Source organism: Leifsonia lichenia (assembly GCF_054780215.1).
This window is the reverse complement of record NZ_BAAGWT010000002.1, coordinates 682,919-739,647: the sequence shown is the minus strand read 5'-3', so window position 1 is coordinate 739,647 and position 56,729 is coordinate 682,919. Positions and strand designations below refer to the sequence as shown.

The 56,729-nt window shown below is 68.9% G+C and carries 57 protein-coding genes (2 of these 57 running past the window's edge); 48 read left to right on the top strand and 9 right to left on the bottom strand.

The genetic code is table 11. The annotated features are described in order from the left end of the window. Both thrS and ACYVGI_RS08060 read left to right on the top strand, forming a co-directional pair. A protein-coding gene (gene thrS / locus ACYVGI_RS08065; protein ID WP_460632099.1) for a threonine--tRNA ligase crosses the window boundary here: on the top strand, positions 1-832 show its end. 1,151 nt of this gene lie to the left of the window's left edge; 832 of the gene's 1,983 nt are visible here — the last part of the coding sequence; its start codon lies off the left edge, out of view; its stop codon occupies positions 830-832. Further along, positions 820-1,455 (top strand): HIT family protein, encoded by a 636-nt coding sequence (locus ACYVGI_RS08060; protein WP_460632098.1) that lies wholly within the window; start codon positions 820-822, stop codon positions 1,453-1,455. The genes thrS and ACYVGI_RS08060 overlap by 13 nt, the downstream gene beginning before the upstream one ends. 85 nt (positions 1,456-1,540) lie before the next feature. Here the strand turns inward: ACYVGI_RS08060 and pdxY are convergent, their stop codons facing one another. From pdxY to ACYVGI_RS08035, 5 genes are all read right to left on the bottom strand, one after another. Next, on the bottom strand, positions 1,541-2,392 hold the full coding sequence (gene pdxY, locus ACYVGI_RS08055; protein WP_460632097.1) for a pyridoxal kinase PdxY: 852 nt from the start codon (positions 2,390-2,392) through the stop codon (positions 1,541-1,543). Positions 2,393-2,438: 46 nt separating this feature from the next. Continuing rightward, positions 2,439-2,810, bottom strand: a complete 372-nt coding sequence (locus tag ACYVGI_RS08050) for a hypothetical protein (protein ID WP_460632096.1) — start codon at positions 2,808-2,810, stop codon at positions 2,439-2,441. Between the two features lie 3 nt (positions 2,811-2,813). Further along, the gene (locus ACYVGI_RS08045; RefSeq protein WP_460632095.1) at positions 2,814-4,052 is read right to left on the bottom strand and encodes a hypothetical protein; all 1,239 of its coding nucleotides are present in this window, start codon (positions 4,050-4,052) and stop codon (positions 2,814-2,816) included. Next, positions 4,039-4,329: a hypothetical protein gene (locus ACYVGI_RS08040; protein ID WP_460632094.1), complete on the bottom strand. Its 291-nt coding sequence runs from the start codon at positions 4,327-4,329 to the stop codon at positions 4,039-4,041. Before ACYVGI_RS08040 ends, ACYVGI_RS08045 begins: the two co-directional genes overlap by 14 nt. 188 nt (positions 4,330-4,517) lie before the next feature. Further along, positions 4,518-5,825 carry an aminotransferase class I/II-fold pyridoxal phosphate-dependent enzyme gene (locus tag ACYVGI_RS08035; protein ID WP_460632093.1) on the bottom strand — a complete coding sequence of 436 codons (1,308 nt, stop codon included), beginning with the start codon at positions 5,823-5,825 and terminating at the stop codon, positions 4,518-4,520. Between the two features lie 87 nt (positions 5,826-5,912). On the opposite strand from ACYVGI_RS08035, the gene pdxS reads away from it, so the two are divergent. From pdxS to ACYVGI_RS07980, 11 genes are all read left to right on the top strand, one after another. Continuing rightward, complete coding sequence (pdxS, locus tag ACYVGI_RS08030; RefSeq protein WP_460632092.1) at positions 5,913-6,815, top strand: pyridoxal 5'-phosphate synthase lyase subunit PdxS; 903 nt, start codon at positions 5,913-5,915, stop codon at positions 6,813-6,815. After that, positions 6,805-7,398, top strand: a complete 594-nt coding sequence (gene pdxT, locus ACYVGI_RS08025; protein WP_460632091.1) for a pyridoxal 5'-phosphate synthase glutaminase subunit PdxT — start codon at positions 6,805-6,807, stop codon at positions 7,396-7,398. Before pdxS ends, pdxT begins: the two co-directional genes overlap by 11 nt. 55 nt (positions 7,399-7,453) lie before the next feature. Beyond that, the gene (locus ACYVGI_RS08020) at positions 7,454-8,215 is read left to right on the top strand and encodes a YebC/PmpR family DNA-binding transcriptional regulator (protein ID WP_460632090.1); all 762 of its coding nucleotides are present in this window, start codon (positions 7,454-7,456) and stop codon (positions 8,213-8,215) included. A gap of 15 nt (positions 8,216-8,230) precedes the next feature. After that, positions 8,231-8,824 carry a crossover junction endodeoxyribonuclease RuvC gene (gene ruvC / locus ACYVGI_RS08015; RefSeq protein WP_460632421.1) on the top strand — a complete coding sequence of 198 codons (594 nt, stop codon included), beginning with the start codon at positions 8,231-8,233 and terminating at the stop codon, positions 8,822-8,824. Further along, positions 8,821-9,495 (top strand): Holliday junction branch migration protein RuvA, encoded by a 675-nt coding sequence (gene ruvA / locus ACYVGI_RS08010; RefSeq protein WP_460632089.1) that lies wholly within the window; start codon positions 8,821-8,823, stop codon positions 9,493-9,495. The genes ruvC and ruvA overlap by 4 nt, the downstream gene beginning before the upstream one ends. Further along, positions 9,492-10,532: a Holliday junction branch migration DNA helicase RuvB gene (gene ruvB, locus ACYVGI_RS08005; RefSeq protein WP_460632088.1), complete on the top strand. Its 1,041-nt coding sequence runs from the start codon at positions 9,492-9,494 to the stop codon at positions 10,530-10,532. The genes ruvA and ruvB overlap by 4 nt, the downstream gene beginning before the upstream one ends. Positions 10,533-10,589: 57 nt before the next feature. Continuing rightward, positions 10,590-10,997 (top strand): preprotein translocase subunit YajC, encoded by a 408-nt coding sequence (gene yajC, locus ACYVGI_RS08000; protein WP_460632087.1) that lies wholly within the window; start codon positions 10,590-10,592, stop codon positions 10,995-10,997. A gap of 68 nt (positions 10,998-11,065) precedes the next feature. Next, positions 11,066-12,814, top strand: a complete 1,749-nt coding sequence (gene secD, locus ACYVGI_RS07995) for a protein translocase subunit SecD (protein ID WP_055894193.1) — start codon at positions 11,066-11,068, stop codon at positions 12,812-12,814. Continuing rightward, complete coding sequence (gene secF, locus ACYVGI_RS07990; protein WP_460632086.1) at positions 12,814-13,836, top strand: protein translocase subunit SecF; 1,023 nt, start codon at positions 12,814-12,816, stop codon at positions 13,834-13,836. The genes secD and secF overlap by 1 nt, the downstream gene beginning before the upstream one ends. Before the next feature lie 9 nt (positions 13,837-13,845). Next, complete coding sequence (locus ACYVGI_RS07985; protein ID WP_460632085.1) at positions 13,846-14,199, top strand: rhodanese-like domain-containing protein; 354 nt, start codon at positions 13,846-13,848, stop codon at positions 14,197-14,199. A gap of 69 nt (positions 14,200-14,268) precedes the next feature. Next, positions 14,269-16,521 (top strand): RelA/SpoT family protein, encoded by a 2,253-nt coding sequence (locus ACYVGI_RS07980; protein WP_460632084.1) that lies wholly within the window; start codon positions 14,269-14,271, stop codon positions 16,519-16,521. Here the strand turns inward: ACYVGI_RS07980 and ACYVGI_RS07975 are convergent. The 3 genes from ACYVGI_RS07975 to ACYVGI_RS07965 all read right to left on the bottom strand — a co-directional run bounded on the left by ACYVGI_RS07975 (position 16,508) and on the right by ACYVGI_RS07965 (position 19,349). Next, a complete protein-coding gene (locus tag ACYVGI_RS07975) occupies positions 16,508-17,125 on the bottom strand; it encodes a type IV toxin-antitoxin system AbiEi family antitoxin (protein ID WP_460632083.1) in 618 nt (205 codons plus the stop codon). The genes ACYVGI_RS07980 and ACYVGI_RS07975 overlap by 14 nt on opposite strands. Positions 17,126-17,240: 115 nt before the next feature. Beyond that, positions 17,241-18,470 (bottom strand): DUF349 domain-containing protein, encoded by a 1,230-nt coding sequence (locus tag ACYVGI_RS07970; RefSeq protein WP_460632082.1) that lies wholly within the window; start codon positions 18,468-18,470, stop codon positions 17,241-17,243. Between the two features lie 105 nt (positions 18,471-18,575). Beyond that, complete coding sequence (locus ACYVGI_RS07965) at positions 18,576-19,349, bottom strand: peptidylprolyl isomerase (protein WP_460632081.1); 774 nt, start codon at positions 19,347-19,349, stop codon at positions 18,576-18,578. 192 nt (positions 19,350-19,541) lie between these two features. Between ACYVGI_RS07965 and ACYVGI_RS07960 the strand changes: the two genes are divergently transcribed. The 31 genes from ACYVGI_RS07960 (at position 19,542) to rpe (ending at position 52,260) form a co-directional block, all read left to right on the top strand. After that, the gene (locus ACYVGI_RS07960) at positions 19,542-20,882 is read left to right on the top strand and encodes a replication-associated recombination protein A (protein ID WP_460632080.1); all 1,341 of its coding nucleotides are present in this window, start codon (positions 19,542-19,544) and stop codon (positions 20,880-20,882) included. 174 nt (positions 20,883-21,056) lie between these two features. Next, positions 21,057-21,686, top strand: coding sequence for a 30S ribosomal protein S4 (gene rpsD, locus ACYVGI_RS07955; protein ID WP_055894174.1), 630 nt, complete (start codon positions 21,057-21,059; stop codon positions 21,684-21,686). Between the two features lie 135 nt (positions 21,687-21,821). After that, positions 21,822-22,199, top strand: a complete 378-nt coding sequence (locus tag ACYVGI_RS07950; protein ID WP_460632079.1) for a DUF948 domain-containing protein — start codon at positions 21,822-21,824, stop codon at positions 22,197-22,199. 75 nt (positions 22,200-22,274) lie between these two features. Continuing rightward, positions 22,275-22,466: a hypothetical protein gene (locus tag ACYVGI_RS07945; RefSeq protein WP_055894169.1), complete on the top strand. Its 192-nt coding sequence runs from the start codon at positions 22,275-22,277 to the stop codon at positions 22,464-22,466. A gap of 42 nt (positions 22,467-22,508) precedes the next feature. Then, positions 22,509-25,166 (top strand): alanine--tRNA ligase, encoded by a 2,658-nt coding sequence (alaS, locus tag ACYVGI_RS07940; protein WP_460632078.1) that lies wholly within the window; start codon positions 22,509-22,511, stop codon positions 25,164-25,166. A gap of 6 nt (positions 25,167-25,172) precedes the next feature. Further along, positions 25,173-25,640 carry a Holliday junction resolvase RuvX gene (gene ruvX, locus ACYVGI_RS07935; protein ID WP_460632077.1) on the top strand — a complete coding sequence of 156 codons (468 nt, stop codon included), beginning with the start codon at positions 25,173-25,175 and terminating at the stop codon, positions 25,638-25,640. 82 nt (positions 25,641-25,722) lie between these two features. Continuing rightward, complete coding sequence (gene mltG / locus ACYVGI_RS07930; RefSeq protein WP_460632076.1) at positions 25,723-27,240, top strand: endolytic transglycosylase MltG; 1,518 nt, start codon at positions 25,723-25,725, stop codon at positions 27,238-27,240. Further along, on the top strand, positions 27,233-28,354 hold the full coding sequence (locus ACYVGI_RS07925; protein ID WP_460632075.1) for a shikimate dehydrogenase: 1,122 nt from the start codon (positions 27,233-27,235) through the stop codon (positions 28,352-28,354). Before mltG ends, ACYVGI_RS07925 begins: the two co-directional genes overlap by 8 nt. A gap of 142 nt (positions 28,355-28,496) precedes the next feature. Further along, positions 28,497-29,705 (top strand): chorismate synthase, encoded by a 1,209-nt coding sequence (gene aroC / locus ACYVGI_RS07920; protein WP_460632074.1) that lies wholly within the window; start codon positions 28,497-28,499, stop codon positions 29,703-29,705. Between the two features lie 11 nt (positions 29,706-29,716). Continuing rightward, positions 29,717-30,208, top strand: a complete 492-nt coding sequence (locus ACYVGI_RS07915) for a shikimate kinase (protein WP_460632073.1) — start codon at positions 29,717-29,719, stop codon at positions 30,206-30,208. Continuing rightward, positions 30,205-31,329, top strand: a complete 1,125-nt coding sequence (gene aroB, locus ACYVGI_RS07910) for a 3-dehydroquinate synthase (RefSeq protein WP_460632072.1) — start codon at positions 30,205-30,207, stop codon at positions 31,327-31,329. The genes ACYVGI_RS07915 and aroB overlap by 4 nt, the downstream gene beginning before the upstream one ends. After that, positions 31,326-31,778 carry a hypothetical protein gene (locus ACYVGI_RS07905; protein WP_460632071.1) on the top strand — a complete coding sequence of 151 codons (453 nt, stop codon included), beginning with the start codon at positions 31,326-31,328 and terminating at the stop codon, positions 31,776-31,778. Before aroB ends, ACYVGI_RS07905 begins: the two co-directional genes overlap by 4 nt. 6 nt (positions 31,779-31,784) lie before the next feature. Further along, entirely contained in the window at positions 31,785-32,222 is a 438-nt protein-coding gene (locus ACYVGI_RS07900) for a type II 3-dehydroquinate dehydratase (protein WP_460632070.1), read from the top strand. Positions 32,223-32,335: 113 nt separating this feature from the next. Then, positions 32,336-32,899 (top strand): elongation factor P, encoded by a 564-nt coding sequence (gene efp, locus ACYVGI_RS07895; protein WP_460632069.1) that lies wholly within the window; start codon positions 32,336-32,338, stop codon positions 32,897-32,899. Further along, positions 32,900-33,316 (top strand): transcription antitermination factor NusB, encoded by a 417-nt coding sequence (gene nusB / locus ACYVGI_RS07890; protein WP_055894151.1) that lies wholly within the window; start codon positions 32,900-32,902, stop codon positions 33,314-33,316. It abuts the gene before it with no gap. A gap of 39 nt (positions 33,317-33,355) precedes the next feature. Continuing rightward, positions 33,356-34,132: a DsbA family protein gene (locus tag ACYVGI_RS07885; protein ID WP_460632068.1), complete on the top strand. Its 777-nt coding sequence runs from the start codon at positions 33,356-33,358 to the stop codon at positions 34,130-34,132. 96 nt (positions 34,133-34,228) lie between these two features. Beyond that, complete coding sequence (gene pyrR, locus ACYVGI_RS07880) at positions 34,229-34,843, top strand: bifunctional pyr operon transcriptional regulator/uracil phosphoribosyltransferase PyrR (RefSeq protein WP_460632067.1); 615 nt, start codon at positions 34,229-34,231, stop codon at positions 34,841-34,843. Further along, entirely contained in the window at positions 34,840-35,796 is a 957-nt protein-coding gene (locus ACYVGI_RS07875; RefSeq protein WP_460632066.1) for an aspartate carbamoyltransferase catalytic subunit, read from the top strand. Before pyrR ends, ACYVGI_RS07875 begins: the two co-directional genes overlap by 4 nt. Then, positions 35,793-37,148: a dihydroorotase gene (locus tag ACYVGI_RS07870; protein ID WP_460632065.1), complete on the top strand. Its 1,356-nt coding sequence runs from the start codon at positions 35,793-35,795 to the stop codon at positions 37,146-37,148. Before ACYVGI_RS07875 ends, ACYVGI_RS07870 begins: the two co-directional genes overlap by 4 nt. Further along, positions 37,141-37,683: a PH-like domain-containing protein gene (locus tag ACYVGI_RS07865; protein ID WP_460632064.1), complete on the top strand. Its 543-nt coding sequence runs from the start codon at positions 37,141-37,143 to the stop codon at positions 37,681-37,683. Before ACYVGI_RS07870 ends, ACYVGI_RS07865 begins: the two co-directional genes overlap by 8 nt. A gap of 1 nt (position 37,684) precedes the next feature. Continuing rightward, positions 37,685-38,848 carry a glutamine-hydrolyzing carbamoyl-phosphate synthase small subunit gene (gene carA / locus ACYVGI_RS07860; protein ID WP_460632063.1) on the top strand — a complete coding sequence of 388 codons (1,164 nt, stop codon included), beginning with the start codon at positions 37,685-37,687 and terminating at the stop codon, positions 38,846-38,848. Beyond that, positions 38,848-42,135: a carbamoyl-phosphate synthase large subunit gene (gene carB / locus ACYVGI_RS07855; RefSeq protein WP_460632062.1), complete on the top strand. Its 3,288-nt coding sequence runs from the start codon at positions 38,848-38,850 to the stop codon at positions 42,133-42,135. The genes carA and carB overlap by 1 nt, the downstream gene beginning before the upstream one ends. Further along, positions 42,132-42,989 (top strand): orotidine-5'-phosphate decarboxylase, encoded by an 858-nt coding sequence (gene pyrF / locus ACYVGI_RS07850; protein WP_460632061.1) that lies wholly within the window; start codon positions 42,132-42,134, stop codon positions 42,987-42,989. Before carB ends, pyrF begins: the two co-directional genes overlap by 4 nt. Continuing rightward, the gene (gene gmk, locus ACYVGI_RS07845) at positions 42,982-43,977 is read left to right on the top strand and encodes a guanylate kinase (protein ID WP_460632060.1); all 996 of its coding nucleotides are present in this window, start codon (positions 42,982-42,984) and stop codon (positions 43,975-43,977) included. The genes pyrF and gmk overlap by 8 nt, the downstream gene beginning before the upstream one ends. Before the next feature lie 80 nt (positions 43,978-44,057). After that, a complete protein-coding gene (gene rpoZ, locus ACYVGI_RS07840) occupies positions 44,058-44,315 on the top strand; it encodes a DNA-directed RNA polymerase subunit omega (RefSeq protein WP_055894129.1) in 258 nt (85 codons plus the stop codon). Positions 44,316-44,386: 71 nt separating this feature from the next. Continuing rightward, positions 44,387-45,748: a bifunctional phosphopantothenoylcysteine decarboxylase/phosphopantothenate synthase gene (locus ACYVGI_RS07835; RefSeq protein WP_460632420.1), complete on the top strand. Its 1,362-nt coding sequence runs from the start codon at positions 44,387-44,389 to the stop codon at positions 45,746-45,748. A 48-nt stretch (positions 45,749-45,796) separates the two neighbouring features. Further along, on the top strand, positions 45,797-46,990 hold the full coding sequence (metK, locus tag ACYVGI_RS07830) for a methionine adenosyltransferase (protein WP_460632059.1): 1,194 nt from the start codon (positions 45,797-45,799) through the stop codon (positions 46,988-46,990). Positions 46,991-46,992: 2 nt separating this feature from the next. Further along, on the top strand, positions 46,993-49,059 hold the full coding sequence (locus ACYVGI_RS07825; RefSeq protein ID WP_460632058.1) for a primosomal protein N' family DNA-binding protein: 2,067 nt from the start codon (positions 46,993-46,995) through the stop codon (positions 49,057-49,059). 149 nt (positions 49,060-49,208) lie between these two features. Then, positions 49,209-50,126: a methionyl-tRNA formyltransferase gene (fmt, locus tag ACYVGI_RS07820; protein ID WP_460632057.1), complete on the top strand. Its 918-nt coding sequence runs from the start codon at positions 49,209-49,211 to the stop codon at positions 50,124-50,126. After that, entirely contained in the window at positions 50,123-51,544 is a 1,422-nt protein-coding gene (locus tag ACYVGI_RS07815) for an RsmB/NOP family class I SAM-dependent RNA methyltransferase (protein WP_460632056.1), read from the top strand. The genes fmt and ACYVGI_RS07815 overlap by 4 nt, the downstream gene beginning before the upstream one ends. A gap of 44 nt (positions 51,545-51,588) precedes the next feature. Further along, positions 51,589-52,260 carry a ribulose-phosphate 3-epimerase gene (rpe, locus tag ACYVGI_RS07810; protein WP_460632055.1) on the top strand — a complete coding sequence of 224 codons (672 nt, stop codon included), beginning with the start codon at positions 51,589-51,591 and terminating at the stop codon, positions 52,258-52,260. On the opposite strand, the gene ACYVGI_RS07805 is transcribed toward rpe, so the two are convergent. After that, positions 52,250-53,500, bottom strand: coding sequence for an MFS transporter (locus ACYVGI_RS07805; protein WP_460632054.1), 1,251 nt, complete (start codon positions 53,498-53,500; stop codon positions 52,250-52,252). The two genes, rpe and ACYVGI_RS07805, sit on opposite strands and share 11 nt — an antisense overlap. Positions 53,501-53,705: 205 nt before the next feature. On the opposite strand from ACYVGI_RS07805, the gene ACYVGI_RS07800 reads away from it, so the two are divergent. The 4 genes in view from ACYVGI_RS07800 to pcaG are tightly spaced (at most 43 nt apart) and all read left to right on the top strand, a layout consistent with a single transcriptional unit that may run on beyond the window. Continuing rightward, a complete protein-coding gene (locus tag ACYVGI_RS07800; protein WP_460632053.1) occupies positions 53,706-54,521 on the top strand; it encodes an IclR family transcriptional regulator in 816 nt (271 codons plus the stop codon). Positions 54,522-54,564: 43 nt separating this feature from the next. After that, positions 54,565-55,776 carry a 4-hydroxybenzoate 3-monooxygenase gene (locus ACYVGI_RS07795; RefSeq protein WP_460632052.1) on the top strand — a complete coding sequence of 404 codons (1,212 nt, stop codon included), beginning with the start codon at positions 54,565-54,567 and terminating at the stop codon, positions 55,774-55,776. 25 nt (positions 55,777-55,801) lie between these two features. Continuing rightward, entirely contained in the window at positions 55,802-56,599 is a 798-nt protein-coding gene (gene pcaH / locus ACYVGI_RS07790) for a protocatechuate 3,4-dioxygenase subunit beta (protein WP_460632051.1), read from the top strand. Next, a protein-coding gene (gene pcaG / locus ACYVGI_RS07785) for a protocatechuate 3,4-dioxygenase subunit alpha (protein WP_460632050.1) crosses the window boundary here: on the top strand, positions 56,596-56,729 show its 5' end (the start). It continues 433 nt past the right edge of the window; only the first 134 of its 567 coding nucleotides appear in the window; the start codon lies at positions 56,596-56,598; the stop codon falls past the right edge of the window. The genes pcaH and pcaG overlap by 4 nt, the downstream gene beginning before the upstream one ends.

Below are 56,729 nucleotides of genomic sequence, written 5' to 3'. Positions count from 1 at the left end.
GCTCTCCGGCCTCACCCGCGTGCGCGGCCTGACTCAGGACGACGCGCACATCTACGTCACCGATGAGCAGATCAAGGACGAGGTCGCGCGCCAGCTCGAGTTCGTGCTTGAGACGCTTCGCGGCTACGGCCTCACCGACTTCTACCTGGAGCTGTCCACCAAGGACCCCGACAAGTACGTGGGTTCGGACGAGAGCTGGGAGCAGGCGACGGAGACGCTGCGGCAGGTCGCCGTCGAGTCGGGGCTGGAGCTCGTCGCCGACCCGGGGGGGGCCGCGTTCTACGGTCCCAAGATCTCGGTCCAGGCTCGGGATGCGATCGGCCGCACCTGGCAGCTCTCCACCGTGCAGCTCGACTTCAACCAGCCGGAGCTGTTCGAGCTGGAGTACACGGCGGCGGACGGCACCCGCAAGCAGCCCGCGATGATCCATCGCGCCCTGCTCGGGTCGATCGAGCGGTTCTTCGCGATCCTGCTCGAGCACTACGCCGGGGCGTTCCCGGTGTGGCTGTCGCCCGTGCAGGTCGTCGGCATCCCGGTGGCGGACCAGTTCGGACCGTTCCTGGACGACGTCATCTCGCGTCTCAAGGCGCGCGGCGTGCGCGCCGAGGTCGACCACTCGGACGACCGGATGCAGAAGAAGATCCGCACGCACACCAAGGCCAAGGTGCCCTTCCAGCTCATCGTCGGCGAGGAGGACGCGTCGGCCGGCACGGTCAGCTTCCGCTTTCGCGACGGCACGCAGCGCAACGGCGTCACCGTGGACGAGGCGATCGACCGCATCGTGTCCGCGATCGAGAAGCACGAGCAGGTCGACACCGCATGGCTCGACTGAGCCTCGACGACTACGCGGAGAGCGCAGACCGCACCGGAAGCGCCGAGCGCGCGGCCGGAACGGCCGGCGCCGAGGAGGCCGGGGTCCGCATCGACGACCCCGGCTACCTCGTCGGCGTTCCCGACGAGTTCCAGCGACTGTGGACGCCCCACCGGATGGTCTACATCCAGCACGGGCAGCAGCCGGGTGAAGACGACTGCCCGTTCTGCGTCGCGCCGAGCATGAGCGACGAGGATGCGCTGATCGTCGCGCGCGGGAAGCACGCGTACGCACTGCTCAACCTGTTCCCGTACAACAGCGGCCATCTGTTGGTGTGCCCGTACCGTCACATCGCGCAGTACGACGAGGCGACGCCGGAGGAGGTCGCCGAGATCGGCAGCATCACCCAGACGGCGATGCGCGTCATCCGCGAGGTGTCGAAGAACGACGGCTTCAACATCGGAATGAATCAGGGAGCCATCGCAGGGGCGGGCATCGCGGCGCACCTGCACCAGCACATCGTGCCGCGGTGGGCTCAGGATGCGAACTTCCTGCCGATCATCGCCAAGACGAAGGCGCTTCCGCAGCTCCTCGGCGATGTGCGCGAGGCCATCGCAGCCGCCTGGCCGAACGACGACGCCTGATCGAAAGGCTGCGAATCCCTTCCTGACGAAAGCGCCCGCTCCGTTCCCGGTGCGGGCGCTTTCGTTCTCCCTGCTCGCAGCGTGCTCAGCGCACCTGGCGCACGACGAACTGCTCGCGCGGGTGCGCGTAGAACTCCTGCGACTCCACGAGCTGCAGCTCCCGCTCACCCGACTCCAGGGTGCGGGTCAGCAGGTCGTACACGCTCGACACGGTCTTGCGCAGGGCGGACTCGGCGCTTCCGTCGCGGAGGTAGTGCGCGGTGAACAGCGCGGCCGTCACGTCCCCGGAGCCGTTCGCCTTCATCGGCAGCCGCGGGGTCTGCACGATCCACGCGCCGGTGCCGTCGACGGCCAGCATCTCGATGGTGTCCTCTGGTCGGTCCGGGCGTTCCACGCTGGTCACGAGGACGGTGTCCGGGCCCATGGCGCGCGCCGCATCCACCGATTCGAGCGTGGACTCGAGCGTGTCGGGGGAGGTGCCGGTGAGGTAACCGAGCTCGAACTGGTTCGGGGTGATGATGTCGGCCACGGGAACCACGCGGTCCCGCAGCAGGTCCGGGATGGCCGGGGCGACGAAGCATCCGGACGTGGCGTTCCCCATCACCGGGTCGCAGGCGTAGACCGCATCCGGGTTGGCGGCCTTGACCCTGGCGACGGCGTCGATGATCACGTCTCCGATGCCCTCGCCGCCCTGGTACCCGGACAGCACGGCGTCGATCTGCCCGAGCACACCGCGCTCCTCGATGCCCGTGATGACCTCGCGCACGTCCTCCGGAGCGATCAGCGGTCCGCGCCAGGCGCCGTACCCGGTGTGGTTCGAGAAGTTCACCGTGTAGACGGGGAGCACCTCGACCCCGATGCGCTGGAGCGGAAACACGGCTGCGGAGTTGCCGACGTGGCCGTATGCCACCGCCGACTGGATGGAGAGGATCTTCATCCCTCGATCCTCTCATCCCGTGGAACCCGAGCGAATCTCCCTGGACTCACGCGATGCTGTTCACACCGTCGGTGAAGTCGAGGTCCGAGGTGATGCGGTTGAGGCCGAGCTCAACCTTTTCGGCGACCTGCCCGGCGAGGACAGTGGTGCTGACGCCGGCACCGGCCAGGTTGAACTGTAATTCGAGAGTGCCGGCTTCTGCGGCGACCCACCGGGTGGAACGTGTGACGGCGTTACGCCCGTGAACGATAGCCGGGAGCATCGCGTTCAGAAGCTGGACGGCGGCCTGGTGCACGAGCTCGTCGACGAAGCCTTGGGCGTCATGCGCAATGTCGTCGAGGCCGTTCCCGATGCCTTCGATCAGGTCCGCCAGGCTCGTGTACGTCAGGTCGGCGTGGTTCGAACCGTAGTCGGTCATGGGCTACTTCGCTTTCACGGCGGGCTGTCGGTAGACGGATGCCCATTGTTCGTCTTGTGCTGTGGCGTTGTGGATGGCGGTGTTGATGCCGTCGAAGAGCTGTTGGATGGTGGTGATGTGGTTGTCGATTCGTCGGTTGACGGTGTCGACGGCGTCTTCGTTGATGTTGTGGTGGACGTGGAGTCGGTGGGTTGTCACGCAGTTCTCGATGTCGGCTTCGGTGATGTATGGCAGGTCGAGGGCGGTGCGTTTGGCATTGTCGAGGTCGTGTTGCATCTGCGGGATCAGTCCGCTGTTGATTTCTTTGAGTTGTGTCAGCAGGTCGGTCGATTTCAAGATCGTGGCGGCGAGAGTGGTGGCGGCGATGGTGTCGACGGCGACCGTGAGGGCGGCCAGGGATCGGCCGACGGACGCGCCGACGGCGGGGAGTTGGAGCACGGTCAGGATGCCGGCCAGGGCGGCGGCGGGAGCGGCGCGCACGCTGGCGGGGAATGCGCTGAGGAGGTTGTCGGTGATTTCGACGGTGGACCTGCCGGCGGTGGCGGCTGTGATCGAGCCGTCGGGGGTGAAATCGAACCCGGTTTCAAGGTTGTGGTAGAACATGGCGTCGTGGCCCGGGTCGCCGGTGACGTAGATGGCGGCGCCTGTTCCGTTGCCATGAAAGTTGGCGATCGGGTCCCATTCGCTCACGTAGTTGCGCAACGGTATCGTGCAGGCGTTGCGTTGGTCGCGTAGCCACTGCTGGGCTTGCGGGGAGAGCGCGTTCCAGGGGTCGGGTGCGTTGAAGGTTGTCGAGGTCCAGTGGAGTTCGCTGGCGACGTAGAGGGCGAGGTATCCGCCGAGGGAGTGCCCGACGGTGGAGAAGGTTGCGTCGGGGTGTTCTGCGCGTACGGAGGTCCGGATGTTGTCGGCGTAGGAGAGTGCCTGGCCGGCCTGTGTTGTGGTGGCTGTCTCCGACCCGATCACGACTTGCGCGTCCGCGCTGATGTCGCCGTGGTGTCCCGGGTTCGTTCCCGCGAACGACACGAACACCTGCGAATAGTCGGGAACGCCGTTCACCAACGGCGCTGCCGCTATGGCTTGGAAACCGGTGACCGGATCACTGACCGGGTCCGAAATCAACACATAGCGCGGATTTGAACGCGGAAAGGACTCTCCCTTCGTAGCCGGCGGCTGCCTCCAGAGGGGGTCGGCGTCGTACGGTTCTGCTGCTATGTCAGCGAAGTCTTCATCCGTGGTCATTCAGCACCTCCGACGTGCCATCGCTGTAAGTCAGGGTCACTGGGCCAGGGTGCATTTCTGATTCAATCGGAGGCAAGGCATCTCCGGTAGAGAAGAAGGTCCCAAGGGTCCCGTAGTAATCCCTTCCCGTCACTGTGATGACCGTATTGGCTGCCCATGAGCCGTAACCCCGAACGCCGCCGCTATCGACGTATCTGATCGCCTCTAGGTCTGGGTTGGGGTAGTCCTTGATGAAGGTCACCGCGACTTTTCGCTGGTTCGCCAGATTCGCTTGCATCTGCTTTTCCTTGTCAACTCCGACTAGCGAGCAACCACTCAACGAGGCCGAGATCCCCACGACGATTGCGGCAGCGGCAATCACTGTGCGGAGTCCGCGCTCTGATGATCGCACCATGCGTGAAACGTTACCTATTAATAACAAATCTCACAACGAGTCAGCGTCGGCACCCAGTAGGGCGCATCGCCTCAGCGGCTCGCGTCAGCCAGGTCGTCGACCAGCCGCCCCGTCTCGTCCTCCGTGAGGTCGTGCACCGTGAGCCGCAGGTGGTGCGACGGCGCTGCCCGCTCGGTCAGCAGGAACTCGTCGCCCGTGCGGGCGAGCCAGCCGCGCCGCATGAGCCGCTCTGCCACGACCTTGGCCTCGATCGGCAGCTCCACCCAGACGTTGAGCCCGTCCTCCGCGGAGGCGTGCAGCCCTCGCTCCGCGAGCCTCGCGGCGAAGGCGGCGTTGCGCTCGGCGTAGTGGCGGCCGGCTTCGGCGATCTCAGCAAGCACGGTCTCGTCGGTGAGCTGGGCGAGCACGAGGCGTTGCAGCAGGTGGCTCACCCAGGTCGTGCCGGGGCTGAGCCGGAGCGCGAGGCGATCGGCGGTCTCCGGGTCTGTCGCCGCGATGGCGAGGCACATGTCTGGCCCGAGGAATTTCGACACCGAACGCACGAGCGCAAAACGGCGGTGGTCCGGGCCGATGAGGGTTTCGTAGGGGAGCTGGGAGAGCATCGAGAAGTGGTCGTCCTCGATGACCAGAACATAGGGATGCGCGGCCAGCAGCGCGCGAAGGGCCGCGGCCCTGCGGGGCGTGAGAGTCGACCCTGTCGGGTTCTGGGCGCGCGGCGTGCAGATGATCGCGCGGACGCCGGCGTCGAGCGCGGCCTGCAGACCGGCGACGGTCATGCCTTCCTCATCGACCGGCACGGGGACGGCGCGGTAGCCGCCGAGCCGCACGGTGTGGATGCTCGCGAGGAAGCACGGGTCTTCGAGCGCGACAGCGTCGTCGCGGAGGAGCGCCTGCGCGAGCAGCCGCTCGACGGCGTCGACGGCGCCGCTGGTGACGGTGATGCGCAGGTCGACGCCGGGGAGGTCCGTGCTCGCCCAGGAGCGCGCCAGGCTCTCGAGAGCGGGGTCGATCACCGGCTCGCCGTAGAGCACAGGTCGTCCTGCGGCGCGCGCGAGCGCCCTGCTGGGGTCGGGGATGCGCTTGGTGTCCGGGTTGCCGGTGCCGATGTCGCGGAGTACGGTGTCGGCCGCGTAGCCCTCCTGCGCGACGGCTTCGTGACCGGCGACCACCGTTCCAGCCCTTCCGCGGGCGACGACGACGCCCGCCTGCGCGAGCAAACGGTATGCGGCGACCGCCGTGTTGCGGTTGACGCCGAGCAGGGCGGCAAGTTCGCGGACGGGCGGGAGCGCATCCCCCGTCCGCAGTTCGCCGCGCTCGTGCAGGGTGCGCACACTGTCTGCGATCTCGGCTGCGGTCGTGCCTGTGATGATCTGATCCATGTCGCTCCCGAGTTTAGCGAGCATCGAACCGAGTGCTATCGTTTGGCATAGGTCAAAGATTACTTAGTTCCAGACGAGAGGACCACGATGGCTGACACGGAGCAGAACGCCGCCACCGGATCGAACAGGGTCAAGCGGGGCCTGGCAGAAATGCTGAAGGGCGGCGTCATCATGGACGTCGTCACCCCCGAGCAGGCGCGCATCGCTGAGGATGCAGGAGCCGTCGCCGTCATGGCGCTCGAGCGCGTCCCCGCCGACATCCGCGCGCAGGGCGGTGTCGCCAGGATGAGCGACCCCGACCTGATCGAGGCCATCATCGCCGAGGTCTCCATCCCGGTCATGGCGAAGGCCCGCATCGGTCACATCGTCGAGGCGCAGGTGCTGCAGGCGCTCGACGTCGACTACATCGACGAATCCGAGGTGCTGTCCCCGGCCGACTACGTCAACCACATCGACAAGTGGGGCTTCACCGTCCCCTTCGTCTGCGGTGCGACCAACCTGGGTGAGGCCCTGCGCCGCATCAACGAAGGTGCCGCGATGATCCGCTCGAAGGGCGAGGCCGGGACCGGCGACGTTTCGGAGGCGACCAAGCACATCCGCAAGATCAAGTCCGAGATCGCCGCGCTCAGCGCAATGAGCAAGGATGAACTGTACGTCGCGGCGAAGGAGCTTCAGGCGCCGTACGACCTCGTGGTCGAGATCGCCGAGACCGGCACGCTGCCGGTCGTCCTGTTCACCGCGGGTGGCGTCGCCACCCCCGCGGACGCCGCGATGATGATGCAGCTCGGCGCCGACGGCGTGTTCGTCGGCTCCGGCATCTTCAAGTCGGGCAACCCGGAGCAGCGCGCAGCGGCCATCGTCAAGGCCACCACGTTCTACGACGACCCCGCCGTGATCGCCGAGGTGTCCCGTGGGCTCGGTGAGGCCATGGTCGGCATCAACGTCTCCGACCTCGCCGCCCCGCACCGCCTCGCCGAGCGTGGCTGGTAGCACTCCGGTCGGCGTCCTGGCCCTGCAGGGAGACTTCCGCGAGCACATCGCGGTCCTGCGCGGCCTGGGCGCCGACGCCGTGCCCGTCCGCCGCCCCGCCGAACTGGCGGAGGTCGGTGGCCTGGTGATCCCTGGCGGCGAATCGAGCGTCATGGACAAGCTGTCCCGCACGTTCGGGCTCGCCGAGCCGTTGAAGCAGGCGATCGCCGACGGCCTGCCGGTCTACGGCACCTGCGCCGGCCTCATCATGCTGGCGGACAGAGTGCTCGACGGCATCCGCGGACAGCAGAGCCTCGGCGGACTCGACGTCTCCGTGCGCCGCAACGCGTTCGGCTCGCAGCTCGACTCGTTCGAGACCGACCTCGACGTTCCCGCGATCGGCGGAGAGCCGATGCATGCCGTGTTCATCCGCGCCCCCATCGTGGAGAGAGTCGGGGAGCGGGCGACGCCGCTCGCGCAACTCGGGGACGGGCGCGTCGTGGCCGTCGAGCAGGGCAACCTGATCGGCACGTCGTTCCACCCGGAGATCACGGGGGACACCCGAATCCACGAGTACTTCCTGGGCAAGGTGCGCGCGGCCTGAGCCTGTGCACGTCCTACAATGGTCAGGATCTTTAGACGTAACTGAGGGAGCACCAGTGTCCGGGCATTCCAAGTGGGCAACGACCAAGCACAAGAAGGCGGTCATCGACCAGCGCCGCGCCAAGTCGTTCGCCAAGCTGATCAAGAACATCGAGGTCGCGGCCAAGATGGGCGGCGCCGACCTCTCCGGCAACCCGACGCTGGTCGACGCCATTCAGAAGGCGAAGAAGACCTCGGTCCCGAACGACAACATCGACCGCGCGGTCAAGCGCGGCGCAGGGCTCACCGGTGAGTCCATCGACTACGCGACGATCATGTACGAGGGCTACGGCCCCAACGGCATCGCGCTGCTCATCGAGTGTCTGACCGACAACAAGAACCGCGCCGCCGCCGAGGTGCGCACGGCGATGACCCGCAACGGCGGCACCATGGCCGACCCGGGCAGCGTCGCGTACAACTTCCACCGCAAGGGTGTCATCGTCGTCCCGCACGCCGACGGACTGACCGAGGACGACGTGCTCACGGCCGTGCTCGACGCCGGTGCGGAAGACGTCACCGACCGCGGAGAGTCGTTCGAGGTGCAGACCGACGCGACGGACATGGTGGCGGCACGCACGGCGCTCCAGGAGGCCGGCATCGACTACGACTCGGCAGACGTCGAGTTCGTCGCGAGCCTCAACATCGAGGCGGACGCCGAGACGGCGCGCAAGGTGTTCCGCCTGATCGACGCGCTCGAAGACTCTGACGACGTGCAGAACGTCTACACCAACCTCGACCTCACTCCCGAGGTCCAGGCCGAGCTCGGCGAAGACGAGTAGCGCCTGGCCATGTCGGTGCGCGTACTCGGCATCGACCCCGGCCTGACCCGCTGCGGCGTCGGGATCGTGGATGTGCGGCCCGACCGCACCGCGACCCTCGTCGAGGTCGTCGTCATTCGCACGCCGGCGACCATGCCGATCGAGCAGCGGCTGCTCGCCGTCGGTGACGGAATCGAGCGGCTGCTGGATGCGCACCAGCCGTCGGCGGTCGCGATCGAGCGGGTCTTCGCCCAGCAGAACCTGAACACGGTGATGGGCGTCGCCCAGGTGAGCGGCGTCGCGCTGCACGCCGCCGCCAAGCGCGGTCTGCCCGTTGCGCTGCACACGCCGTCCGAGGTGAAGGCGGCCGTCACCGGCTACGGCTCTGCCGACAAGCGCCAGGTGCAGGCGATGGTCGCGCGCATCCTGGGACTTGCGGAGGTTCCGAAGCCCGCAGACGCCGCAGACGCGCTCGCCATCGCGATCTGCCACGCCTGGCGCGGTGCTCCGGTTGCCCCTCCGACGGCGGGGGATGTGGGCACGGGCTCGCTCACACCGGCGCAAGCCGCGTGGCGCGCCGCCGAGCGCTCCAGCCGGGCGTCGGTCGTGCCCCGTAGGCTGGCCAAGTGATTTCCTCCCTCCGTGGCGCGGTGCTCCAGGCGGCAGGCGGTACAGCCGTGATCGAGGTCGGCGGCGTCGGGTTCTCCGTGCAACTGACCACCGACCATGTGCTGTCGCTGCGTGTCGGCGACGAAGCGTTCGTCTACACCTCTCTCATCGTCCGTGAGGATGCCCTGCAGCTCTTCGGCTTCTCCGACGTCGAGCAGCTCCAGGTCTTCGAACTGCTCACCGGCGTGTCCGGCGTCGGCCCGAAGTCCGCCATCGGCGTGCTCTCCGTGCTCTCGCCCGACCAGATCGCCGAGGCGGTCGCCGCGGACGACGACGCCCCCTTCCGCAAGGTCTCCGGCATCGGGCCCAAGACGGCCAAGCTCATCGTCGTGCAGCTCGCCGGCAAGCTCGCCGTGACGCGCAGGGCGCCGGCGGCCGTCCGGAAGCCCGGCGCTCCCTCGTCCATCGGCGACAGTGTGCTCGTGGCCCTCGTCGGACTCGGCTGGCCGGAGAAGGTCGCGGCCGAGGCCGTCGCCGAGGTCGTTGCCGACACCGACGAGAAGCTGCGCGACAGCGTCCAGACCCTGCTGCGCCTGACGCTGGCACGGCTCGGCCCCGCGGCACATCCGGGCGCGGCACAGAGCGGCTCGGCGCAGAGCGGTTCGGCGCAGCGCGGGCGGGCCGGCTCATGAGCGACGACGACCTGACGACCCCCGAGCTGGAGTCGGAGTCCGAACTGGCGTTCGAGGGCGCCCTGCGTCCGCGCTCGCTCGCCGAGTTCGTCGGCCAGGCCAAGGTGCGTGGACAGCTCCAGCTTCTGCTGACCGCCGCGAAGATGCAGGATCGCACGGCAGACCACATCCTGCTCGCCGGTCCTCCCGGCCTCGGCAAGACGACGCTCGCGATGATCGTCGCCCACGAGAGCGAGCGACCTCTGCGGCTGTCGAGTGGCCCGGCCATCCAGCACGCCGGCGACCTCGCCGCCCTCCTGTCGTCGCTGACGCCGGGGGAGGTGCTCTTCATCGACGAGATCCACCGGATGGCGCGGTCGGCCGAGGAGATGCTGTACCTCGCGATGGAGGACTTCCGCATCGACATCATGGTCGGCAAGGGAGCGGGCGCCACGTCCATCCCGCTCGACCTGGCGCCGTTCACCCTGGTGGGCGCCACGACGCGGTCCGGGCTCCTGCCGAACCCGCTGCGCGACCGCTTCGGGTTCACGGCGCACTTGGAGTTCTACGACGAGTCCGAGCTCACCCAGGTGCTCACCCGCGCGGCCGTCATGCTCGACTTCGCGGTCGACAAGGCGGCGCTCGCGGAGATCGCCGGGCGCTGCCGCGGAACTCCGCGCATCGCGAACCGCCTGCTGCGCCGGGTGCGAGACTACGCCCTCGTGCACGGGCGTGAGGCGGACGTCGAGTCCGTGCGCGCCGCCCTGGATCTCTACGACGTGGATGCGCTCGGTCTCGACCGCCTCGACCGTGCCGTGCTGCGCGCCATCCTCGAACGCTTCGACGGTGGCCCGGTCGGACTGAACACGCTGGCCGTGTCCGTCGGCGAGGAGGCGGAGACCATCGAGTCGGTCGTCGAGCCCTTCCTCGTGCGCATCGGACTGCTCTCCCGTACCCCCAGAGGGCGGGTCGCGACCCCCGCAGCATGGCGTCACTTCGGACTCTCCAGCCCGCAGCTAGGAGTCTCACAGCAACCATCACTGATAGATGACATATAATTCAAGCTGGCCTCTCGGCCATTCCCACAAACCCCACCGGAAGGTTTGGCAGATTTCATGCCCATTGACCCGTTAACCATTGTGATGGTCGTCATCCTGGCGGCCCTCATCTTCTTCATGTTCCGCAACAGCCGCAAGCGCCAGAAGGAGCAGGCTGAGACGCGCTCGAAGATGGTCCCCGGCGCGGAGGTCATGACGAACTTCGGCCTGTACGGCACGCTGCTCTCCGTCAACGAAGACGACAACACGGCCCTCGTCGAGACCAGCCCTGGCACCGTCCTCAAGGTCCACCGCCAGGTCCTCGCCCGCGTCGTCGAGCCGACGGTCGCCGAGCCGATCTCCGCCGAGGTCTCCTCGACCGAGCCGCAGATCAACGAAGACCACGCCATCCCTCTGTCCGAGCCCGAGTTCGGTGAGCGCGTCGACGACGCCTCGAAGAAGCCCGGCTCGAAGAGCGACGACTGATCCGTTAATCCCTTTGTGCGACGACGCCGTGCCGGCGTCGTCGCGCGCGTAGAAAGCTGAGTTCCTAGGTGGCAAAGTCGACCCCGGTCAAAAAAGCCTGGCGTTCGTTGAGTTGGCTCGGCGCCATCGTGGTGGTGCTCCTCGGAGTCCTCACGGCTGGCGTCATCTGGGGAAATGCCACCTGGCTGCCCAAACTCGCCCTCGACCTCGAGGGCGGCACGCAGATCATCCTCGCGCCGCAGGTCGAGAACGGTCAGACCGTTCAGCAGCAGCAGCTCGATCAGGCCGTCTCGATCATCCGTCAGCGCATCGACGCATCCGGCGTCTCCGAGGCGCAGATCTCCACCGAGGGATCGCGGAACATCGTGGTCTCGCTGCCGGGAACGCCCGACCAGGCGACGCTCGACCGCGTCAAGGCCAGCGCGCGCCTCGACTTCCGCGCTGTGCTCGCCACGAGCGGGCCGACCAACGAGGTCGTCGGAGCGGACGGCAAGTCCACGCCGGCGCCGAGCCCGGCGCCCGGCCTGCAGTCGACGCCGTCCACCAAGCCGACGAACGGCAGCGACCTCGCGTGGGTGACCCCAGAGCTGCAGGCGCAGTTCGACGCGTTCTCGTGCACCACGGCCAACCTGGAGAATGTCAACCAGGCGCCGACGGACAAGCCGCTGATCACCTGTGACGACGCCAAGACGGTCAAGTACCTTCTCGGCCCGGTCGAGGTCAAGGGCCAGGACATCAAGGACGCGAACAGCGGACTCGCCCAGAGCTCGAGCGGCGTCAGCAACGGTCAGTGGGCCGTCAACATCATCTTCAACGATGCGGGCACCAAGTCGTTCGCCGATGTGACCACCCGCCTCAACGGCCTCACCGGCGCCCAGAATCAGTTCGCCATCGTGCTCGACGGCAAGGTCATCTCCGCACCGACCACGAACGCGGTCATCACGGACGGCCGCCCGCAGATCACGGGCAACTTCACCGAGGCGACGGCGAAGACACTGGCGGACCAGCTCAAATTCGGCGCCCTGCCGTTCAGCTTCAAGGTGCAGAGCCAGGACACGATCTCGGCCACGCTCGGATCGACCCAGTTGATGAGCGGTCTGATCGCCGGCGCGATCGGCCTCCTGCTCGTCGCCATCTACACGTTCTTCCAGTACCGCCTGCTCGGCTTCGTCACGATCATCTCGCTCGTCGTCGCCGCCGTGCTCACCCTGCTGACCATCTCGCTGCTGTCGTGGCACTACGACTACCGACTGTCGTTGGCAGGTGTGGCGGGTCTGATCGTCGCTATCGGATTCACAGCCGACTCCTTCATCGTCTACTTCGAACGAATACGAGACGAGTTGCGAGACGGCAGAGGCTTGGAGTCCGCCGTCGAGGCGGGCTGGACCCGAGCACGCCGCACCATCTACGCGTCGAAGGCCACCAACCTGCTCGCCGCCATCGTGCTCTACGTGCTCGCTGCGGCCAATGTCCGCGGGTTCGCGTTCACGCTCGGTCTCACGACCGTCATCGATGTGATCGTGGTGCTGCTCTTCACGCACCCGACCCTGCAGCTTCTCGCCCGCACCAAGTTCTTCAGCACCGGTCACAAGGCCTCCGGCCTCGACCCGCAGGCGCTGGGTGCCGTGTACCGCGGCGCGGCCCAGTTCCGCAAGCCGACGGTCACCGTGAGCGCAGGCAAGGCCGCATCCAGCGGCAAGGAGGCGGCTCGCCGCCAGACGATCGCAGAGCGCAAGGCCGCCGAGCTGGCAGGCGCTTCGGCTTCGTCATCGTCGTCGACGTCCTCTGATCGCTCGACCGAGGGGAAGGACTCCTGATGGCCAGCCGTCTCACCAAGTTCGGAAACGACCTCTACACCGGAGCCCGCTCCTTCGACTTCGTCGGAAAGCGCAAGATCTGGTACACGATCGCGGCCGTCATGGTCGTCATCGCCATCCTGATCCCCGTGGTCAAGGGCGGCTTCAATTTCAGCATCGAGTTCCGCGGCGGTTCGCAGTTCACGGTGACGAACGTGTCGGACACCAGCCAGGCCAAGGCTCAGGATGCGCTCACCAGCGTCGTCCCGAACGCCGTCGCCCACGTCAGCTCCGTCGGCAACGACGCGGTGCGGGTGCAGACCGACCAGCTCTCCGAGGCGCAGACCAAGCAGGTCGCTGACGCTCTCGCGAAGGCGTACGACGTCCCGGTCACCGAGGTCGCATCCACGTTCATCGGCCCGTCGTGGGGCGCTGACGTGACGCAGCAGTCCATCCAGGGCCTCGTGGTGTTCCTGTTGCTCGCGTTCATCGCGATGGCGCTGTACTTCCGCACCTGGAAGATGTCGGCGTCCGCGATCATCTCTCTGTTCCACGACCTCATCATCACGGCGGGCATCTACGCGCTCGTCGGGTTCGAGATCTCTCCGGCAACGATGATCGGCTTCCTGACCATCCTCGGTTACTCGCTCTACGACACCGTGGTGGTGTTCGACAAGGTGCGCGAGAACACCAAGGAGGAGATGGAGCTCACCAGGCGCACGTTCGCCGAGTCGGTCAACCTCGCGGTCAACCAGACGCTCGTGCGCTCGATCAACACGGCGGTGGTCGCCGTGCTCCCGGTGGCGTCGATCCTCTTCATCGGTGCGTTCTGGCTCGGAGCGGACACGCTGCGCGACATCTCGCTCGCACTGCTCATCGGCATCATCGTCGGAACGTACTCGACGATCTTCCTGGCCGCGCCGATGTACTCGCAGTTCCGCGAGGGAGAGGCCGCCGTGCGCAAGCACGACCAGAAGGTGCTCGCCATCCGCCCCAAGGCTGCCGCGAAGCAGCCCGAAGCCGTGCCGGTCGCGGCGGAATAGCGGGGGAGCGTGAGCGGTTCTTATCTGTCGGAAGACGAGGTGAGCGCCGCGCGCGCGCACGAGCTCGTCGAGTCGGGTTCGGCCTGGCTGCTCGACGTCCGCGAGGCGCACGAGTGGGAGGCCGGGCACGCACCCGCCGCTCACCACATCCCGCTGTACGAGATCGAGTCGCGCCAGCACGAGCTCCCGGAGGATCAGCAGATCCTGGTGGTCTGTCTCTCTGGAGGCCGCTCGAGACTCGCGACGGACGCGCTGAACCGGGCGGACTATCCGACGGCCAACGTTGCCGGCGGGATGTTCGCCTGGCAGGCGAGCGGAGCGCTAGTGGTGCGCGACGACGGCTCGCCGGGGGCGGTCGCCTGACCGCCGGAATCGGCCCTGTGTCAGAGCAGGGCGCGATGACGGCGATAATGGACGACAGGAGGCGTGCACATGGTTGATACTTCGACACCACAGGCCGCTTCGCTGCGCCGTCTCGTTCCGCGCATCTTCTCGCGCGCACAGCCGGCGGGAGCCGTCGACACCCTGATCCGCACGGTGCGCCTGCACCATCCCAAGGCGGACCTCTCGCTGATCGAGCGCGCGTATGCGGTCGCCGAGCGCGCCCACTCCGGCCAGAAGCGACGGTCGGGGGAGCCGTACATCACGCATCCCGTGGCCGTCGCGCAGATCCTCGCCGATCTCGGCATCGGCGCGAAGACCATTGCCGCCGCGCTGCTGCACGACACCGTGGAGGACACGGAGTACACCCTCGACGAGCTGCGCGACGCATTCGGCGACGAGATCGCGATGCTGGTGGACGGCGTCACCAAGCTGGACAAGGTCAAGTACGGAGACAGCGCCCAGGCGGAGACCGTCCGCAAGATGATCGTCGCGATGTCGAAAGACATCCGCGTGCTCATCATCAAGTTGGCCGACCGCTTGCACAACGCGCGCACCTGGGGCTTCGTCCCCGCCGCCTCCGCCACCCGCAAGGCCACCGAGACGCTCGAGATCTACGCGCCGCTCGCGCACCGCCTCGGCATCCAGACCATCAAGTGGGAGCTCGAGGACCTGTCGTTCGCCGTGCTCTACCCCAAGCTGTACGCCGAGATCGAGAGCCTGGTGCGGCAGCGCACGCCGGAGCGCGAGCGTCTGGTTCAGCAGGTCATCGACGCGATCAACGACGACCTCAAAGCCGCGAAGATCCGCGGCAAGGTGGTCGGCAGGCCGAAGCAGTACTACTCGATCTACCAGAAGATGGTCGTGCGCGGCCGCGAGTTCGACGAGATCTACGACCTCGTCGGCATCCGCATCCTGGTCAACTCGGTGCGCGACTGCTACGCCGTGCTCGGTCAGATCCACGCCAGGTGGACGCCGATGCCCGGGCGGTTCAAGGACTACATCGCCACCCCCAAGTTCAATCTCTACCAGTCGCTGCACACGACGGTGGTCGGGCCCGAAGGGCGCCCCGTCGAGATCCAGATCCGCACGGAGGAGATGCACCAGCGCGCCGAGCTCGGTGTGGCCGCGCACTGGAAGTACAAGGAGCAGACCACTGGCAAGAGCGCCGGCGGCCCTGCTCGCACCGACACCGACCTGGCCTGGCTGGCCCACATCTCGGATTGGCAGGCTGAGACCGCCGATCCGAGCGAGTTCCTCGACTCGCTGCGCTTCGAGATCGGCGCCAAGGAGGTCTACGTCTTCACGCCGAAGGGCCGTGTGATCGGCCTTCCCGCCGGCGCGACCCCGGTCGACTTCGCGTACGCGGTGCACACGGAGGTTGGCCACCGCACGATGGGCGCGAAGGTCAACGGACGCCTGGTGCCGCTGGAGAGCACCCTGACGACCGGTGACGTTGTCGAGGTCTTCACTTCGAAGAACCCGGATTCCGGCCCCAGCCAGGACTGGCTCAACTTCGTCAAGAGCCCGCGGGCGCGAAACAAGATCCGCCAGTGGTTCACCAAGGAGCGCCGCGACGAGGCGATCGAACAGGGCAAGGACGCGATCGCACGCGCGATGCGCAAGCAGAACCTGCCGCTGCAGAAGCTGATGTCGCAGGACTCGCTGAGCGAGGTGGCGTCCCTGCTCAAGTACGACGACGTCTCCGCGCTGTACGCGGCCGTCGGCGAGGGCCACGTCTCCACCCAGTCGGTGATCGAGAAGATCGTCGCGTCGGTGCAGACCGAGGCCGAGTCCGATGCCGGCGACATCGACCTGCCGGTCAAGGGTCGTTCGCGGAAGCTCCGCGACAGCGACTCCGGCGTGCTCGTGCGCGGCGCGCCCGACATCCTGGTCAAGCTCGCGAAGTGCTGCACGCCGGTGCCTGGCGACCCGATCGTCGGATTCATCACCAGGGGTGCCGGAGTCTCCGTGCACCAGTCGAACTGCCACAACGTGCAGTCGCTGATGCAGGAGCCCGACCGCATGATCGACGTGGAGTGGGCGCCGAGCTCGAAGAGCGTGTTCCTCGTTCAGATCCAGGTGGAGGCGCTCGACCGCTCCGGTCTGCTCTCCGATGTGACGCGCGTCCTGTCCGAGCATCATGTGAACATCCTTTCTGCCACCGTGACGACATCGAGCAACCGTCTGGCACTCAGCAGGTTCGTCTTCGAGATGGGCGACACCACCCACCTCGACCGTGTGCTGAACGCCGTGCGGCGCATCGACGCCGTGTACGACGTCTATCGGGTCAGCGCGGGCTGAGCGCCCGATTGGGCGCCGCGCGAAGCGCCGGCGTGGGACTCGGCTGGTTCACGGTGCGCGCCCTGGCGGCGAGCTGATCGGCGCGCGCCAGGTAGCGTCGGGCGTTCGTGCGCGGGGATCCGCGCATCCGGGACTTGATGGTCGTCACCGCGACGCCGGCGCGGTCGAGCAGGTAGAGCACCTGTGCGGCAGCGTCTGGCGAGAAGCGACCGTCGATGCAGAGCAGGTCGAGCGCTGTTCGGGCGGGTGAGGTGACCCTGGCCGCGTCGATCCGCTGCACGTCGCCGCGCGAGAGAGTGGTCTGCCTGCCGTCGAACTCGGGCGGGATGCGGCCCCCGCGACTGCGCGCGTCTACGCACACCTGGGGGCGGTGCGACGGAGACGCGCGCGCCCCGTGGATCCACACCGCCGTTCCACGGTCGGCGATCACGTGGGCCGGCGCGGACGCGGCGAACGCAGCAGCGCGGAGAGCCGCCGAGTCCGGGGTGTCCAGCGTGGCGAACGAGTCGCCGACCCGATAGAGCTGGCCGTCCAGACAGAGCGCCATGAGTTCGGCGATGGGGAGGACATCGGGGCGGAAGAGGCGGGGAAGGAGTGCTGTCATGCATCCACTCTGCGGTGGAGTGCGCGGGGAAAGAACAGGGCCGTCGGGATCTGTGAAGATCCGACGGCCCTGTGGAGAACCTGCTACGTCGACGGCAGCACGGCTGTGCTCGGCGCTATCCCAGCGCGTCGAGCCAGATCTTGCGCGCGTCGAGCGCTTCCTGGGCTTCCTTGACCTTGCGGGCGTCTCCGCTTGCCTTGGCCTCGTCGAGCTCCTGCTCGAGCTTGGCGATGGCGGCGTTGAGCTGGCTGGCCAGACCCTCCGTGCGGGCCTTCTTCTCGGGATTGTTGCGCTCCCAGTGCTCCTCGTCCAGCTTGCGAACGGCGGCCTCGACCTTGCGGAGGCGGTCTTCGATCGGACGGACCTGCTCGCGAGGGACGCGCCCGATCTCGTCCCAGCGCTGCTGGATGGAGACCAGCGCGTTGCGGGCGGACTCGCGGTTGGTGGCCTTGAGCAGGGGCTCCGCCTCTTCGAGGAGGGCGAGCTTGAGCTCGAGGTTCGCTTCGTATTCGACGTTGTCGCGAGCATCCACCTCCGCCTTGGCGGAGTAGATGGCGTCGCCCGCTGCCTTGAAGCGTGCCCACAGGGCGTCGTCGTTGCGCTTGCCGGCGCGACCAGCCAGCTTCCACTGGTCGAGCAACTGGCGGTACTCCGGCACGCCGTCCGCGCCGCGCGGGATGAGGGCCTCGGCCTGCTCGATCAGCGCGGTCTTGCGGGCGCGCACGTCGCGGTGCTGGTTGTCCAGCTCGGCGAAGAACGCCTTGCGGTTGTGCTCGATAGTGGACCGGGCTGCGCGGAAACGCTTCCACAGCTCGTTGGCCTCGTTCTTCGGGATGCGCGGGCCGTCGTGCTGGTGACTCTGCCAGCGGGCGAACAGCGTGTCGAGCGCTGCGGTGGTCTGCTTCCACTGGGTGCGGGCAGGGTCTTCCGCCGCGAGGGCCTCTGCCTTCTCGACGATGGCCGTGCGCTCGGCGACAGCCTGCTCGACGGCAGCCTTTGCCTCGGCGCTCTGCTGCTCCGTGAGTTCCTCGACGGTGCCGCCGAGGGCATCCAGCCGGGTGGCGAGCGACGCGAGGTCTCCGACGGCGTTCGCGCCGTCGAGCGTGCCGCGCAGCGTGGCGACGGCCTTGGCGATGTCGGACGCGGGCGCTCCGCGGCGTGCGCGCTGTTCGAGCAGCGTCACCTGACCGGCGAGATCGGTGAACTTGCGCTCGAAGTAGGCGAGCGCCTCCTCTGGAGTGCCGTCAGGGTATTGGCCGACGGCCCTCTCGCCGTCGCCTTCGCGGACGAAGACCGTGCCGGTCTCATCGACACGACCCCACGGTTGCTGATCAGTTGTAGCCAAGAGCCTCACCTTGCTGATGTACGGTGCGGGCGCAGAACGCCCCACGGTTGCGAATTAGCCTATTGCACGAGCGCGCGGCGTGCAGCCGTCAGCGCGACTCACGGGTCACTTGACGGTGAAGGTGTCGATCTTGGTCGCGACAGCGGGCTTGCCGTCCGTGCCGCCGCCGGAGACGCCCTTGTCCGCCACCTGGGAGATCAGCTTGTCGAGGCCGCTGGTGACCGTGCCGATCACGGTGTATCCGCCGGCCGAGTCCGAGCCGATCGTCGTGTCCTTGTAGACGATGAAGAACTGGCTGCCCTGACTGCTCGCGTTGCCGCTCTGCCTGGCCATCGCGATCGTTCCTGCGGGGTAGACGTTGTCCTTCGGGGCGTTCTCGATCGGGCCGTACGAGTAGCCGGGGCCGCCCTGGCCGTTGCCCTCCGGGTCGCCGCACTGCAGCACGTAGAAGCCGCCGTTGGTGAGCCTGTGACAGGTGAGGCCGTCGTAGAAGCCTTTCTGCGTGAGCGCGATCGTGGACGAGACGGCCTGCGGGGCCTTTGCGCCGTCGAGGTCGACGCCGAGCGGGATGCCGTTGATCGTCAGAGTGCCCGTCCAGGTGCGGTCCTCCGCGAGCGTCTTGGGCGGAAGCGTGAGAGCCGCTGACGACGCGGATGGAGAGGGCGACCCGGATGCGGAGGGCGTGCCCGGCTTCGCGAAGAACAGGAGCTGCGTTCCGATCGCGAGCGCGACCACGACCAGCACGGCGATTCCCGCGATCCAGTTGTCCCTGACGCGTCGCTTCGTCTTCTTCTCGTGAACGGTTTGGCGCGCTTGGTACGCGCGGAGTCGCTCCCGCGCCTGCCTGGCTTCGCGATCGTTCTGCTTGTTAGGTGCCACGTGTGTCCTCCGGAGCGCGCCGTCGTGCAAAATCCCGACCCGTCGCGCAACGCCCGAGGATCAGGATGAACCCTATTGGACCCGCCTATGAGCGGCAAAGTCGTGACTCCCAGGTTCGGGCAGGGGATGGGCGCGCATCCACGGGGCGGGCGGGGCGGGGCGAGTGTCGGTGGGACCGGCTAGCCTTGACAGGTGGTCGACGTGCAACCTGGGCTCCGTACGGGAGCGACGCCTCTCGCTGTGCGGATGAGGCCGAAGTCGCTCGACGAGGTCGCCGGCCAGAAGCACCTGCTGCGGCCGGGTTCGCCGCTCGTGAGCCTCGCGTCGGACAAGAGCGGAGAGACCGGATCGGTCTCCGTCATCCTCTGGGGTCCTCCCGGCACGGGCAAGACCACGCTGGCGCAGGCCATCGCGCACTCGTCAGGGCGGCGGTTCGTGGAGCTGTCCGCCGTCACGGCCGGTGTCAAAGACGTGCGGCTGGTGATGGACGAGGCGCTCTCCACGCGCGACCTCTACGGGGTGTCCACCGTTCTCTTCCTCGACGAGATCCACCGCTTCACCAAGGCTCAGCAGGACGCCCTGCTGCCCGGCGTGGAGAACGGATGGGTGATCCTGGTCGCAGCCACGACCGAGAATCCGTCGTTCTCGGTCATCTCGCCGCTGCTGTCGCGGTCGCTGCTGCTCACGCTGGAGACGCTCAGCGACGACGACCTCGGCACGGTGGTGGATCGGGCCGTCGCCGACGAGAGAGGGCTCGCCGGCCAGTACGCGCTCGACGCGGAGGCCAGGGCCGCGATCGTCCGCCTGGCTTCCGGGGATGCACGACGAGCGCTCACGGCGCTCGAAGCCGCCTCGGTGAGCGCGGCGTCGTCCACGCGGGCGACGTCGAAGAAGAAGCCGGTCATCACGGCAGAGCTGGTCGCACAGGCGGTCGACAGGGCGCTGCTGCGCTACGACCGCAACGGCGACGAGCACTACGACGTGATCAGCGCGTTCATCAAGTCGGTGCGCGGCTCCGACGTGGACGCATCACTGCACTACCTGGCGCGCATGATCGAGGCGGGGGAGGACCCGCGCTTCATCGCCCGGCGCATCATCATTCTCGCGTCGGAGGACATCGGCCTCGCCGACCCGCAGGCGCTCGTCGTGGCGGTTGCCGCCGCGGACGCGGTGCAGCTCATCGGGATGCCGGAGGGGCGCATCCCGTTGGCGCAGGCCGTGGTGCACCTGGCGACCGCACCCAAGTCCAACGCGGCGTACATGGCACTGGATGCGGCGATCGCCGATGTGCGCGCCGGTCGCATCGGCCGCGTGCCCAAGCACTTACGCGACGCGCACTACCCCGGCGCCAAGCGGCTCGGCCACGGCAAGGGGTATCAGTATCCGCACGACGACGCGCTCGGCGTGCTTCAGCAGCAGTATCTGCCGGACGAGCTCGCGGACGCGACGTACTACACGCCGACCGAGCACGGCAACGAGCGAGACGTCTCCGCGCGCCTCGCCAAGCTGCGCCGGATCGTGCGCGGACGCTGACCAGCGATCTGCTAGACTTCTCTGGCCTAGAAGCGTGCTCGCGTGCGGCTGCGTCGAGCAACGTCTTCGAAGGGACAGGCCCTGTAGCCGGGCCTCCCCGGCACATCCCTCTACTTTTGCAGGACGAACATGTGTGCCTGCGTTCATTGTTAGAGAGACAACCGAAAGGAAATCGTGTCTACCAAGTCACGTACCCGTAGCAAGACCCGCCTCTCGCGGTCGCTGGGCATCGCCCTGACCCCGAAGGCGGCGAAGTACCTTGAGAAGCGTCCGTACGCCCCCGGCGAGCACGGCCGCACCAAGCGCAAGGCCGACTCGGACTACGCCGTTCGTCTGCGCGAGAAGCAGCGTCTGCGCGCCCAGTACGGCATCCGCGAGAAGCAGCTCCGCATCGCGTTCGAAGAGGCACGTCGCACCCAGGGCCTGACCGGTGAGAACCTGGTCGAGCTCCTCGAGATGCGTCTCGACGCCCTCGTGCTGCGTGCAGGCTTCGCCCGCACGACCGCGCAGGCTCGTCAGTTCGTGGTTCACCGCCACATCCTCGTCGACGGCCAGATCGTCGACCGTCCCTCGTTCCGCGTGAAGCCGGGTCAGTTGATCCACGTCAAGGCTCGCTCGGAGGGCACGGAGCAGTTCCAGGTCGCAGCAGCAGGCGGACACGTCGACGTCCTGCCGAAGACCCCCGGTTACCTCGAGGTCGAGCTCGACAAGCTGCAGGCGCGCCTCGTGCGTCGCCCGAAGCGCGCCGAGGTCCCGGTGACGTGTGAAGTCCAGCTCGTCGTCGAGTACTACGCGGCTCGCTAAGCACAGCGCTCTGAACGGCAGGGGTCGTGGCATCAGCCACGGCCCCTGCCGTCGTTTTCCCGCAGGACGCCCCTCGCGCGCTCCACGGGGTTTACGCTTGAGCTGTATGCCGTTGGCGGAATGGAAGGTGGCCTCGTGTCCGGTGGCGATATCGCAGGATTGATCGCGGCGGGCGTTTTCGCGGTGCTCGTCGGATTCATCGCGATCCCCCTGGTGAAGTTCGGTCGCGTGCTCGACCAGACCAGGGATGCGATCAAGGAGGCGAGCGACGGCATCACGCCGATCCTCGACGAGACGGCAACGACCATCCACGAGACCAACAAACAACTGGCGCGCGTGGACGTCATCACCAGGAATGTCGCCGATGTGACGGGCAACGTGTCCGCCCTCGTCTCGCTGTTCGCCGCGACGGTGGGGGGTCCGCTCATCAAGCTCGCCGGGTTCAGCGCGGCCGTCCGCGCGGCCTTCGGGTGGACGCGGGGCTCTCGACGTTCCCGCACGACCACCGACTAAACTGACCGAGGCGCGCGGGAGACCGCCGACAGCTCGTCGGCGCCCGCGTCGTATCCATCGAGGGAGAATCAGGACATGAAGAGTTTTCTGTGGCTCGTCGTCGGCGTCGCGATCGGTTTCGTCGTCGCGCACAAGGTGAACGAGACCCCGCAGGGGCGTCAGTTCTTCAGCAGCATCGACAAGAAGGCGCGCGACTTCGGCGAGGCCGTCTCCGATGGCTACCGCCAGCGCGAGGCGGAGATCCGCTCCGCCATCGACGGCGACTGACCCCTCTCCCACCGACTTACCGCTCTCTACCGCTCGGAAACCATGCAGACTGCTGAAATCCACCGCCGCTGGCTCGACTTCTTCGCCACGCGCGGTCACACCGTCGTCCCGTCCGCCTCACTGGTCAGCGACGACCCGTCGCTGCTGTTCACGGTGGCCGGAATGGTCCCGTTCGTGCCGTACCTCACCGGTCTGGTCCCTGCTCCGTTCCCGCGTGCGACGAGCGTGCAGAAGTGCATCAGGACGCTGGACATCGAAGAGGTGGGCAAGACGCCCAGGCACGGCACGTTCTTCCAGATGTGCGGCAACTTCTCCTTCGGCGACTACTTCAAGGAGCAGGCGATCACGTACGCCTGGGAGCTCCTGACGACGCCGGAGTCCGACGGCGGGCTCGGCTTCGACCCGAAGGACCTCTGGGTCACCGTGTACGAGGAGGACGACGAGGCGCGGGAGATCTGGAAGCGCGTCGCCCAGCTCCCGGATGAGCGCATCCAGGGTCTCGGACGCGACACGAACTACTGGTCGACCGGTCAGCCAGGTCCGGCGGGCCCGTGCTCGGAGATCTTCTTCGACCGCGGTCCTGCGTACGGCATCGATGGCGGTCCCGCGACAGACGACGACCGGTACGTGGAGATCTGGAACCTCGTCTTCATGCAGTACCTGCGCGGCGAGGGCACGGGCAAGGCAGACTTCGAGATCCTCGGCGACCTGCCCAAGAAGAACATCGACACCGGCATGGGTCTCGAGCGCGTCGCGTTCCTCAAGCAGGGCGTCGAGAACATGTACGAGATCGACCAGGTGCGCCCTGTGCTCGACCGTGCCGCCCAGCTCGCCGGCAAAGAGTACGGCGCCGTGCACGATGACGATGTCCGCTTGCGCGTCATCGCCGACCACGTGCGCAGCGCGCTGATGCTGATGTCGGACGGCGTGACGCCGTCGAACGAGGGCCGCGGTTACATCCTGCGCCGTCTGCTGCGCCGCACCGTGCGTGCGATGCGCCTGCTCGGCGTGGAGGCGGCGACGTTCCCCGAGCTGTTCCCGGTGTCGCGGGACGCGATGAAGGCCGCATACCCGGAAGTCGATGCGGACTTCGCGCGCATCGCGCAGCTCGCATACGCGGAGGAGGAGACCTTCCTCCGCACCCTGGTCGCCGGCACGAGCATCCTGGACACTGCTGTCGCGAACACGCAGCGGGCCGGCAAGGATCAGCTCGCGGGCGACACGGCGTTCCTGCTGCACGACACGTACGGCTTCCCGATCGACCTCACGCTGGAGATGGCGGAAGAGGCCGGTCTCAGCGTCGACCGCACCGCGTTCGACAGTCTGATGGCCGACCAGCGCTCCCGCGCGAAGGCGGATGCGAAGGCGAAGAAGACGGCGCTGGCCGACCTCTCCGTCTACAGCGCGTTCCGCTCGCAGGGGGAGACCGTCTTCACCGGGTACACCGAGCTGGAGACCGAGTCGAGCATCCTGGGCCTGATCGTCGACGGTGCGTCGGTGAACAAGGCGACGGAGGGGCAGATCGGTGAGGTCATCCTCGGCGCGACGGCGCTCTACGCCGAGTCAGGTGGACAGGACGCGGACGCGGGCACGATCGTCGGCCCCGGCTACGAACTCGAGGTGCTCGACGTTCAGAAGCCGGTGAAGGGGCTGATCAGCCACAAGGTGTTCGTGCGCAGCGGTGAGGTCGGCGTCGGCTCGCCCGCGACCTCGCTGGTCGACAAGGACTACCGTCGCGGAGCGCGCCAGGCGCACTCCGGCACCCACATCATCCACGCGGCGCTCCGTCAGGTGCTCGGCTCCAACGCGCACCAGTCGGGCTCGTTCAACAAGGCGGGCTACCTGCGTCTCGACTTCTCCTGGAACCAGGCGCTGTCGCCGGAGACCCGCACCGAGATCGAGGAGATCTCGAACAACGCGATCCGCGACAACCTCCAGGTGACGACGCGCGAGCTGCCGCTTGCGGAGGCAAAAGCGCTCGGCGCGATGGCACTGTTCGGCGAGAAATACGGCGAGACCGTGCGCGTCGTCGACATCGGCGGCCCGTGGTCGCGTGAGCTGTGCGCGGGAACGCACGTGGCGTCGAGCGCCGAGATCGGCATGATCAACCTGGTGAGCGAGTCGTCCGTCGGCTCCACGAACCGCCGCGTCGAGTCGCTCGTCGGCCTCGAGGCGTTCCGCGATCTCGCCGTGGAGCGAACGATCGTGTCCCAGCTCTCCGGGTCGCTCAAGACGCCGCGCGAGCAGCTTCCGGAGAAGATCGCCGACCTGCTCAACAACCTGAAGGCCGCCGAGAAGCGCATCGCCGCGTTCGAGGCGCGCGCTGTGCTCGACAAGGTGCCTGCGCTGCTGGAGTCCGCATCCCGTCACGGCTCGGTGACCGTCGTCGCGAGCGACGCGGGAACGCTGAACTCGGCCGACGACCTGCGCCTCCTGGCGACCACGGTTCGGGAGCGTCTGGGCTCCGACCCCGCTGTCGTCGCTCTGGCGGCGCGCGCGGGCGACAAGCCGGTCGTGATCGTCGCCACCAACCAGGGCGCACGGGATGCCGGCGTCAACGCCGGAGCTCTGGCGAAGACCGCATCCGGTGTCCTCGGCGGAGGCGGAGGCGGCAAGCCGGACCTCGCCCAGGGCGGGGGCACGAACGTCGACGCCATCCCGGCAGCGCTCAGTGCGGTGACGTCGGCGATCGGCGGCTAGGGCGCCGTGCGCTCGGGAGTGCGCCTCGGCATCGACGTCGGGAAGGTCAGGATCGGCGTGAGCAGGTCCGACCTGCACGGGATGCTGGCGACGCCGGTGGAGACGGTGCCACGCTCCGAAGATGCTGCGGATCGGCGTAGGATCGCGGAGATTGTGACGGAACTCGGAGTTTTCGAGATTATCGTCGGTTTGCCTTTGGCGCTCTCGGGCGGCCACACCGCATCCACGGCTGACGCTGTCGGGTTCGCTGAGGCGCTCGTCGCGGAGGCGGGTGTGCCGGTTCGGCTGGTGGACGAACGACTGTCGACCGTCTCGGCCCATTCGGCCCTCAGAGCGTCGGGAAAGAACTCGAAAAGCGCGCGTCCGGTGGTGGATCAGGTGGCTGCCACGATAATTTTGCAGCACGCCCTCGACGCGGAGCGCGCAACAGACCGTCCGCCGGGCACACCCGTTGAACCGAACATTGGACCCTAGTTTGTCGCAGAACCCTCACACCCCGGGGCACGGCGAAACCAGCCAGCCGGACGGCCAGCCCGCTCCGCCGTCTTTCCCCTCGGTGAACAGGCAGCCTCTCACCCGTCGCGAGGCCAAGGCCAGGGAGGCCGCGGCCGCCGCAGAGTCCGGCGCGGATACGCAGAGTGGCACACCGTCGGGTCAGGCGTCGTCGGCACCGGCCACGCCGCCTCCTCTCGATTTCGACAGTGTGATCACGGGACCCATCGCATCGCAGCGGCTGCAGCAGGATGAGCACGCGGACGCGCTCGCGGACATCAGCGAAGGCGAGCGCGAGCGTGAGACTGTCGGCGCGCGACGGTCGAATTTCATCGCTGCGCGTGGCCAAGCCGCCGAGGGCGCGCCAGAGGCTGTGACGAGCGACCCGTTCGCGACGTTCGAGGAACTGACAGCACAGCACGACTCAGTGGACGCGGAGCACGCTCCGGATGCGCAGAAGGACTCTCCGCTGGTCTGGCGGCAGCAGCACTACCTGTCGCACACCGAGCCGCCCAAGAAGAAGCGCAGCCTCAAGGGGCTGTGGGTGACCCTCATCATCGTCGCGATCTTCGGCGGACTGATCGGGGGAGCGTACGCGGTGTTCCAGCCGCAGGTCGCGAAGCTCGTCCAGGCGATCACGCCGGTGGACAACGACTACTCCGGCAGCGGCACCGGCGAGGTGCTGTTCTCGATCAAATCAGGCGACAGCGGCTCCGACATCGCGAACAACCTCGCCAAGAAGGGCGTGACGAAGAGCTACGAGGCGTTCTACACGCTCCTGCTGCGGCAGAAGCCGGAGGTGAACTTCCAGCCCGGCCTGTTCAAGCTCGCCAAACAGATGAGCGCGCAGGCCGCGCTGATCGCGCTGCAGGACCCTTCGTCGAAGATGGAGAACACCGCCGTCATCCCCGAGGGGACGGCGGAGAAAGACATTCTGCCGATCGTGGCGGACGCGACCAAGCTCCCGCTGGCCGAACTGCAGGCGGCGGCCGCGAACCCGGCTGAGTACGGCGTCCCGGCTGAGGCGAAGACGCTCGAGGGCTTCCTGTTCCCCGCGACATACACGTTCACGCCGGGGATCACGGCGCACGATGCGATCAAGACGATGGTCGACCGCAGCTTCCAAGCGCTCGACGAGGCGGGGGTGGCCCCGGCCGACCGGTGGAAGACCGTGGTGCTCGCATCCATCGTCCAGCGCGAGGCAGGTCTGGCACCGGACTATCCGAAGGTGTCGCGGGTCTTCCTGAACCGGCTCGCACAGGGCTGGGACCTGCAGTCGGACGCGACGGTCGCATACGGAACAGGCAACACGCACACGGTGACGACGACCGATGCGGAGCGCGCGGACGCCGGCAACCCGTACAACACCTACGTGCACGCCGGGCTGCCGGTCGGGCCGATCTCGAACCCGGGAGACCTCGCCATCAACGCGGCGATCCATCCCGCGGACGGCCCGTGGATGTTCTTCGTGACGTGGAATCTGAAGACAGGCGAGACCATCTTCTCGACGACCGTGGAGGAGCATGACGCCGCGGTCGAGAAATGGCAACAGTGGATGAGGGACAACCCCGGCTATGAGTGATGCACGCGGCGTGAACCAGCCAGACGGAGCGGCCGAGGAGGACGGCGTGTCGGAGGCGGCGGCCGAAGCGTCGATCGCGGCCATCGTCGAGGCCGAGCGGGAAGCCGAAGCGGAAGAGGCGGCGGTCGCGGAGGCGGCGGAGGCGGTCGAACTGGAGGAGCCTGCGGAGGAGCCGACGGAGGAGGCGCCACAGGCACCGGAGGTGCCGCAGGCGTCGAAGGCGAAGGCGAGCAAGCCGAAGGCTGCCAAGCCCGTCGCCCGCACGCTCGCCGTCCTCGGCTCGCCCATCGATCACTCGAAGTCGCCGGCCCTGCATCGCGCCGCGTACGACGTGCTCGGCCTGGACTGGGAGTACGAGGCCGTCGACGTGACATCCGAGACGCTGGGTGACTTCATCGACGGCCGCGGCCCTGAGTGGCGGGGGCTCTCGCTCACCATGCCGCTCAAGCGGTCCGTGATCCCGCTGCTCGGCGAGATCGACAGGGTCGCAGAGCAGACAGGCGGCGCCAACACGGTCCTGCTCGACGACGACGGCGTCGCGCGCGGGTTCAACACGGATGTGCCAGGCTTCGTGCGGGCGCTCTCCGCCGCCGGGCTGGAGAGCGCGCACTTCGTGCACATCCTTGGCGGCGGAGCGACGGCGGCGTCCGCGCTGGTCGCCGCCGCAGAGCTCGGTGCGGAGAAGGTCGACATCTACGTCCGCTCGCTGGAGAAGAGCGTGTGGCTGGAGCCGCTCGCGCACCAGCTCGGACTGATGGTGCGCATCCGTCCGCTGAGCCAGGCCGATCGGTCGCTCGACGTGCCGGATCTGGTGATCAGCACGCTGCCGGGCGGGGCGACGACGGATGCGCTCTACACCGATTCGACGCGGCGCCGGGCGGTTCTCTTCGACGTCTCGTACGACCCGTGGCCGAGTGTGCTCGGGCGGTCCTGGAACGCCGTCGGGGGGCACGTGGTCTCCGGGCTGGCCCTGCTGGCGCATCAGGCCCTCCTGCAGGTGCGCATCTTCGTCTCCGGCGACCCGCTGCAGCCCTTGGATGGCGAGGACGCCGTGCTGGCCGCGATGCTCGACGCGGTCGGGATCGACGCGACGGGCGCGCCGCTTGAAAGCTGACGGCGCGCCGCTCGAGGGCTGAGGCCGCGCCGCTCGAGGGCTGACGCCGCGCCGATCCCTCCACAGGTCGGGGGCTCCCTGAGCTGTCCACGGAAGTGTCACACGGCCGGGAGGCCACTGCGCGCTGTGCCAGAATCGAACCATGCTTCGTTGGCTCACGGCCGGGGAATCCCACGGCCCCGAACTCACTGCCCTCCTCGAGGGGCTCCCCGCTGGGGTGCCCGTCTCCCTCGACGCCATCCGCGCTGATCTCGCGCGCCGCAAGCTCGGCTATGGGCGTGGTGCGCGCATGAAGTTCGAGCAGGACGCGCTCGACATCTCGGGCGGTGTCCGGCACGGGTTCAGCCTGGGCAGCCCGATCGCGTTGCGCATCGGGAACACCGAGTGGCCCAAGTGGGTCGATGTGATGAGCGCGGAGCCGGTGGACGAGGAGAAGCTCGCCGGGGGCCGCGGCGCACCGCTCACCCGCCCGCGGCCAGGGCACGCCGATCTGGTCGGGATGCAGAAGTACGGGTTCGACGAGGCCCGCCCCGTCCTGGAGCGCGCGAGCGCCAGGGAGACGGCCGCTCGCGTCGCCCTCGGAGCGATCGCGCGGTCGTTCCTGAACGAGCTCGGCATCACGCTCGTCAGCCACACCCTGTCCATCGGGCCGGTGCGGGTGCCGGAGGGCTCCGCGCTTCCGCTGCCGAGCGACGTCGCCGCGCTCGACGCCGACCCGCTGCGCTGCTTCGACAAGGGCACGAGTGCGCTCATGGTGGAGGAGGTGGACGCCGCCCACAAAGACGGCGACACGCTCGGCGGTGTCGTCGAGGTGCTCGCATACGGTCTTCCGCCGGGACTCGGGTCGCACGTTCACTGGGACCGCAGGCTCGATGCGCAGCTCGCCGCAGCCCTGATGGGCATCCAGGCGATCAAGGGCGTCGAGGTCGGCGACGGTTTCCTCACCACGACCCGCCGCGGCTCGGAGGCTCACGACGAACTGGTTGCGGAGGACGGCGAGATCGTCCGCACGAGCGACAAGGCCGGCGGAACAGAGGGCGGCATGAGCACGGGCACCGTGCTGCGGGTCCGTGCCGGCATGAAGCCGATCGCGACTGTGCCGCACGCCCTGCGCACGATCGACATCGCCACCAGCGAGGCCGCCGCCGCGCACCACCAGCGCTCCGACGTCTGCGCCGTGCCGGCGGCCGGGGTGGTCGCTGAGGCGATGGTCGCCCTCGTGCTGGCCAACGCGGTCGTGGAGAAGTTCGGTGGGGACTCTGTCGCAGAGACGGCGCGCAACCTGCGCGGCTACCTCGACGCGATCCCGCAGAACCTCGCGACGGAGCGCCTCTCGGCGCCGTACGCCTGAAGACCGCGCCCGTGACCATCGTCCTGATCGGTCCGCCCGCGGCGGGCAAGACCCGGCTCGGCAAGCGGCTCGCCGCGCGACTGAAGGTGCCGTTCATCGACACGGATTCGCGCATCGTCGCCGCGCACGGACCCATCCCCGCGATCTTCGCCGAGCACGGAGAACCGCATTTCCGGGCCATCGAACGGGAGGTCGTCGCGAACGCGCTCGGCGAGCCGGGGGTCGTCTCGCTCGGCGGCGGGGCGGTCATCGACCGCGACACCCAGGCCGACCTCGCGGCAGCGAGGGTGGTGCTCCTCACGGTCAGCCCTGAGGCGATCGCGTCGCGCATCGGCAGCGGAAAGCGTCCGCTGGTGACCGACGTCGAATCCTGGAAACGTCTCGTCGCGGCCCGCTCAGACATCTACACAGCACTCGCCGATTACACGGCAGACACATCGAACAGGCCGATCGACGCCATCGTGGAAGAGATCGCAGCCTGGGTCGAGGAAGGACAGCGATGACCGCCAACGACAACGAGACCGAGACCGCAGGCAACGAATCGACGGGAGGCGAGCCGACCGAGATCATCGTCCCCGGCGAGAATCAGTACCCCGTGGTGGTCGGGCGTGGTCTGCGCACCGAACTCGCGTCCTACCTCGGGAGCGGTGTGGCCAAGGTGCTGATCGTCCACCCGCCGACGCTCGGGGCGGCAGCGGCGGACCTGCGCGAGTCGCTGGTCGGCCGCTACGAGGTCCTGCTCGCCGAGGTGCCGGATGCGGAGGCGGCGAAGCGGGTCGAGGTCGCCGCGTTCTGCTGGCAGGTGATGGGGCAGGCCGACTTCACCCGTTCGGACGCCGTCGTCGGCTTCGGCGGGGGCGCTGTCACCGACCTCGCCGGGTTCGTCGCCGCCACCTGGCTGCGCGGTGTCCGTCTCGTGCAGGTGCCGACCACGCTGCTCGGGATGGTCGACGCGGCCGTCGGCGGAAAGACCGGCATCAACACGGCAGAGGGCAAGAACCTGGTCGGCGCCTTCTACGCGCCCGACGCGGTGATCTGCGACCTCGACACGCTCACCTCTCTCGCTCGCAACGAGATCCTGGCCGGGTTCGGCGAGGTGGTGAAGTACGGCTTCATCGCGGAGCCGGAGATCCTCGACATCATCGAGCGCGACGTCGACAGGGCGACCGACCCGCTGACGCCGGAGTTCCGCCGTCTGGTGGAGCTCTCCATCGGCATCAAGGCGCGGGTCGTCGGGGAGGACTTCACCGAGCATGGCCTGCGGGAGATCCTCAACTACGGCCACACGCTGGGGCACGCGATCGAGCACGCGGAGCGCTACCAGTGGCGGCACGGCGCCGCCGTCGCGGTCGGCATGATGTTCGCAGCAGAGCTCGCGCGGCTGAGCGGTCGCCTGAGCGACGAGGTCGTGGACAGGCACCGGCGCATCCTGGAGTCCCTGACGCTGCCGGTCAGCTACCCGCTCGGCCGTTGGCAGACGCTGCTCGCCTCGATGCAGCGTGACAAGAAGGCGCGCGGGAGCCTGCTGCGTTTCATCGTCCTCGACGACATCGCCAGGCCGACCGTCCTCGCCGGCCCTGACCAGAGCCTGCTGTTCGCGGCGTACCAGGAGATCGGGTCGTGACCGCTGCGTCGGAGCCGACTGCGCGGCCAGAGAAGCTGTCGGCGCAGAAGCCGTCGGCGCAGAAAACCGTGGCGCAGAAGCTGCAGGTCAAGCCGGGCGATGTGGTGTGGATCTCCGGGGATGCGGGGGAGGAGCGCGCGCTGGTCGGCGCCCTTCCGGACGGCGCCACGGAGACAGACGCAGGCGGCGACGCATCGATCGCCGTGACGTTCGTGCACGACCGTGAGGAGCTGCTGGCGCGGTTCGCGGCCGACCTGCCGTCGCTGCGCGGTGCTCGGGCGGTCTGGTACCTGTACGAGAAGGGCGGCCGGTCGGAGGTCAACAGGGACACGATCATGCGCGAGGCCGGCGCGTTCGGCTGGCGGGCGAACAGCAACGTCGCCGTCGACGACACGTGGTCGGCCGTGCGGGTGCGTCCGCTCGGCGATGGCGAAGCGCCGGTAGGCTGATTCGACATGAGCAGTGTTCTCGTCCTCAACGGCCCGAATCTCGGGCGTCTCGGCACCCGCGAACCCGACGTCTACGGCGCAGGGACGCTTGACGACCTCCAGGCCGTCCTGCAGTCCGATGCCCCGGAGACGACCATCGAGCTGCGGCAGACCGACGAGGAGGCGCAGCTTCTGCGCTGGCTCTACGAGGCGGCCGACTCCGGCGCCCCTGTCATCCTCAATGCCGGCGCCTGGACGCACTACTCGTACGCGCTCCGGGATGCGGTCTCCCTCGTGACCAAGGCGGGAGGCACCGTCATCGAGGTGCATCTGTCCAACCCGCACGCGCGCGAAGAGTTCCGGCACACCAGCGTGATCTCGGCCGTCGCGAGCGGGGTGATCGCCGGGTTCGGGTTCGACTCCTACCGGCTCGCCCTCGCCCACATTCGCCGAAACGCCGCCTGACAACTAGAATCTCTTGAGGCTGCCGCCGCGTCGATCGTGCGCGGCCGGCCACCGTGGAACGCTCCGGCGTGCATCCACCCGGATCTTCTCCCATAATCGAACGGAACTCACGCATGGCAACAACCGCTGACATCAAGAACGGCATCGTCCTCAACATGGACGGCCAGCTCTGGACCGTGATCGAGTTCCAGCACGTCAAGCCGGGCAAGGGCGGCGCGTTCGTCCGCACCAAGCTGAAGAACGTCACGAGCGGCAAGACCGTCGACCGCACGTTCAACGCCGGGTCGAAGATCGAGACCTCCAACGTCGACCGCCGCGACTACCAGTACCTGTACCAGGACGGCGAGAGCTTCGTCTTCATGGACACCAGCGACTACGACCAGATCACCATCTCGGGTGTCGTCGTCGGCGACGCAGCCAACTTCATGCTCGAGAACCAGAACGTCACCGTCGCGCTGCACGAGGGCGAGCCGCTGTACGTCGAGCTCCCCGCATCCGTCGTGCTGGAGATCACGTACACCGAGCCGGGCCTGCAGGGCGACCGCTCCACCGGCGGCACCAAGCCGGCGACCGTCGAGACCGGCTACCAGATCCAGGTTCCGCTGTTCCTCGAGACCGGCACCAAGGTCAAGGTCGACACGCGCACCGGCGACTACCTCGGCCGCGTCAACGACTAGATGAGCGCCAGGACCAAAGCCCGCAAGCGTGCTCTGGACGTGCTCTACGGAGCGGACGTCCGGCAGATCGCGCTGAACCAGGCACTCGCCACCGAGGCGGAGCGCGCGGCCAGTGAGCCGCAGCGCGAGGCCTCCTGGCTGTACGCCCGCGAGATCCTCGACGGGATCATCGACAACCAGGACGAGATCGACGAGCAGATCGAGACGTACGCGCAGGGTTGGACCCTCGCGCGGATGCCGATCGTCGACCGCGCCATCCTCCGCATCGGCGTGTGGGAGCTGCTCTTCAACGAGCAGGTGCCGGACGGCGTCGCCATCTCGGAGGCCGTCGAGGCGGCGACCGTGCTGTCGACGGACGACTCGGCCGGGTTCATCAACGGCCTGCTCGCGAAGATCGCCCAGAACAAGCCCAAGTAACCCCAGCGGGCCCCGCAACCACCGAGGAAACACCACCACATGCGCAGCACCCCCACCGTTCGACACCCAGGCACGAGGCGACAGGGCCCGGAACGACCAGGACTGCGACGCTCCGGGATGCGCACCCTCGGCGCGGCCATCATCGCGCTCGCCCTCGTGGCGGGCACGGCGGCCTGCTCCCTCGTCGGCGGGAATTCGCCGGTGCCGGTCGCCTCCGCGAAGGCTCCGACGGGCACGGACGGCGCCGTCAACTTCGACGGCGGATACATCCAGGCAGGGACGGGGTCGAAGCACGTCGACATCTGGTTCGACCCGATGTGCCCGATCTGCGGCGAGTTCGAGAAGACCAACGGCGAGACGCTGGCGAAGGCCGTCTCGGACGGCACGATCACGCTTCGGCTGCACCCGCTGACCTTCCTCGACCGCGCATCCAACGGCACCGGATATTCGACACGCGCCTCCGCCGCGCTCACCTGCGTCGCGGTGAAGGAGCCGAACGGTGCGCTGGACTATTACACGGCGCTGTTCGCCAACCAGCCGGAGGAGAACTCCAACGGGCTGACCGACGACGAGCTGGCGAAGCTCGCGACAGACAGCGGGCTGACCGACATCACCGGCTGCCTCGGTCGCAGCGGGCCATACCAGGCGTGGGCGCAGGCGAACACCGCGCACTCCCAGACCGGTCCCATCGTGGTCGACGACAAGAAGGTGCTCGACACGATCCAGGGCACGCCGACCGTGCTCGTGAACGGCACGCAGTTCCCCGGCAAAGTCACGGACGCCGCTGCGTTCACCTCGTTCCTGGCCAAGAACTGAGCTGCGCGCGCCGCGGTGCATCCCGCGCTGCTGCTATGCTCGTCCCCGGTAGACATCCTTTAACAGCCGTCCAGTGAGGCGGGGAAGGAGGTCGGCATGACAGTGCGAACAGTGCTGCAACACGCTGACATCACCCGGGCGTTGACTCGGATCTCCCACGAGATCCTGGAGTCCAACCGGGGCACGAACGATCTCATCATCCTGGGAATCCCCACGCGCGGCGTCGTTCTCGCGCGGAGGATCGCGGAGAACATCCAGCGGATCGAGCCGCACGCGGTCGCCTCGACGGCCGACCTCGTCGGCGCGCTCGACGTGACGATGTACCGCGACGACCTCTCCCGCAACCCGACGCGCACACCGGCCCCCACGTCTCTGCCTGGCAGCATCGACGGCAAGACCGTCGTGCTGGTCGACGACGTGCTGTACTCGGGTCGCACCATCCGGGCGGCACTGGATGCGCTGAGCGACCTGGGCAGGCCGCGCGCGGTGCGGCTGGCCGTGCTGGTCGACCGCGGTCACCGCGAGCTGCCGATCAGGGCGGACTTCGTGGGGAAGAACCTGCCATCGGCCGCGTCGGAGCGCATCAACGTGCTGCTGACGGAGATCGACGGGGACGAGGCCGTGACCATCGAGGACGGCCTCGCCGAATCCGACGCCGACGCCGAATCCGACGCCGTTTCCGACGGGCACGGAACGGAGGCCGACGCGTGAGGCACCTCCTCTCCACCCGCACCCTCGGGCGCGACGACGCCATCCGCATCCTGGACGTGGCGGAAGACATGGCCGACGTGCAGGAGCGCGAGGTCAAGAAGCTGCCGACTCTGCGCGGCAAGACCGTCGTGAACCTCTTCTTCGAGGACTCGACCCGCACCCGCATCTCGTTCGAGGCGGCGGCCAAGCGTCTCTCCGCCGACGTGATCAACTTCAGCGCGAAAGGGTCGAGCGTGTCGAAGGGCGAAAGCCTGAAAGACACAGCCCAGACGCTCGCCGCGATGGGCGCGGATGCCGTCGTGGTGCGGCACAGCGCATCCGGAGCGCCGCAGACCCTGGCAACGAGCGGCTGGATCGACGCCGGAATCGTCAACGCGGGCGACGGGATGCACGAGCACCCGACCCAGGCGCTGCTCGACGCGTTCACGATGCGGCGCAGGCTGCACGGCGCCGCATCCCGTGGCCGCGACCTCGACGGCGTGACCGTGACGATCGTCGGCGACATCCTGCACTCTCGGGTGGCGCGCTCGAACGTCTGGCTTCTGGAGACGCTGGGCGCCGACGTGACGCTCATCGCGCCTCCGACACTGCTGCCGGTGGATGCGTCCACCTGGCCGGCGCGGATCGGCTACGACCTCGACGCCGCCATCGACGCGAACCCGGACGTGGTCATGATGCTGCGCATCCAGGCCGAGCGGATGAACGCCGCGTTCTTCCCGAACACCAGGGAGTATGCGCGCCGCTGGGGACTGGACGACGAACGACTGGCCAGGCTCGGCACCGGTAGCATTGTCATGCACCCCGGTCCGATGAATCGGGGTCTGGAGATTTCGGCGGCGGCGGCGGATTCGCCCCGCTCGACGGTCAGGGAACAGGTGGCCAACGGGGTTTCCGTGCGAATGGCCGCTCTGTACCTCCTGCTGTCCGGTGGAGATCGGGAGGACGTAGCGTGAACGAGAAGTATGTGATCGAGGGTGCGACGCTCGCCGATGGGTCGCGCGCCGACCTGCTGGTGGACGGCGCGAGGATCGCGGAGGTCGGCAACGGCCTGTCGGCTGCCGGTGCGACGGTGGTCGACGCAGACGGCCTGATCGCCCTGCCCGGCCTCGTCGACCTGCACACGCACCTGCGGGAGCCTGGCTACGAGCAGAGCGAGACCGTGCTCACCGGCACGCGCGCCGCGGCGGCCGGCGGGTTCACCTCGGTGTTCGCGATGGCGAACACGTCGCCGGTCGCCGACACGGCCGGGGTGGTCGAGCAGGTGCTCAGCCTCGGCGACGCCGCCGGGTACGCGACAGTCCGCCCGATCGGCGCCGTCACCGTCGGTCTCGAGGGCGAGCGGCTGGCCGAGCTCGGCGCGATGGCCGACTCCCGCGCCAGGGTGCGGGTGTTCTCCGATGACGGCAAGTGCGTCTCCGACCCGCTGCTGATGCGCAGGGCGCTCGAATACGTCAAGGCGTTCGACGGCGTGATCGCCCAGCACGCGCAGGAGCCGCGGCTGACCATCGGCGCGCAGATGAACGAGGGCGCGCTGTCCGGCGAGCTCGGGCTCGCCGGCTGGCCTGCGGTGGCCGAGGAGTCGATCATCGCCAGGGATGTGCTCCTGGCCGAACACGTCGGCTCCCGCCTGCACGTCTGCCACGTCTCCACTGCCGGCTCGGTCGATGTGATCCGCTGGGCCAAGGCGCGCGGCATCGACGTGACGGCCGAGGTCACGCCGCACCACCTGATCCTCACCGAGGAGCTGGCCACCGGCTACGACGCGCGCTTCAAGGTGAACCCGCCGCTGCGCCGCGCCGAGGACGTCGAGGCGCTGCGGGCCGGCCTGGCGGACGGCACCATCGACATCGTCGCCACCGACCACGCCCCGCATCCCGTCGAGGCGAAGGACTGCGAGTGGGACGCTGCGGCGTTCGGCATGGTCGGCCTCGAGTCGGCGCTCTCCGTCGTGCACTCCTCGGTCGTGCAGAACGGGATGCTCGACTGGGCGGACGTCGCCCGCGTGCTCTCCGAGACGCCGGCGCGCATCGGACGGCTGGCCGGTCACGGTCAGGCCATCGAGGCGGGGGCGCCCGCGGAGTTCACGCTCTACGACCCGACCGCATCCCGCGCGTTCTCGGCCGGCGACCTCGCAGGCAAGGGCGTCAACTCGCCGTATCTGTCGATGACGCTGCCCGGCCGCGTCGTCGCGACCTTCCACCACGGATACCCGACCGTCCTCGACGGTGTCGTGGCCGCCGCGGACGAAGTCGCCGCTCGAGCCAGAGCATTCGCCGGAAAGCACGAGGAGGCACTGCGTGGATAAGCTCGTCCCCACCCTGGTCGTCGCGGCCGTCCTGGTCGTCGCGCTGCTGCTCATCGTCTGGGGCTGGCGACGACGCGTGCGACGCGACCGACCGGCAGGCGGAGGCTACGCGACCCAGGTGGATGCGCGGGGCCAGGCTCCGTCGCAGCCGATCGCGAGCGCGGAGAGCTTCTACGTCGCCACCACCAAGGGCGGAGAGCACCTGGAGCGCCTGGCGCTTCCCGGCCTCTCCTTCCGCGGCAGGGCGACGGTGAGCGTCGCCGCGGACGGCGTGACCATCGCCGTCACCGGCGAGCAGCCCGTCTACATCCCCGTGTCCGCGATCAGCGGCCTCGGGGCGGCGACCACCGCCATCGACCGCGTCGTCGAGAAGGACGGCCTGCTCCGGCTGTCCTGGACCACCAGCGGTGGTGCGGCGGCGGACAGCTTCTTCCGGGTCGTCGACCCTGCCGACCGTGCGCCTGTCGTCGCCGCGGTCGAATCCATTCTCCCCGCCGGGTCTCAGGCGGGAACCAGCACGGAAAGTGAGGTGTGACGTGGCGCAGCAGAACCCAGCCGTCCTCGTCCTCGAAGACGGAACCCGCTATGTCGGACGCGCGTACGGCGCTGTCGGCCGCACGTTCGGCGAGGCGGTGTTCTCCACCGGCATGACCGGATACCAGGAGACGCTGACCGACCCGAGCTACGCGGGGCAGATCGTCCTGATGACGGCGCCGCACATCGGCAACACGGGCACGAACGACGAGGACATGGAGTCCCGTCAGATCTGGGTCGCCGGATACGTCGTGCGCGAGCCCAGCCGCATCGTGTCGAACTTCCGCGCCCAGCGCAGCCTCGACGACGACCTGGTCGCCCAGGGCGTCGTCGGCATCAGCGGGATCGACACGCGCGCGGTGACCAGGCACATCCGGTCGGCCGGCGCGATGCGCTCCGGCATCTTCTCCGGTGACGATTTCGACCTCACGGACGGCGAGCAGCTCGAACTCGTGCGCTCGACGGCGAAGATGGCGGGCACCAACCTGTCCGCCGAGGTCTCGACGCCGGAGCCGTTCACGGTTCCGGCGGTGGGGGAGAAGGTCGGCTCGGTCGCCGTGCTCGACCTCGGCGTCAAGAAGTCGACGCTCGAGAACCTCGCAGCCCGAGGCCTCGACGTGCACGTGCTGCCGCAGATGGTCACGGCACGGGATGTGCTCGAGCTGCAGCCGTCCGCGCTTTTCTTCTCGAACGGCCCTGGCGACCCTCAGGCGTCGGGCAAGCACGTCGCGCTGCTGCAGGAGGTGCTGAGGGCGGGCATCCCGTACTTCGGGATCTGCTTCGGCAACCAGCTCCTCGGCCGCGCGCTCGGCCTCGGCACGTACAAGCTGCCGTTCGGGCACCGCGGCATCAACCAGCCGGTGCTCGACAAGCGCACGGGCAGGGTCGAGATCACCGCGCAGAACCACGGTTTCGCGGTGGATGCGCCGATCGAGGGCGTCTTCGACTCCCCGGCCGGTTTCGGCAAGGTGGAGGTCAGCCACTTCAGCCTCAACGACAACGTGGTGGAGGGGCTGAACTGCCTCGACCTGAACGCGTTCAGCGTGCAGTACCACCCAGAGGCGGCCGCAGGGCCCCACGACGCCAATTACCTCTTCGACCGCTTCCTCGACATGATCACTGCTCGGGAGAACGGCGCAAACGCACCGCAGGGAGAGTCCGAGTAATGCCGAAGCGCACCGACATCAATTCCGTCCTGGTCATCGGCTCCGGCCCGATCGTGATCGGGCAGGCCTGTGAGTTCGACTACTCCGGCACCCAGGCGTGCCGGGTGCTCCGCGAGGAGGGCGTGCGCGTCATCCTGGTGAACTCGAACCCCGCCACGATCATGACCGACCCCGACTTCGCCGACGCCACCTACGTGGAGCCGATCACCTGGGAGGTCATCGAGACCATCATCGCCAAGGAGAAGCCGGATGCGATCCTGCCGACCCTGGGCGGCCAGACGGCGCTCAACGCGGCCATCCAGTTGCACGAGCACGGCATCCTGGAGAAGTACGGCGTCGAGCTGATCGGCGCCAAGTTCGAGGCGATCCAGAAGGGCGAGGACCGCCAGATCTTCAAGGAGCTCGTGATCGAGGCCGGCGCGGAGGTCGCACGCTCGCACATCGCGCACACGGTCGAGGAGGCCGTCGTGTTCGCAGAGGACCTCGGCTACCCGCTCGTGGTCCGTCCCTCGTTCACGATGGGCGGCCTCGGCTCCGGCTTCGCGTACACCGAGCAGGAGCTGCGCCGCATCGTCGGCGACGGCATCCACCAGAGCCCGACCAGCGAGGTGCTGCTGGAGGAGTCCATCCTGGGCTGGAAGGAGTACGAGCTCGAGCTGATGCGCGACACCGCGGACAACACGGTGGTCGTCTGCTCGATCGAGAACGTGGACCCTGTCGGCGTGCACACCGGTGACTCGATCACGGTCGCACCCGCCCTCACACTGACCGACCGCGAGTACCAGAAGATGCGCGACATCGGCATCGACATCATCCGCGCCGTCGGCGTCGACACCGGCGGCTGCAACATCCAGTTCGCGGTCGACCCGGCGAACGGCCGCATCATCGTCATCGAGATGAACCCGCGCGTCTCCCGCTCGTCGGCTCTCGCGTCGAAGGCGACCGGCTTCCCGATCGCGAAGATCGCGGCGAAGCTCGCCATCGGCTACCGCCTCGACGAGATCCCGAACGACATCACGAAGGTCACCCCGGCGAGCTTCGAGCCGACGCTCGACTACGTGGTCGTCAAGGTGCCGCGGTTCGCGTTCGAGAAGTTCCCCGCCGCCGACCCGACGCTGACCACCACCATGAAGTCGGTCGGCGAGGCGATGGCCATCGGCCGCAGCTTCACGAGTGCTCTGCAGAAGGCGCTCCGCTCGCTGGAGAAGCGCGGATCGTCGTTCCACTGGGGCCAGGAGAACCGCACGGTGGAGGAGCTGCTCACGAGCATCCAGACCCCGACAGACGGCCGCATCGTGGACGTGCAGCAGGCGCTCCGCCTGGGAGCCACGCCGGAGCAGGTCTTCGACGCCACCAAGATCGACCCGTGGTTCGTCGACCAGATCGTCCTCATCAACGAGGTCGCGGAGCAGATCCGCACCGCGGAGACCCTGGACACCGACACACTGCGGGATGCGAAGGACCACGGCTTCTCGGACGCGCAGATCGGTCAGCTCCGCGGCTTCGGCGAGGCCGACGTGCGCGAGATCCGCCACATCCTGGGGGTTCGTCCCGTCTACAAGACGGTCGACACCTGCGCGGGCGAGTTCCCGGCGCTCACTCCGTACCACTACTCCAGCTACGACCTGGAGACCGAGGTGGAGCCGAGCGACCGCCGCAAGGTCGTCATCCTGGGCTCAGGTCCGAACCGCATCGGCCAGGGCGTCGAGTTCGACTACTCCTGCGTGCACGCGTCGTTCGCGCTGAGCGACGCCGGCTTCGAGACCATCATGATCAACTGCAACCCGGAGACGGTCTCGACCGACTACGACACCAGCGACCGGCTCTACTTCGAGCCGCTGACGCTGGAGGATGTGCTGGAGGTCATCCACGCGGAGAGCCAGACCGGCGAACTCGTGGGCGTCGTCGTGCAGCTCGGCGGCCAGACCGCACTCGGGCTGGCGAAGGGCCTGGAGGCTGCCGGTGTTCCGATCCTCGGCACGACGCCGGAGGCGATCGACCTGGCGGAGGAGCGCGGCCTGTTCGCGGAGATCCTGGAGAACGCCGGACTCCTCGCCCCGCGCAACGGCACCGCATTCGACTTCCCCGGCGCCGTGCAGGTGGCGGAGCAGATCGGCTACCCGGTGCTCGTGCGCCCGAGCTACGTGCTCGGCGGCCGCGGTATGGAGATCGTCTACGACAGCCCGTCGCTCGCCGATTACTTCGAGCGCGTGGCAGGTCAGGGCATCGTGGGACCAGCGCATCCGCTGCTGGTCGACCGCTTCCTCGACGACGCGATCGAGATCGACGTCGACGCGCTGTACGACGGCGAGAACCTGTACATCGGCGGCGTGATGGAGCACATCGAGGAGGCGGGCATCCACTCGGGCGACTCGAGCTGCACCCTGCCGCCGATCACGCTCGGCCGCCGCGAGATCGACCGCGTGCGCGACGCGACGCTGAAGATCGGGGAGGGCATCGGCGTGCGCGGCCTGCTGAACGTGCAGTTCGCGATCGGCGCGGGTGTGCTCTACGTGCTCGAAGCGAACCCGCGTGCCTCCCGCACGGTGCCGTTCGTGTCGAAGGCGCTCGGCATCCCGCTCGCCAAGGCCGCGTCGCGCATCATGGTGGGCGCCACGGTCGCCGGGCTGATCGCCGAGGGGCTGCTCCCCGAGCAGGACGGGTCGGTCATCCCGATGGACTCGCCCGTCGCCGTGAAGGAGGCCGTGCTTCCGTTCAAGCGCTTCCGCACCAAGGAGGGCAACGTCGTCGACTCCGTCCTCGGCCCGGAGATGCGCTCCACCGGCGAGGTCATGGGCATCGACAAGGACTTCCCGCGTGCGTTCGCCAAGAGCCAGTCGGCCGCGTACGGCGGAATGCCGCTCGGCGGCACCGCCTTCGTCTCCGTCTCCGACCGCGACAAGCGCTCGATCGTGCTCCCCGTGCTGCGGCTGCGCGAGCTCGGTTTCGAGATCCTCGCGACCGAGGGAACGGCCGAGGTGCTCAACCGCAACGGCATCGCCGCCCGCGTCGTCCGCAAGTTCAGCGAGACCGAGAACGTGGATGAGCCGTCCATCGTCGACCTCATCAACCGCAACGAGGTGGATGTGGTCATCAACACTCCGAGCGGCCGGTCGGCCCGCGCGGACGGCTACGAGATCCGCGCTGCGGCGGTGGCGGGGGACAAGCCCCTGTTCACCACCATCGCGGAGCTCAGCGCCGCCGTCGCGTCCGTGGACGCGATCCGCGAGGGCTTCGACGTGAAGTCGCTGCAGCAGTACGCGGTGGAGAGGGCAGCGCGCGCGTGAGCTTCGGTGACCGGCTCGCCGGAGTCTTCGCGGATCGCGGGCGCCTGTGCGTCGGCATCGACCCGCACGCGCACCTGCTGGAGAGCTGGGGCCTTCCGGCCTCGGCCTCCGGCGTGCGCGCCTTCGGCCTCGCCGTCGTCGAGGCGGCGACGGGTCGCGCAGGCATCGTGAAGCCTCAGGTGGCGTTCTTCGAGCGCTACGGCTCCGCGGGGTACGCGGCGCTCGAAGAGGTGATCCAGGCGGCGCGCGCGGCAGGGCTGCTCGTGATCGCCGACGCGAAGCGCGGGGACATCGGCACCAGCGTCACCGCGTACGCCGAGGCGTGGCTCACCCCTGGTGCTCCACTCGAGGCGGACGCGATGACCATCGCGGCGTTCCAGGGCGTCGGCTCGATCGACGACCCGATGCGACGGGCGGAGGCGAACGGCAAGGGCCTGTTCGTGCTCGCGGCCACCTCCAACCCGGAGGCGTCGGCAATCCAGAAGGCGGTCGTGCAGGACGGCGCGCGTGCGGGGAGCACCGTCGCGCGTGCGATCATCGAAGACGTGCAATCGTTCAACCAGGCGCAGACCCCCAGCGCATTCGGATCGGTCGGGCTCGTGCTCGGCGCGACCCTCGACCTTCCGGCCTTCGGCATCGACATCGCTGCGGCGGCCGGCCTCAACGCCGTGCCCGTTCTGGCGCCCGGCTTCGGCCACCAGGGCGCGAAGGTGCACGACGCCGCCCGGCTGTTCGGCTCGTTCGCCGGTGGGGTGATCGTCAGCGAGTCGCGCGGGCTGCTCGGCGCCGGTCCTGCGGGCCTCGCCGATGCCATCGCGCGCCGCACCGAGGAGGTGCGGGCGAGCCATGGCTGAACAGAGCACATCAGGGCACAGCACATCGGGTCAGACCACGACATCGGGGCAGGGCACGACAGAGGGAGGGACAGCATCCCATCGTCCAGCGCCCCCCGAGGTCGACCGTGCGGCGGCGTCGCAGGCCGCGGTCGCCGCACGCCGCGCGCGGGCGGCCGTGAAGGCCGCCATCGCCCGTCAGGAGCTCTCGCCGCTCACCGTGCTCGACCGCGCCACCGCTGAGCCGGACGGCGTCGAGGGCCGGCTGCGGGTCACCGAGTTCCTGCTCAGCGTTCCTGCCATCGGCACCACCAAGATGCAGGATGCGCTGCGCACCCTCGCCATCTCGCCCGCCAAGCGCCTGGGCGGCCTCGGCAGGCACCAGCGCCTGCGCCTGCGCGACTACCTGATCGACAGGGAGGCGAAGGCCGGCCGGTTGAAGAACCACCTCGTGGTGCTTGCCGGGCCCACCGCGGTCGGCAAGGGAACGGTGTCCACCTACATCCGGGAGAACTACCCGGATGTGCTGCTCTCCGTCTCCGCGACGACGCGCGCTCCCCGTCCTGGCGAGGTCGACGGCGTCAACTACTACTTCGTCGACGACGCCGAGTTCGACCGCATGATCGCGGAGGGCGAACTGCTCGAATACGCGACGGTGCACAACGCGTACCGTTACGGCACCCCGCGCAAGCCGATCGAGCGTGCGCTCGAAGACGGCAAGAGCGTCCTCCTCGAGATCGACCTGCAGGGCGCCCGCAGTGTGCGCGCCGCGATGCCGGAGGCCCGGCTGATCTTCCTGCTCCCTCCCACCTGGGAGGAGCTGGTCCGCAGGCTCATCGGCCGCGGCACCGAGGAACCGGCGGAGCAGCAGCGCAGACTCGAGACGGCGAAGGTCGAATTGGCCGCTCAGGACGAGTTCGACCACCGGGTCGTGAACACCGACGTGGCCGATGCGGCGCGCGAGGTCGTAGACTTGATGAAGATCCGCGCGGCGCCGTCGCGCCCGTAGACCGTTTTCGTCGCGTCCTTTCGACGCCGTCGCCGCCTGCGACCACCATCGATCGACAACCTGCAAGGAGCACTACACGCATGGCACTCAGCAACAAGGGCATCATCGACCCGCCCATCGACGACGTTCTCGCCAAGGTCGAGTCCAAGTACGCTCTGGTCATCTTCGCCTCCAAGCGCGCCCGCCAGATCAACGACTACTACGCCGACCTCCACGAGGGCAGCCTGTTCGACAACGTCGGCCCGCTCGTCGACTCGTCGGTCGACGACAAGCCGCTGTCCGTCGCACTGCACGAGATCAACGAGGACAAGCTCACCATCAAGCCGATCGTCGAGTAACGACAGCGTCAGCGCCCGGCCCTGCCCATCGCGGCCGGGTCGCTGAAGGGGAGGGTGCCGTGAGCGCACGATTGACCATCGTCGTCGGAGTAACCGGCGGCATCGCCGCGTACAAGGCCGTCGGCGTCATCCGTTCTCTGGTGCTCGAAGGGCACTCGGTGCACGTGGTCGCCACCGAGGCGGCCCTGCGCTTCGTCGGACGTCCGACGCTGGAGGCGATCAGCCGCAATCCGGTCGCGACCGACCTTTACGAGGGCGTCGCCGAGGTGCGGCACGTGGCCATCGGCCAGTCCGCCGACCTGATCGTCATCGCCCCCGCGACGGCGAACACCATCGCCAAACTCGCGGCCGGTCTCGCCGACGATCTGCTCGGCAACACCGTGCTCGCCAGCACGGCGCCGCTCGTCATCGCCCCGGCGATGCACACCGAGATGTGGCGCAACCCGGCGACCGTCGCGAACATCGCCACGCTGCGCTCGCGCGGCGTGACCGTCGTCGGCCCGGCGAGCGGACAGCTCACCGGAGCGGACTCCGGACCCGGCCGCATGGAGGAGCCCGCCGTGATCGTGCGGGAGGCGCTGGCAGCCGTCGGCGCGCATCCCGAGCGTGCGGCAGCAGTGGATGAGTCGGCCGTGGATGCGGCTGCAGCGCCAGTGCAGGACGCCCCGGCGACCCCAGCATCCGGTGCATCCGGCGGATCCGGTCCATCCGGCGCCGACATCGTCGTGCTCTCGGAGCGCCGCAGGGCCAACGAGGCCGCCAGGCGCCCGCGCGGCGGCGACGACCTGGCCGGCAAACGCGTCGTCGTCACGGCGGGAGGGACCAGGGAGCCGCTCGACCCTGTGCGCTTCCTCGGCAACCGGTCGAGCGGACGCCAGGGCGTCGCCATCGCGAGCGCTGCGCAGGCGCGCGGCGCGCAGGTGGTGCTGATCGCTGCGCACCTCGAGGTGGAGCCGCCGGAGGGCGTCGAGCTGATCGAGGTGCAGACGGCTCTCGAACTGCAGGAGGCCGTCACAGAGGCCGCCCGCGCGGCTGACGTCATCGTGATGACCGCCGCCGTGGCCGACTACCGTCCCGCCGAGGTGCGCGACTCCAAGATCAAGAAGTCGGCGGAGGGCGACACGCTCACCCTCGAACTGGTCGCCAACCCCGACATCCTCGCCGGCCTGTCGTCCGCCAAGCGCGACGGGCAGGTCGTCGTCGGCTTCGCAGCGGAGACCGAGCCGGACCCGTCCGCCCTGATCGAGCTCGGCCGTGGCAAGCTCGCGTCGAAGGGCAGCGACTTCCTGGTGATCAACCAGGTGGGCTGGTCGCAGGGTTTCGCAACGGACAGCAATGAAGTCGTGGTGCTCCGTCGGGGCGGGGATATAGTGATGGAGGCCTCGGGGAGCAAGCTGTCGGTGGCCGATCGTATTCTCGACGTCATCGCCTGACGAGCCTCGGACACCGTCCGAGCAGCCACTATCCGACTAGGGAGAACAATGGCAGATCTGCGCCTCTTCACGTCCGAATCGGTCACGGAAGGCCACCCGGACAAGATCTGTGACCAGATCTCCGACAGCATCCTGGATGCGCTCCTCACGGTCGACCCGCACAGCCGCGTCGCCGTCGAGACCCTGGTGACCACGGGCCTGGTGCACGTGGCCGGTGAGGTCACCACGAAGGGATACGTCGAGATCCCGGCGCTCGTGCGGGCCAAGCTCGTCGAGATCGGCTACGACTCGTCCGACGTGAGCTTCGACGGAACGCAGTGCGGTGTGTCCGTGTCGATCGGCGCGCAGTCGCCCGACATCGCCCAGGGCGTCGACGACGCGCTGGAGACCCGCGCGGAGCAGAGCGTGGACGACCTCGACCGTCAGGGCGCTGGCGACCAGGGCATCATGTTCGGCTACGCGACCACCGAGACGCCGCAGTACATGCCGCTGCCGATCTGGCTCGCGCACCGGCTCTCGGAGCGTCTGGCGGCCGTGCGCAAGGACGGCACGCTCGACTACCTGCGGCCGGACGGCAAGACGCAGGTGACCATCGGCTACGAGGGCATCGTGCCGAAGTCGGTGCAGACCGTCGTGCTCTCCACCCAGCACGCGCCGAGCGTGACGAACGAGCGGCTGCAGGCCGAGGTGATCGAGGAGATCATCGCCCCCGTGCTGCACGAGGCCGGGCTCGAGTCCGCCCACGTCCGCACCCTCATCAACCCGACCGGGCGGTTCGAGATCGGCGGGCCGAAGGGCGACGCCGGGCTCACCGGGCGCAAGATCATCGTCGACACCTACGGCGGCGCCAGCCGTCACGGCGGGGGCGCGTTCTCCGGCAAGGACCCGTCGAAGGTGGACCGCTCCGCAGCGTACGCGATGCGCTGGGTGGCGAAGAACGCCGTCGCAGCAGGGTTCGCCGACCGCCTCGAGGTGCAGATCGCGTACGCGATCGGCAAGGCGGCGCCTGTCGGCCTGTACGTCGAGACGTTCGGCACGGGCAGGGTGCCGGAGGAGCGCATCATCGAGGCGATCCGCGAGGTCTTCGACCTGCGTCCGGCCGCGATCATCCGCGACCTGGACCTGCTGCGTCCGATCTACGCGCAGACCGCGACGTACGGCCACTTCGGCCGTGAGCTGCCCGACTTCACCTGGGAGCGTCTGGACCGCGTCGACGACCTCCGGTCGGCCGCAGGACTCTGACGATGGCGGCGGCCGGCCGGGTCGCCCGCATCGTGATCGACTCGGCGCTACCCCAGCTCGATCACCTGTTCGACTACGGGGTGCCTGACGCGCTCGACGCCGACGTGCATCCTGGTGTGCGGGTCAAGGTGCCGCTGCGCACCGGCGCACGGATGGTGTCCGGGTATGTGGTCGAGGTGCTTCCGCGCGATCAGATCGACTTCGAGGGCGAGCTGACGCCGATCGACCAGGTGGTGTCCACGGCACGCGTGCTGACCCCCGCGGTGTGGGCGCTGGCGCGGAAGCTCGCCGACCGGAGCGCTGGGACGGCCAACGACATCCTGCGCTTCGCCGTGCCGCCGCGGTCGGTGCGGGTGGAGAAGGCGTGGCTGGCGGCACAGGAAGCGGGCCACGACGCGGCGCGGGAGGCGGGCCACGACGCGGCACAGGAAGCGCAGGCATCCGCGTCCGCGTCCGCGTCCCCGTCGGCGTCGGCGCGCCCGCACGCCGCGCCCATCGGCGGCTACGGAGACGGCGTGCTCGAAGCGGCGATCGCCGCGGGGGAGCGCATCGCGCTGCGCACGATGCCGGGCGTGGTGCGTACTCCGGAGGGCGAGTGGGTCGGCCAGTGGGCCGTGTCGCTCGCGGGCGCCGCCGTGGCCTGCTGGGCGTCGGGGAGGACGGCCATCATCGCCGTGCCCGACTATCGCGACCTCGATCAGCTCGCCGCGACCCTGGTCGCGCTCGCCCCGGCCGACGCGGTCGTGCGGGTCGACGGCAGGCAGACCGACTCCGAGCGCTACAAGGCGTTCCTCGGTGCGCTGTCCGGCCCGCGCATCGTGATCGGCAGTCAGTCGGCGGTGTACGCGCCGGCCGACGACCTCGGGCTGCTCGTCGTCTGGAACGACGGAGACCCGCTGCACGCGGCCAGGCAGGCGCCGTACATCAACACCAGGGATGCGGCGCTCGTGCGTCAGGAGCAGCAGGGCGGCGCGCTCGTGCTGGCCGGGCGCATCCGGAGCGTCGAGGCGCAGCGGCTGGTCGAGCTGGGATGGCTGCGCGCCGTCGACCCGGATCGCGCTGTCTGGCCGAAGGTGATCCTGAGCGCCAACCAGACGGCCGAGGAGCCGGTGGCGAGGGCGGCGCGCATCCCGTCGGTGGCGTGGAAGACGGCGCGTGCCGCGCTGGACGGCGACGAGAAGACGCCGGCAGGTCCCGTGCTGATCCAGGTGGCGCGGCCGGGGTATGCGCCGCAGATCGCCTGCGCGAAGTGCGGTCAGGCCGCGCGCTGCAACCGTTGCACCGGTCCGCTCGGGCAGCGCAGGGCCGGGAGCGTCCCGTCGTGCGGCTGGTGCGGGGCGCTCGCGACGAACTGGCACTGCGACCACTGCGAGCACGACCGGTTCCGCCTCGTCACGCTGGGCTCCGGCCGCACGGCGGAGGAGCTGGGCCGCGCGTTCCCCGGTGTGCGGGTGATCGTGGCGGATGGCGAGCATCCCGTGCAGTCGGTTCCGGATGCGCGCGCCATCGTCGTTGCGACGCGCGGCGCGGAGCCGATCGCCGCCGGCGGGTACCGCGCCGTGCTGCTGCTCGACGGAGAGCGGATGCTCGCGCGCGAGAACCTGGGCGTTTCGGAGGACTGCCTGCGCTGGTGGACCAACGCGGCCGGGCTCGCGGCTCCCGGAGCGCCGACCGTGCTCGTCGGCGTCTCGGGCGGCCTCGCCCGCGACTTCGCAACCGGCCGCGTCGCCGAGTTCGCTCACGCCGAGCTGGCCGACCGTCGCGCACTGCATTTCCCTCCCGCCGTGCGGCTCGCCTCGATCGCCGGTGCACCGGACGTGGTGGAGGCGGCGGTCGCGGCCGTCGACCCCGCCATGCTGATCGACGTGCTCGGCCCGGCAACGGTGGACGATGCGACAGTGCGCGCGATCCTCCGCTTCGAGTACGCGAAGGGTCAGGAGGTCGCGACCGCCGTGCGCGGCGCGATCGTGCGGAACGCCAGCAAGCGGCGCAGGGCACCGGCCGGGAAGACCGGGTTCCGCCCCGCGCCGACGCTCCGTGTGCAGTTCGACGACCCGGACATCATCTGACCAGCAGTCGGGTCGTCCGACCACGGAAGGGGCGGAACCGCGGCCGGTAGGATCGACGGTGGCCGCGGAGCACGCGACCGCCACTGCCGACCGAAAGAACCTGTCATGCCGCGAGTGCCGTCCACGCCCACCAGCCAGGAGATCGCGGGATGAGGCTGGTCTTCGCCGGCACGCCGGCGGTCGCCGTTCCCGCGCTGCGGCTCCTGGCGGAGCGGCACGAGGTGGTGGCCGTGCTCACTCGTCGCGACGCCGAGCTGGGGAGGAAGCGCGTGCTCACGCCGTCGCCGGTCGCGGCGGCCGCCGAGGAGCTGGGCATCGAGACGATCAAGGCGAACAGGCTCGACGAGCACGTCACCGAGCGCATCCGGGCACTGGCGCCCGAGCTCGGAGTGATCGTCGCGTACGGCGGCCTGGTGCGCGAGCCGCTGCTGTCGACGCCGCGGCTCGGCTGGGTCAACCTGCACTTCTCCCTGCTGCCGGCCTGGCGCGGTGCTGCGCCCGTGCAGCACGCGGTGATCGCGGGCGATGAGGTGACCGGCGCCGCAGTGTTCCAGCTCGTGCCAGAGCTCGACGCCGGTGCAGTGTTCTCGGAGCTGACCAGGCCGATCGGTGCGGACGAGACCGCTGGCGATGTGCTGGATGCGCTCTCGCTGTCCGGCGCAGAGCTGCTGGGCGACACCGTGGATGCGCTGGCAGCAGGCACGGCCGTCGCCGTCGAGCAGACCGGTGCCGTCACCCTCGCTCCCAAGCTGTCTCTGGCGGACGCTCACCTCGACTTCGGCCAGCCGGCCGACGCTGTGTACGCCCGTCTGCGCGGAGTGACCCCGGAGCCCGGCGCGTTCGCCATGCTCGGCGACGACAGGTTCAAGCTCATCGCCGCCCGCCTCGCCCCGGATGCGGACGACGCGCCGCCGGGAGCCGTCGCCCTGCAGGGCAAGCGGGTCGTGGTGGGGACGGGAACGCATCCACTTGAGCTGGTGACGGTGCAGCCGGCGGGGAAGAAGGCGATGGCCGCCGCCGACTGGTGGCGCGGCCTCGCGGCGGGAAGCGAGTTGGTGCTGCGATGAACGACAGGACGCCGAGTAACAGGGACAGAAACAGGGACAGAAACAGGGACAGGAACCAGGGCGGTCACGTGCAGCCCGCGCGCCGCGTCGCCTACGACGTGATCGCCGCCGTCCGCGACTCCGACGCGTACGCCAACCTGTTGCTGCCCACCAGGATCGCCCGTGCAGGGCTCAATCCGGGGGATGCCGGCCTCGCCACCGAGCTGACGTACGGCACGCTCCGGATGCAGGGATACTACGACCTGGTGATCGCCAGGGCAGCAGGGCGGCCCGTCGACCGCATCGACCCGCCGATCCTGGACGTGCTCCGCCTCGGCGCGCACCAGTTGCTCTCGACCAGGGTCGCGCCGCACGCGGCCGTCAACGAGTCGGTGGCGCTGGCGCGCTCGGTCGGCTCGCGCTCCGCGACCGGCTTCGCCAACGGCGTGCTGCGCGAGATCGGCCGTCACAGCCCGGAGGAGTGGCGGCAGCGCATCCTGGCCGATGCGAAGGGTGTTGACCAGGAACTGTCGGCGCTGACGTCGCATCCCGTGTGGATCGTGCGTGCGTTCCGGCGCGCGCTGGAGGCCGAGGGCAGGGAGGCGGAGCTCGCCGACCTGCTGAACGCCGACAACGCCGCGCCGCGCGTCAATCTCGTGGCGCTTCCCGGGCTGGCCGAGCTGCCCGATGACGCGACCGAGGACCGGTTCTCTCCCGTGGGCTTCACCGCGGGCGGCGGAGACCCGCAGGCGCGCGTGGAGGGCGCGGACGGCAGGCTGCGCGTGCAGGACGAGGGCTCGCAGCTCGCGGCGCTCGCCCTCAGCAGGGCGCGTCCGATCGTGCAGGGCGAGCAGTGGCTCGACCTGTGCGCTGGGCCGGGAGGCAAGGCGGCGCTGCTGGCCGCCGAGGCACGCCTCGGCGGGGCGACGCTGACCGCGAACGAGGTGGTCCCCGCCCGTGCCGAGCTCGTGCGCAGGGCGCTGGCTGCGGTCCCGGAGCCCGTGGAGGTGTGGGAGCTGGACGGCACGACCATCGGCGAGACGCATCCGGAACGCTTCGACCGCATCCTGCTGGATGCGCCGTGCACCGGCCTCGGCGCACTGCGTCGCCGTCCGGAGGCGCGCTGGCGCAAGACGCCGCGCGACGTCGCCGAGCTGACCGGGTTGCAGGCGCGCCTGCTCGACGCGGCCATCGCCGCGGTGAAGCCGGGCGGCGTGATCGCGTACGTCACCTGCTCGCCGCACATCGCGGAGACGCGGGGGATCGTCAGTGCGGCTCTGGACGCCCACGACGACATCGCGGCGGTCGACACGCCCGGCGTGCTCCAGGCGTTCGCGTCCGAACGGCTCGACCTCGCCGGCGACGGTATGGCCGCGCAGCTCTGGCCGCACCGGCACGGCACGGACGCGATGTTCGTCGCGCTGCTCGAGAAGCGCTGATCGGCGTGACGGTCGGCCGCGTGCCGACTTTGTAGGCTGGAGGTATGCCACCCCGGATCAACCCCAGCATCCTCGCCGCCGACTTCGTCAACCTCGAACGCGACCTCGGCCGCATTGCGACAGCCGACCTCGTGCACGTGGACGTGATGGACAACCATTTCGTGCCGAACCTGACGTTCGGTCCGCAGATGGTGGGGCGCATCCAGGACGTGTCGGCCATCCCGCTCGACGTGCACCTGATGATCGACGACCCCGACCGCTGGGCACCGGGATACGCGGAGCTCGGCGCGTACTCCGTCACGTTCCACGCGGAGGCGGCGGCCGATCCGGTGCGGCTCGCCAGGCGGCTCCGCGCGATCGGCGCCCGCGCCGGCATCGCCCTCAAGCCGGGGACGCCGGTGGACGACTACCTCGACCTGCTTCCCGAGTTCGACCAGGTGCTCGTGATGACCGTGGAGCCCGGCTTCGGCGGCCAGTCGTTCATGGCGGAGACCATGCCGAAGCTCGCGCGCCTGCGCTCCGCCGTCGACGCCAGCGGTGCGGACGTGTGGCTGCAGGTCGACGGCGGTATCACGGAGGAGACGATCGTGATCGCGGCCGAGAACGGCGCTGACACCTTCGTGGCGGGCTCCAGTGTGTTCCGCGCGGAGAACACCGAGCGGCAGATCGCGCTGCTCCGCGACACCGCCGCCGCGCACATCCACGTCAGCCGCTGACCACCTGGCTCTGCGCCCGGTCGGGCTCGCGGCGGCGGATCACGGCCGGAACGGTCGCGATGCTCAGCACCGAGACGAGCGCGGCGGCGGCGAACACGTAGAACCCGCCGGGGTATGCGATGCCCCAGGTGACCAGCGCTCCGGTGATGGCCGGTCCCGCGATGGCGCCGATGCGGCCGATGCCCGCAGCGAAACCGAGGGCCGTGCCGCGCACCTCCGCGGGGTAGAGCTGGCTGACCAGTGCGTAGACGAGCACCTGGGCGGAGAACACGAAGACGCCGGTGACGAAGATCGCGGCGTACAGCAGCACGACTTCTTCCATCCGGATGCTCAGCATGGCGAGGAAGATCGCTGCGAGGAAGAACCAGATCAGGGTGACCCTCTTGATGCCGTTCCGGTCGGCGAGCGTCCCGGCGAGCACGAGCCCGGCGACCGCGCCCAGGTTGAGCACCAGCAGCAGGCCGAGCGAATTGCCGGTGTCGTAGCCGGCGGACAGCATGAGCTGCGGGAGCCAGGTGTTCAGGCCGTAGACCAGCAGCAGGCCCATGAACGACGCCGTCCATATGCTGAGGCTGACGAGCAGGTACGGACGGCGAAGCAGCACGCCGATGCTCCCCGCTGGACGGGCAGCAGGGGGGCCGGAGGGGCCGGCCGCACGCGTGACGACCGATGACTCGGGCAGCGAGAACCACAGCAACGGCAGCACCAGGAGTCCCGCGACGCCGCCGATCAGGAACATGAGCTGCCAGTTCGGCACGATCGCCAGGGCGAGCAGCGCCGTGAGGACCGCGCCGACGTGGTAGCCGGTCATCGTGAGCGTCGTGGAGCGTCCGGTGCGCGCAGCTCCCGCGAACTCGCCGACGGAGGCGAGCACCGTCGGGATGCACGCGCCCAGCCCCAGCCCGGCGAACAGCCGGAGCGCGCCGAAGACGAACACGTTCGGGGAGGCGATCACGGCGATCGTGAACACCGAGAACAGCGCGACGCAGGTGATCAGGGTCGCGCGCCTGCCGTAGCGGTCGGTGAGCGGCCCCACGGCGAGCGCCCCGATCCCGACGCCGACCAGTCCGGCCGTGGCGACGGCGGTCGCGCCTCCTGGCGTGAAGCCGAGTGCTCCCGTGTCGATCAGCGTGGGGATGACTGTGCCGAGGACCACGAGATCGAAGCCGTCGAGCGCGACCACGATCCAGCAGAGGATGATCGGCCAGAAGCGGACGGTGGGCGTCGTCGAGCTCGTCATCGGAGCCTCCTTGCTGTGGTGCGGTGGTGCGGTGGTGCGGCGGTGCGGTGGTGCTGCGGTGCTGCGGTGCGGCGGTGGTGGTGCTGTGGCGCAGATCGTGCTGTCATTGCTGCGACGCCGGACGACAGCCGTGTTCGCACAACGCACGCTCGTGCGCCAACAGAACGCACCGTAGCATGGTCTGAGCGCACAGGGAGGAGACGACGTGGCCAACTCACCGTCCGGCGAGTCGCTGATGACGCGCATCGTGCGCATCCTGAACACACTGGACTCCGGGCAGCCGCCGCTGACGGCCACCGCGATCGCCCGCCTCGCCGATCTGCCCGTCGCGACCGTGCACCGCCTCGTCGCCGAGCTGGGCTCGATCAACTGGGTGGTCAAAGACGAGCAGGGCAGGATCGGTCTGGGCCTCGGCCTGTGGGAGCTCGCTCACCGCGCCCGCTCGCCGTTCACGCACCTGCTCGCCATCGCGCGCCCGACGATGCAGGAGGTGCAGCAGGCCGTCGGCCAGAACACCCAGCTCGGCGTGCTCACCGATGACGGGGACGACGTGCTCTACCTGGAGTGCTACTCGGGCGACGGCTCTGTCGAGAACGCCGCACAGACCGCCACCCGATTGCCCGCATACAGTTCGTCGGCCGGGCACGCCATCGTCGCCTTCGCAGACAGGGCGATGCGGGAGAGCTTCATCGCCGACTGGGAGCCACGCCTGCCGGACCTGCGGCAGCGGCTGGTGAGCGTCCGCACCACCGGGCGCGCAGTCGTGGAGGGCCTGATGCATCCAGACACCGCCGGGGTCTCCGTCCCCGTGCGCGAGCCAGGCCTGCAGGTCGTCGCCGCGCTGAGCGTGGTCGTGCCGCGCGACCCTGGCGTGATCTCGGCGGTCATCGGGCCGCTGACAGCCGGGGCCGAACGCATCAGGGAGGCGCTGCGGGCCGCTGCTCTCAGCGAACGAGCTGCGCTCGCCGACCGTGCCGTTCTCAATGAACGGGAAGGGCGCTCCGCCGCGCAGGCATCCTGACAGACTGACCGCACTCGTCAGAGCCATCAGGAGGAGTGCGGCTATGGCAGCAGCGCGCAAGGAAACGACCAGGGTCGCGATCGTCGGCGGCGGACCGGCCGGTCTGATGCTCTCGCACCTGCTCGCCAGAGACGGGATCGACTCCGTGGTGATCGAGCGCCGCACCAGGGCGGAGATCCGCAGCACAGTCCGCGCGGGCATCCTGGAAGCGGGCAGCGTCCGGATGCTCGTCGACTCTGGCGTCTCCCGTCGCGTGCTCGACCAGGGCGACCGCCACGACGGCATCGAGCTCCGCTTCGACGGGGACGGGCACAGAATCGACTTCCAGGACCTCGCGGGCGAGTCGGTCTGGCTGTATCAGCAGACCGACGTATTCGCCGACCTGGCGGATGCACGCGAGCGCGACGGCGGCGACGTGCGGTTCGCCGTGAGCGACGTGAGCGTGAGCGGAGTGACGGAGGCGCATCCACTGGTCGTCTTCACCGAGAGCGATGGCGGCACCGTCGAGCTGAGCTGCGATGTCGTGATCGGCGCAGACGGCTCGCGCAGCGCCTGCCGCACGCTCATCCCCGACGCACTGCGGCGCAGTTACTTCCGGGAGTACCCGTTCGCCTGGTTCGGCATCCTCGCCGACGCGCCGCGCAGCGCCGACGAACTGGTCTATGCGGCGTCCGACCGCGGGTTCGCGCTGATCAGCCAGCGCAGCGACACCGTGCAGCGCATGTACTTCCAGTGCGACCCGACCGAGGACGCCGCGCTGTGGAGTGACGACCGCATCTGGGATGAGCTGCAGAGCCGCGTCGCGGGAGGCGGGTTCTCCCTGACGGAGGGGCCGATCACCGACCGCGTCGTGCTGCCGTTCCGCAGCTTCGTCTGCGCACCGCTCCGGCACGGCTCTCTGTTCCTCGTGGGCGACGCGGGGCACACCGTCCCGCCGACCGGCGCCAAGGGACTGAACCTGGCCTTCGCCGATGTCGCCGTGCTGCACGAAGCGCTCGTCGACCTCCTGACGGGTGGATGCGCATCCGGTGTCGACGCATACAGCGACCGCGCCCTCTCCCGCGTCTGGAAGAGCCAGCACTTCTCCTACTGGATGACCACCCTCCTGCACGATCAGCCGGGGACGAGCGACTTCGACCGCCACAGGCAGCGCGGAGAGCTCGAATCGATCGTGTCCTCCCGCGCCGGCTCCGCCTTCCTCGCAGAGGGATACACAGGCTGGCAGCACGCTCCGGCCGTGCAGCCGATCCGCTGACCGTCAACACACCGAAGGGACGAGAATGACCACCCCCCAGCCCACGACCTCCGGGCTCCTGCCGCAGGCGGCACTGACCGCCGAGATCGCGGCAGCGCACGCCGCGTACGCGGACGCCCGCGCGGCAGGAGCGCCCGAGGAGACCGCCACCCGGCGCGACTTCCCTCCGTACCGCAGCTCGCTGCTGCGCCACCCGACCAAAGACCTGCGGCACACCGACCCGGAGACCATCGAACGGTGGTCGCCGGCGTTCGGGCACAGGGACGTGCATCCCCTCGAAGCCGACCTCACCATCCAGCACAACGGGGAACCGCTCGGCGAGCGGATGGTCGTGACAGGGAAGGTGCTCGACGGCGACGGCAGGCCGGTGCGCGGCCAGCTCGTGGAGATCTGGCAGGCCAACTCGGCCGGACGATACATCCACAAGCGCGACCAGCACCCCGCACCGCTCGACCCGAACTTCACCGGCGTCGGACGCTGCATCACCGCGGACGACGGCACATACCGGTTCACCACGATCAAGCCGGGCCCGTACCCGTGGAAGAACCACCACAACGCCTGGCGGCCTGCGCACATCCACTTCTCGCTGTTCGGCACGGACTTCACGCAGCGGATGATCACGCAGATGTACTTCCCAGGCGACCCGCTGTTCGCTCTCGACCCGATCTACCAGTCGATCGTCGACCAGGACGCCCGCGACAGGCTCGTCGCCCGCTACGACCACGAGGTCACCACGCACGAGTGGGCGACCGGCTACACCTGGGACATCGTGCTCAGCGGGTCGGGGCGCACCTGGATGGAACCAGAAGGAGACGACGAATGAGCGCCATCACCCCCACGCCGGGGCAGACGGTCGGGCCGTTCTACGGCTACGCCCTCCCGTTCCCCGGCGACTCCGTCCTCGCCGTCCAGGGGGCGCCCGGCACCATCCGCCTCCACGGCACCGTGCGCGA

What these genes read in the sequence shown, in the direction of transcription:
- pyrR (WP_460632067.1), top strand. Translation starts at nt 34,229, where the DNA reads ATGACAGTGCGAACAGTGCTGCAACACGCTGACATCACCCGGGCGTTG.
- alaS (WP_460632078.1), top strand. Translation starts at nt 22,509, where the DNA reads ATGCAGACTGCTGAAATCCACCGCCGCTGGCTCGACTTCTTCGCCACG.
- ACYVGI_RS08060 (WP_460632098.1), top strand. Translation starts at nt 820, where the DNA reads ATGGCTCGACTGAGCCTCGACGACTACGCGGAGAGCGCAGACCGCACC.
- ACYVGI_RS07815 (WP_460632056.1), top strand. Translation starts at nt 50,123, where the DNA reads ATGAACGACAGGACGCCGAGTAACAGGGACAGAAACAGGGACAGAAAC.
- ACYVGI_RS07825 (WP_460632058.1), top strand. Translation starts at nt 46,993, where the DNA reads ATGGCGGCGGCCGGCCGGGTCGCCCGCATCGTGATCGACTCGGCGCTA.
- rpe (WP_460632055.1), top strand. Translation starts at nt 51,589, where the DNA reads ATGCCACCCCGGATCAACCCCAGCATCCTCGCCGCCGACTTCGTCAAC.
- nusB (WP_055894151.1), top strand. Translation starts at nt 32,900, where the DNA reads ATGAGCGCCAGGACCAAAGCCCGCAAGCGTGCTCTGGACGTGCTCTAC.
- ACYVGI_RS08045 (WP_460632095.1), bottom strand. Translation starts at nt 4,052, where the DNA reads ATGACCACGGATGAAGACTTCGCTGACATAGCAGCAGAACCGTACGAC.
- metK (WP_460632059.1), top strand. Translation starts at nt 45,797, where the DNA reads ATGGCAGATCTGCGCCTCTTCACGTCCGAATCGGTCACGGAAGGCCAC.
- pdxS (WP_460632092.1), top strand. Translation starts at nt 5,913, where the DNA reads ATGGCTGACACGGAGCAGAACGCCGCCACCGGATCGAACAGGGTCAAG.
- ACYVGI_RS07795 (WP_460632052.1), top strand. Translation starts at nt 54,565, where the DNA reads ATGGCAGCAGCGCGCAAGGAAACGACCAGGGTCGCGATCGTCGGCGGC.
- aroC (WP_460632074.1), top strand. Translation starts at nt 28,497, where the DNA reads ATGCTTCGTTGGCTCACGGCCGGGGAATCCCACGGCCCCGAACTCACT.
- ruvB (WP_460632088.1), top strand. Translation starts at nt 9,492, where the DNA reads ATGAGCGACGACGACCTGACGACCCCCGAGCTGGAGTCGGAGTCCGAA.
- yajC (WP_460632087.1), top strand. Translation starts at nt 10,590, where the DNA reads ATGCCCATTGACCCGTTAACCATTGTGATGGTCGTCATCCTGGCGGCC.
- carB (WP_460632062.1), top strand. Translation starts at nt 38,848, where the DNA reads ATGCCGAAGCGCACCGACATCAATTCCGTCCTGGTCATCGGCTCCGGC.
- ACYVGI_RS08040 (WP_460632094.1), bottom strand. Translation starts at nt 4,329, where the DNA reads ATGCAAGCGAATCTGGCGAACCAGCGAAAAGTCGCGGTGACCTTCATC.
- efp (WP_460632069.1), top strand. Translation starts at nt 32,336, where the DNA reads ATGGCAACAACCGCTGACATCAAGAACGGCATCGTCCTCAACATGGAC.
- ACYVGI_RS07945 (WP_055894169.1), top strand. Translation starts at nt 22,275, where the DNA reads ATGAAGAGTTTTCTGTGGCTCGTCGTCGGCGTCGCGATCGGTTTCGTC.
- pdxY (WP_460632097.1), bottom strand. Translation starts at nt 2,392, where the DNA reads ATGAAGATCCTCTCCATCCAGTCGGCGGTGGCATACGGCCACGTCGGC.
- rpoZ (WP_055894129.1), top strand. Translation starts at nt 44,058, where the DNA reads ATGGCACTCAGCAACAAGGGCATCATCGACCCGCCCATCGACGACGTT.
- ACYVGI_RS08035 (WP_460632093.1), bottom strand. Translation starts at nt 5,825, where the DNA reads ATGGATCAGATCATCACAGGCACGACCGCAGCCGAGATCGCAGACAGT.
- ACYVGI_RS07980 (WP_460632084.1), top strand. Translation starts at nt 14,269, where the DNA reads ATGGTTGATACTTCGACACCACAGGCCGCTTCGCTGCGCCGTCTCGTT.
- ACYVGI_RS07885 (WP_460632068.1), top strand. Translation starts at nt 33,356, where the DNA reads ATGCGCAGCACCCCCACCGTTCGACACCCAGGCACGAGGCGACAGGGC.
- gmk (WP_460632060.1), top strand. Translation starts at nt 42,982, where the DNA reads ATGGCTGAACAGAGCACATCAGGGCACAGCACATCGGGTCAGACCACG.
- ACYVGI_RS07900 (WP_460632070.1), top strand. Translation starts at nt 31,785, where the DNA reads ATGAGCAGTGTTCTCGTCCTCAACGGCCCGAATCTCGGGCGTCTCGGC.
- pcaH (WP_460632051.1), top strand. Translation starts at nt 55,802, where the DNA reads ATGACCACCCCCCAGCCCACGACCTCCGGGCTCCTGCCGCAGGCGGCA.
- secF (WP_460632086.1), top strand. Translation starts at nt 12,814, where the DNA reads ATGGCCAGCCGTCTCACCAAGTTCGGAAACGACCTCTACACCGGAGCC.
- aroB (WP_460632072.1), top strand. Translation starts at nt 30,205, where the DNA reads ATGACCGCCAACGACAACGAGACCGAGACCGCAGGCAACGAATCGACG.
- ACYVGI_RS08050 (WP_460632096.1), bottom strand. Translation starts at nt 2,810, where the DNA reads ATGACCGACTACGGTTCGAACCACGCCGACCTGACGTACACGAGCCTG.
- fmt (WP_460632057.1), top strand. Translation starts at nt 49,209, where the DNA reads ATGAGGCTGGTCTTCGCCGGCACGCCGGCGGTCGCCGTTCCCGCGCTG.
- ACYVGI_RS07805 (WP_460632054.1), bottom strand. Translation starts at nt 53,500, where the DNA reads ATGACGAGCTCGACGACGCCCACCGTCCGCTTCTGGCCGATCATCCTC.
- ACYVGI_RS07925 (WP_460632075.1), top strand. Translation starts at nt 27,233, where the DNA reads ATGAGTGATGCACGCGGCGTGAACCAGCCAGACGGAGCGGCCGAGGAG.
- ACYVGI_RS07975 (WP_460632083.1), bottom strand. Translation starts at nt 17,125, where the DNA reads ATGACAGCACTCCTTCCCCGCCTCTTCCGCCCCGATGTCCTCCCCATC.